This window comes from Streptomyces sp. NPDC086519 (genome assembly GCF_040686075.1).
Taxonomy (GTDB): Bacteria; Actinomycetota; Actinomycetes; order Streptomycetales; family Streptomycetaceae; genus Streptomyces; species Streptomyces shenzhenensis.
This window is the reverse complement of record NZ_JBFBJL010000062.1, coordinates 1-53,644: the sequence shown is the minus strand read 5'-3', so window position 1 is coordinate 53,644 and position 53,644 is coordinate 1. Positions and strand designations below refer to the sequence as shown.

The following is a 53,644-nucleotide window of genomic DNA, read 5'->3' as shown; positions in this document are numbered from 1 at the left end:
GGTGAGACGGGGGTGCAGGGCAGTCAGGGCAGTCAGGGGTTCCAGGGCACTCAGGGTTTCCAGGGCGGTGCCGGGGTCCAGGGGCCGCAGGGCGACATCGGGACTCAGGGGTTCCAGGGCGAGACCGGGGCGCCGGGCAGCCAGGGCAGCCAGGGGGACACCGGATCCCAGGGCAGCCAGGGCGATATCGGCGCGCAGGGCGTGCAGGGCAGCCAGGGCTTTCAGGGGAGCACCGGCGTCCAGGGAACCCAGGGCAGTCAGGGGGAGACCGGAGCCCAGGGCAGCCAGGGTGCCACCGGAGCCCAGGGCAGCGAGGGCGCCACCGGGGCCCAGGGAAGTCAAGGCAGTCAAGGCAACCAGGGCGAGCAGGGCAGCGCCGGCGTCCAGGGCGCGCAGGGCGAGCAGGGCACTCAGGGGACGCAGGGCAGTCAGGGGTCCCAGGGTCACACCGGAGCTCAAGGTGTCCAGGGTGGTCTCGGTGCGCAGGGTGCTCAGGGTGAGATCGGGGCTCAGGGTGCTCAGGGCAATAACGGCGCTCAGGGCGCGCAAGGTAGTACCGGGGCGCAGGGCGTGCAGGGCCATCAGGGTTTCCAGGGTGATGCCGGCGTGCAGGGGTTCCAGGGCGATACCGGTGTGCAGGGTGCTCAAGGTGGTACTGGAGCGCAAGGTGCTCAGGGCGATACCGGGGCTCAGGGTGTTCAGGGCAACACCGGAACCCAGGGCACGCAGGGCAGCACCGGGGCCCAGGGCACGCAAGGCAACACCGGGGCGCAGGGCGTGCAGGGCCATCAGGGATTCCAAGGGGCGGCCGGGCCCCAGGGGTTCCAGGGTGGTACGGGAGCTCAGGGTGTTCAGGGCAGCACCGGTGCTCAGGGTGTTCAGGGCAACACCGGAACCCAGGGCAGCCAAGGCAGTGCCGGCCCGCAGGGAGTTCAGGGAACGCAGGGTCCTCAGGGCAACACCGGGACCCAGGGCAGCCAAGGCAGCACCGGCCTCCAGGGAGCCCAAGGCGCTCAGGGGGCCCAGGGCACGAAAGCCGGGGCGCAGAGCACGGTCGTCACGGCCACCACCACCACGGGCAACGCCACCGTCCTGTGTCCTGCCGGCACCTTCGCCGTAGGCGGCGGTTACCTGGACACGACGGCGCTGGGCAGCAACAACGTCCTCATTGACCGCCCGGTCGGTTCACCGGCCACCGGCTGGCAGGTGACGGCGGACACCGCGCGCTCCATCACCGTGTACGCGGTATGCACGCCGTGACCCCCCGGACCGTGAGACTCATGCCCGGCCGGCCGATGCTCACGGCAACACCGAGCGACGGCGTTCCCCGGGGCACCGTCCGCCCCGCCCCGCCCTGCTTGCCCCTGTCGGCCTGCCTGGCCGCGCTAACGGATCGGGGAGGTTGGTTCCAGTGAGAAAGCGGATGGTCCTGTGGACCGGGCTTGCTGCGACGCTCGTCGTGGCCAACGCGGTGAACGGCTGGCTTCACCTGCCCGCAGAAGACCTGTCGGAGACACCCGCGACCGCGTCGGGGTCCACATCATCCGCGGCCACGCCCGGCCGCGAGACGGAGGACCTGCTCCAGGCGGGCATCAGGCAGGGCGAGAACAAGGATTTCTCCGGGGCGACGAGAAGCTTCAGAGAGGTCCTGAGCCGTCAGCCCGCCAACAAGTTCGCCTGGTACAACCTCGGCGTCGTCGCCCAGCACGAGAACAGGACGGCCGACGCCCGCGCGGCCTACGACCACGCCCTGAAGATCGATCCGGGTTTCGAATCAGCCCTTTACAACAAGGCGATCCTGCTTGAGCCGACCGACACCGATCAGGCGATCGCGATCCTCCGGCGCATTGTGGACGCCGATCCCAAGGCCGCCACGGCCTATCTGCACCTTGGACAGGCCCTGGAGCGGAAAGGCCGTGACGACGAGGCCGAGAACGCCTTCGGTCTCGCCGCCCACGCTGACCCGTCGCTCCAGCAGCTCGTCCCGGAACGGTTCCGGGATTCCGCGAGCGCAGCATCGACAGCAACTCAGACAGGTACCGAGAGATGATCTCTTCCCCGACCCCGAAGTTCTCTGTCTTCACCCCCAGCCACCGGCCGCGTTTCCTGGACGAGTGCCTCACGACCCTACAGGCGCAGACGCGTTCGGACTGGGAGTGGATCGTCCTCCTCAACAGCGGCGCGCGATGGCGGCCGGAACACCCCGACGAGCGTGTCCGGGTGGAGATCGCGGACGACATCCGGGGAGTGGGAGCGGCCAAGCGCCGCACCTGTGAACTGGCCCGCGGCGAGATCCTCGTCGAGCTCGACCACGACGACCTGCTGGCGAAGGACTGCCTGGCGGAACTCGCCAAGGCCTTCGACGAGAATCCCGACATCGTCTTCGCCTACAGCAACACCGCCCAGATCACCGAGGACGGAAGCCGGGACGACACGCGGTTCAACGAGGCGCACGGCTGGCAGTACGAGGAAGTGGACGTCGACGGTCGCCGGTTCCTGCAGTCCGTCGCCATGGCACCGACGCCGCACAACGTCTCGTACATCTGGTACGCCCCGAACCATGTGCGGGCGTTCCGCAGGGACACCTACGAACAGGTCGGTGGGTACGACGCCACCCGCACCGTGCTGGACGACCAGGACCTGATGTGCCGTCTCTTCCAGGCGGGTGACTTCCACCGGATCCCGCGCTGCCTGTACCTGCAACGGCTGCACCCCGACAACACCCAGCGCGACAGCGAGATCAACGCGCACATCCAGCGCGAGACCGTGGCCCTGTACGACAAGTACATCGAGGCCAACGCGCTGGCCTGGACCAGGCGGCGCGGCCTGCTCGCGCTGGACCTCGGCGCCGCGCACCGCAAGCCGCCCGGTTACCTGGGAGTGGACCAGCGTCCCATGGACGGCGTCGACATCGTCGCGAGGCTGCCCGAGCCGCTGGACCTTCCTGATGACTCGGTCGGTGTGCTCCGTGCGGTGGACTTCCTGGAGCACGTCCCCGAGAAGATTCCACTGATCAACGAGCTGTACCGCCTGCTGGCACCGGGTGGCATGCTCCTCACCTTCACACCCAGCTCCGACGGCAGGGGTGCCTACCAGGACCCGACGCATGTCGCCTACTACAACGAGAACTCGTTCTGGTACTACACCAACAACCAGTACCGCGCCTTCGTGCCGGAGATCCAGGCCCGGTTCCAGAGCTCGCGGATGGTCACCTGCTACCCGACCGACTGGCACTCCAGGAACCAGATCTCCTACGTGGTGGCCAACCTGATCGCGATGAAGGACGGCGCCGAACGGTGCGGTGGTCTCCTGCTGGTGTGAACGCGTGCGATGCCGTCCGTGGCGGACACCCGGCGCGATGGCCTCGGCCTGTTTCTCTTCGGCGAGGAAGTCGCCGATTCATTGGAGGGACGGCGAAACGGGTGACAGAGGTAACCGTAAAGGCCTAAGAAAACGGCTTCCATTCTGCCAGTCGGGTGATTCTGAAAATGGCTCGAGTCGACCAGTAATCGTTTTTTCGCAACGATAACGTCGTCTGCCGAGGGGACATGGAAAGCGGCCGATTCGGACGCACGGAGTGTGCGCCCGCTGTCATTCCCCCTCCCGATCCATCAGGAGAATTACCTTGAGTCGTAGAACGAGTCGAATAGCGCGCCTGAAGTCCGCCACCCTGGTGTCGACCGGCGCAGCCGCAGTGGCACTCAGCATCGCCCCGAGTGCCATGGCGGTCGCTGACGCGTCGCACAGGCCCGACGCCGGCATCGTCCTGAAGCAGCTGGGCACGCACGATGTGTCCGGTGCGGCCATCGCGGACGCGATCCGCAGGGCCGGCGACGAAGGCGCGGCGCCGGTGGCCGGCCCTGGTCCCATGGGCCCCGAGGGCCACCAGGGTCCGCAGGGCCACCAGGGTCCGCAGGGTCCGCAGGGCCCGCAGGGCCCCCGTGGCCCTCAAGGTGCTCAGGGCGCGCAGGGTGCTCAGGGAGCTCAGGGTGCTCAGGGAGCTCAGGGTGCTCAGGGCGCGCAGGGCGCCCAAGGTGCGCAGGGAGCTCAGGGTGCCCAGGGAGCTCAGGGTGCCCAGGGCGTGCAAGGAGCTCAGGGCGTGCAGGGAGCTCAGGGCGTGCAGGGAGCTCAGGGTGCTCAGGGTGCCCAAGGTGCGCAGGGTGCTCAGGGTACGGTGACCAGCACCTACGTCGTCACCGCCTCCGGCACGGGCTTGGCGACCGCGTCCTGCCACCCCGGTGACTTCGTCACCGGGGGCGGATACACCACCACCACCGCCGACGGTGTGATCTCCAGCAACCCGAACGGCAGCCCGCCCACCAGCTGGACGGCCACCACCAGCGTCGCCACCCAGCCGATCACGGCCTTCGTGGTCTGCGCGACGCCGTAAGCCGCGCGGGGGCTGTCCCTGGGCTTCGGCCCGGGGGCAGCCCCTAGTCTAGACCAGCAGCGGTCCGCCGCAGCGCGCCGCGCCGTCCTTCGTGGCGATGAGGTTGGCGACCACGTAGGAGATGTTCTTCTCGCTGTGCCACTCGGACGGGAAGACCGTGACCAGCCGCGAACTCTGGAATCTCGCCTTGAGGTCGGGCACGAACGTGCGGTACTGGTCGTCGGTGTAGTACCAGAACGAGTTCTCGTTGTAGTACGCGACGTGACTCGGGTCCTGGTACGCGCCGCGGCCGTCGGTGCTGGGAGTCGTGGTGAGGAGCATGCCGCCGGGTGCCAGCAGCCGGTACAGCTCGTTGATCAGCGGCACCTTCTCGGGGACGTGCTCCAGGAAGTTCACCGCGCGCACCAGGCCGACGGAGTCGTCGGGCAGGTCCAGCCGGTCCGGCAGGGTCGCCACGATGTCGACCCCCTCGCCCGGCTGCTTGTCCACACCCACGTAGCCGGGGGGCTTGCGGCGGGCCGCGCCGAGGTCCAGCGCGATCAGGCCTCTGCGGTAGGTCCAGGCCAGGGCGTTGGCCTCGATGTACTTGTCGTACAGGGCGACGGTCTCGCGCTGGATGTGCGCGTTGATCTCCGGGTCGCGCTGGGTGTTCGCGGGATGCATCCGCTGGAGGTAGAGGCAGCGGGGGATGTGGTGGAAGTCGCCCACGTGGAAGAGACGGCACATCAGGTCCTGGTCGTCCAGGACGGTGCGGGTGGCGTCGTACCCCCCGGCCTTGTCGTAGGCGTCCTTGCGGAAGGCCCTGACGTGGTTCGGGGCGTACCAGATGTACGAGACGTTGTGCGGGGTCGGGGCCATGGACCTGACCTGGAGCAGTTTGCGGCCGTCGACCCGCACGTCCTCGTAGTGCCAGCCGTGCGCCTCGTTGAAGCGACTGTCGTCCCGCTTCCCGTCCGCGGTGATCTGCGCGGTGTTGCTGTAGACCAGGACGGCCTCCGGATGCTCGTCGAACGCCGTGCCGAGTTCGGCCAGACACGCTTTCGCCAGCAGGTCGTCGTGGTCGAGTTCGACGAGGATCTCGCCGCGAGCCAGTTCACAGGCCCGGCGTTTGGCCGCTCCGACCCCCACGGCGTCGTCCGCGATCTCCACCCGGACCCGGTCGTCCGGGCGCTCCGGCCGCCACCGGGCGCCGTTGTTGAGCAGGACGATCCACTCCCAGTCCGGACAGGTCTGCGCCTGTAGGGTCGCGAGGCACTCGTCGAGGAAACGGGCCTGGTGGCTGGGGGTGAAGACGGAGAACCTCGGGGTCGCGGTCGACGTCATCTGCTGCTCCCTGTTCGCTGGAACCCTCTGGGGAGGCCGGCGCCGAGAAGACCGTGGACGTGCCGACGGGGCCGGAGCCGAACCACCGTCACTTCCGTAGACGCTACGAGTGACAGCGGACGCCGTCGTTGTCCGGCAGGCGGTTGGGGTGGGCAGACCACCCGAATGCCCGCGTCGGAGGGGAGCGGCGGCGGGAGGCCGGGGAGGCGGCGCCGTCGCGAAGTGGTGGCGCCCGGTCCGCGCGTCGCTGCGGGAGCGCGCGGACCGGGGCCGTTCGGGAACCCCGGACGGGGTCAGTGGGCGGCGCCGCTCAGTTCCCGGGCCGCCGCGTGTGCGTCCATGCGCTCCGCCGCGAGGATCGCCGCCGCGGTGTCCGCGCGGGACGCCGCGACCACCAGGGCGCGGCCGGCGAGCGCGTGCGCACGCTCGTGGAGCGCGGCCGGCTCCTGGACCGCCGTCAGCGACGCGCGGACCGGCGCATGTCCGCCCCGCAGCCGGGCCACCTGCTCGGCCAGCCGGGTCGCGGCGGCGTCGAGGTCGGTGGACGGCGTGAGCGCGCGCAGCTCGTCGGTGACGGCGAGCAGTGCCGCGAGGTGCCCGGCGAGCTGGATGTCCAGTTCCTCCTCGCGCGTCCGGTGCGGGAAGTCGGAAGGCGCGTCGGCCATCGTGCTGTGGACCGACTTGGTGCGGATCGGTTCGTACATGGGAGATGGCCTCCAGTGTTCTGACAGGAAGCCATCCTAGCTTAGATTTCGTCTAAAGTTGATCCGGGTCGCGAGCGCTGGTCCGGCGGCCGTCTACGGCTGGCCGTACCCGTCCAGGAACCGCCCGATCCGGGTGATCGCGTCCCGCAGGTCCCCGACCGTCGGCAGGGTCACCACCCGGAAGTGGTCCGTCTCCGGCCAGTTGAAGCCGCTGCCCTGCACGACCATGATCTTCTCCCGCCGCAGCAGGTCCAGGACCATCTGCCGATCGTCCTTGATCTTGAAGACCTGGGGGTCGAGCCGCGGGAAGAGGTACAGCGCGCCCTTGGGGCGGACGCAGCTCACGCCCGGGATCTGGGTGAGCAGGTCGTGGGCGAGGTCCATCTGCTCCTTCAGCCGCCCGCCCGGCAGGACGAGGTCGTTGATCGTCTGGCGCCCGCTGAGCGCGGCCACCACTCCGTGCTGACCGGGCATGTTCGCGCACAGCCGCATGTTCGCGAGGATCGTCAGGCCCTCGATGTAGGAGTCGGCGTGCGCCCGGGGCCCGGAGATGGACATCCAGCCGACCCGGTAGCCGGCCACCCGGTACGCCTTCGACATGCCGTTGAAGGTGAGCGTCAGCAGGTCCGGGGCGACGGCGGCGGTCGGCGTGTGCGTGGCGTCGTCGTAGAGGATCTTGTCGTAGATCTCGTCCGAGCAGACGAGCAGGTTGTGGCGGCGGGCGACGTCGGTCAGCCCGCGCAGCATCGCCTCGTCGTACACCGCGCCCGTCGGGTTGTTCGGGTTGATGATGACGATCGCCTTGGTGCGGTCGGAGACCTTGCGCTCGATGTCGGCGAGGTCGGGCATCCAGTCCGACTGCTCGTCGCAGCGGTAGTGCACGGCCGTACCGCCGGCGAGCGAGACCGCGGCCGTCCACAGCGGGTAGTCCGGGGCCGGTACGAGCACCTCGTCCCCGTCGTCCAGGAGCCCCTGCATCGCCATCACGATCAGCTCGGAGACGCCGTTGCCGATGAAGACGTGCTCGACGTCGGTCTCGATGCCGATGGTCTGGTTGTGCATGACGACCGCGCGCCGGGCGGCCAGCAGGCCCTTCGCGTCGCCGTAGCCGTGCGCCGTGGAGACGTTGCGGAGGATGTCCTCCAGGATCTCCGGGGGGCACTCGAAGCCGAAGGCGGCCGGGTTGCCGGTGTTGAGCTTGAGGATGCGGTGCCCCGCCGCCTCAAGCCGCATCGCCTCCTCGAGAACCGGACCCCGGATCTCGTAACAGACGTTGGCGAGCTTGGTCGACTGGATCACCTGCATGCCCGTGAGCTTACGGTGCGGTAACGCCCGTCGGCTCGTGTTTTCCACCACGTGAGACACGTGTGGGGGACAGACGGGACCGGGGTGAGGTCCGTCGATTTAGCCTGTTATCGCCGGTAGCTGTCTCAAAGACCTCTTCCCTCCCTAGAATCCGCGTCCATGCCGAGACGAGACGAGGACGAGACCGCGGCGCCGAGCGTCTACCGACCTGAGGGTGAACCGGCCCCCGCCTACGAGGGGTACCGGGACCCGGCGGCCGCGCACGGCTGGCTCAACGCCTACGACGAGACGCGCGAACTGCCCCGGGTCGCCCCCGCCGCGCCAGGGCCGGGCCGGGCGGACCGGCGGCGCGCGGCCCGCGGCGCCCACGGCCGGCGCGGGAAGTACGTGGTGGCCGCGGTGGGAGCGGTGGGCGCCGCGTCCGCGCTCGCGCTGATCGCCGGTCTGCCCTTCTCCTCTTCCTCCTCCTCGTCGAGCGACGGCCTTCCGGGCGGCCAGGACCGTACGAAGCGCACGGCCGGCGAGTCCTCGGCCGCGGCGGCACCCGAGCAGAGCCCGCGCACCGCGGCCGCCGCCTCCACGCCGACGTCGGCCGCACCGGCCGCGACGTCGCCGCCGGCCCGGTCCACCGCGCCGGCGAGCGCCGCGGCCGGCGCTTCGCCGACCGCGACCCGCGGGACGAGCACGGCACCGTCGCCGACCGCCACCACGACCCCGGCTCCCACGGGCGGCGGACGCGGCTCGGGGCACGGCAGGGGCGGCGGCCGGTCCCACTAGGGCCTGCCGTCCGGACCGGGCCGGCCTGACTCACGGCGCCCTGTCGGCCGACCCGAGCGGGGCGATGGGGGAGCGCGCGGTCGCAAGGCGGAGGGGCACCCTCGGACTCCGCCGGTCCGGCGCTGGCGCTCCCGGCACCTTCGGCGCCGGGCGGGAACCGCCCGCTGTGACAGCAGCGGTTGCCGCGGCAGGGGGCGGTTCTCGAGCCGGCTGCCGGGGAGAGGGAACGCCCGGCGCGGGGTGGGACAGGCGGCCGTGACGGCGAGCGCCCCGGTGGCGACCGGGTTCCCGCTCTTCGAACCCGGTGGCGGGGCCTCGGTGGAGGGGGACAGCCGTGTTCCGGTCACGTCCAGGTCGGCGAGGTTCGGTGCAACCGGCCTACCAGGCGCGGCAGTTCGTCGTCATCCGTGTCGGGAAGCCCCAACGGCTCAAGTCGTGCAGTTCCGTTCGTTGCCCCCGATGAGCCCCTTTGTGCGCGGCGCACTCCACCGGCGCGGGTTCGCGCCACCATGCCGTCCGGAAACAAAGCCTTGCCCGCGCGGACTCTTGTCATGAGAATGTGCATGACAAAAAAGTGGGTGGCCGGAAGATCTCCGGTCACCTCGTCGTATAGAGGGGACCCCACATGAACAAGCCTCTCGTCGCCGCGCTCGCCTCCCTGGCCATCACCGGGATGGGGGTGGCACCGGCGGTCGCCGCGCCGCGGACGGCCAAGGCCGCTGCGGTGACCGTCAACTTCGCGGGCACCGTCTCGCTGAGCAACTGTTCCGGCTCCGTCATCCGCTTCCCGAACTCCGCGGACAGCGACCCCGCACTGGTCCTCACCAACGGCCACTGCCTGGAGACCGGCTTCCCGAGCCCCGGCGAGGTCATCACCGGCCAGTCCTCCAGCCGTACCTTCGGTCTGCTGAACTCCTCCGGCACCAAGGTCGCCACGCTCCGCGCCAACCAGGTCGTCTACTCGACGATGACCGACACGGACATCACGATCTACCGCACCACCACGACGTACGCGGCGATCAAGAGCTCCTACGGCATCAGCCCGCTGACCGTCAGCGCCGACCACCCCGTCGCCGGCACCGCCATCAAGGTCGTCTCCGGCTACTGGAAGACGATCTACAGCTGCAACATCGACGGGTTCGTGTACCGGCTGAAGGAGGGCGACTGGACCTGGAAGGACTCGGTCCGCTACACCTCCGCGTGCAACACGATCGGGGGAACGTCGGGGTCGCCGGTGGTCGACACCAGCACGGGCCAGGTCGTCGCCGTCAACAACACGGGCAACGAGAACGGTGAGACGTGCACCGTCGACAACCCGTGCGAGGTGGACGCGAACGGGAACGTCACGGTGCGGCAGGGGATCAACTACGCCGAGGAGACGTACATCATTCCGGCTTGCTTCACGACGGGGAACGTGCTGAACCTGAGTGCGAGTGGTTGCACCCTGCCCAAGCCGTAGGCAGCGCTCCGCTGGGTGCGCCGTCTTCGGGCGCGCGGGGTGGGGGCTGGTCGCGCCCACGCGGCGGCAGGCAGCCGCACATCGACAGAGCCCCGCGCCCCTCGGGGGCGCGTCACGGCTCGCGGCGGACCGAACGTCCCGCCAGTTCGTCGGTTCTGCGGCCGTCCTCGATCACGAAGCGGCCGTCGACCAGGACGTGCGGGATACCCGTGGGCAGGCGGCGGGGGTGCTCGAAGGTCGAGCCCGCCGCCACCGTCTCGGGGTCGAAGAGGACCAGGTCGGCTCGGTAGCCCTCGCGTACCAGGCCGCGGTCCGGCAGGCGTAGCCGGGCCGCGGGGCGGGCGGTGAGGTGGGTGACGCACTCCTCCAGGGAGAGGACGCCCAACTCCCTTACGTAGTGGCCGAGGTAGTGCGGGAACGTGCCGTAGGCGCGCGGGTGGGGTTTCGTGCCCTGGAGGATGCCGTCCGAGCCGCCCGTGTGGACCGGGTGGCGCATGACCGTGCGGACGTTCTCCTCGTCGCCGACGTGCTGGAGGACCGTGGTGGCCAGGCGGTCGGTGAGCAGGAGCCCGCGGGCCGTCGCCCAGGGGGACTCCCCGCGGGCGTCCGCCGACTCCTGCACCGTACGGCCGACGAACTCCGCCAGCGCGGGGTCGCCCACGCCCGAGATCTCGATCGTGTACCACTCGACGGGGACGCCGTGGCAGCCGTCGGAGCCGACGGTCTCCAGGTGGTGGCGGACGCGTTCGGATGTCGTGTCGTCCGCGAGGCGGGCGAGGGACGCCGCCGGGCCGCCCTCGTTCGCCCAGCTCGGCAGCAGCGCCGCGAGGGTCGTGCTGCCGGGGGTGTAGGGATAGGTGTCGAGGGTGATGTCGGCGCCGGCGGCGAGGGCCTCGTCGAGGAGGGCCAGCAGCTCGGGGGCCCGGCCCTTGTTCACGCCGAAGTTCATGGTGGCGTGGGCCAGGTGGAGGGGGCAGCCCGCCTCCCGGGCCAGGGCCACCACCTCGGCGTACGCCTCCAGGGCACCGTCGCCGTACGAGCGGTGGTGCGGGCAGTAGTAGCCGCCGTACTCCGCCACCACCCGGCACAGCTCGGTCAGTTCGGCGTCCGCCGCGTACATGCCGGGGGTGTACGTGAGCCCGGACGACAGGCCGACCGCCCCCTGTGCCATGCCCTCGGCCACCAGCCGTCGCATGCGGTCCAGTTCGGCCGGGGTCGCCTCGCGGTCCTCCCAGCCGACGGCGAGCGCGCGCACCGTGCCCTGGGGGATGAGATAGGCCGCGTTGACGGCGATGCCGCGGTCGAGGCGGTCCAGGTACTCGCCCACCGACCGCCAGTCGAAGTCGACGTCCTCGCCGGAGCCGTTCCAGCCGGCGATCGCCGTGCGGACCTCCGCCAGCGTGCGGTCGTCGACCGGGGCGTACGACAGCCCGTCCTGGCCCAGGACCTCCAGGGTCACCCCCTGGGCGGCCTTGGCGCTGTGGTCGGGGTCGCGCAGCAGGGCGAGGTCGCTGTGGGCGTGCATGTCGATGAAGCCGGGGGCGAGGACCAGGCCCTCCGCGTCCAGCTCGCGCCTCGCGCGCGGGCGCTGGCAGCCCGCCGCCGCGGCCTCCTTGACGATCGACACGATCCGGCCGCCGTCGATCACCACGTCGGCGCGGTAGGAGGGATCCCCGCTGCCGTCGACGACGTCCGCGTCCCGGATGACGAGCTGCTCCACGACCCCTCCTAGAAGAACGTGCGGATGTAGTCGACGACCGTCCCGTCCGCCTCGGCGACCGGGATCAGCTGCCACTTGTCGAACGACGTGCACGGGTGGGAGAGGCCGAGACCGATCCAGTCCCCGACCTCCAGGTCCGCCTCGGGACCGGTGCGCAGCCAGGCGTGCTGGTCGGACAGGCCGGTGACCGAGACCCCGGTCGCCGGGCGCTCGGTGCCCGCCCGGCGGATCACCTGGGCGAAGGGGAGGTCGAGGTCGTAGGCCGCGTCGCGCTTGCCCGCGTTGGCGAACGCCTGCTCGGGGGAGGGGCGGGAGACGATCTGCGCCCAGAGCCGGAAGGCGGGCTCCAGGGCGCCCTCCTCGGGGATCCGGTTGAAGGGGGTGACCGCCCGGTAGCGGCCGTCGTCATGCGAGACGTACGCACCCGAGCGGAGCAACTTCAGTACCGGGAGCGAGAGTTCGGGCAGCCCGGCGAACACGTCCGCGACCGCGTCGAACCATGCGCTGCCACCCGCGCTCACCACGATCTCCGTCAGGCCCGCGAACCGGCCCGCCTTGTCGAACTCGACGGCGAGGGCGGCCAGTCGGCGCAGATAGGCCCGCACCCGGTCCGGGTCCGCCTGCGGGACCTCGCCCTCGTACCCGGCCACCCCCACCAGCCGCAGGGTCCCCGTCCCGGCCACCGCGTCCGCGACCGCCGCGCATTCCGCCTCCGTACGGACGCCGGTACGGGCGCCCTCCCCGGCGGCGAGCTCGACCACCACGTCCACGGGGCGCGAGGTCCCCGTCGGCCTCAGCGCCGCGTCCATCAGCTCGACCCCGCACACCGAGTCGACGTAACAGACGAACCGGAAGTCCGCGTCGCGCTCCAGCTCGGCGGCGATCCAGCGCAGCGCCGGGGCGTCCACGAGTTCGTTCGCGAGGAAGACCCGCCGGGTGCCGAAGGCCCGCGCCACCCGCACCTGGTGCGGCACGGCCAGGGTGATGCCCCACGCCCCGCGCTCGGTCTGCCGCCGGAACAACTGCGGCGCCATGGAGGTCTTGCCGTGCGGGGCGAAGGCGAGGCCGTGCCGTTCGGTGTACGTCTCCATCAGCGCGAGGTTGTGCTCCAGGCGCTCGGCGGACAGGGCGAGTACCGGGGTCGCGAAGCCGTCCTCGAAGAGGTTGCGGCGCTGGGCGGTCAGTTCGCCGACGGTGAGGCCCTCGGCGTCCGGGGGGAGGCCCTTGAAGCGGTGGTCGACGCGTTCCTCCGCGAGGCGGGCGAGCGCTTCGGTGCCGGTGTCGAGGGACACGGAGCCTCCCTGATCAGGTGGGTTGCATGGTGTGCAACGTCCATTGCGTATATCGCGTACCGCTGTCTAACATCCACGCCAACGCCGGGTCAATGGAGCCCGCAGCGACCCGGGACGACGAGGAGCCACCACCATCGTGAACGCCACGGACGCCGGTGCAGCCGTTGACGTCGTCGCGCTCGGCGAGTCCATGGTGACGTTCCTGCCCACCCGGCCGGGGCGGCTCGCGGAGGTACCGTCCTTCGACCGCGCGGTCGGCGGCGCGGAGTCCAACGTGGCGGGTGCGCTGGCCGCCGCCGGGCACACCGCGCGGTGGGTCAGCCGGGTCGGGGCGGACGGGTTCGGCGACCACCTGGTGGAGACCGTCGCCTCGTACGGCGTGGACGTCTCGTGCGTGGTCCGGGATCCGGTGCGGCCGACGGGGGTCTACTTCCGTACGGCGGGGGACCGGGCGACCGACGCACACGAGGTCGCCTACTACCGGGCGGGGTCGGCGGCGTCCGCGATGTCGGCGCGGACGGTGGACCTGGCGGCGGCGCGTGCCGGGCGGATCCTGCACCTGTCGGGGATCACGGCCGCGTTGTCGGAGGGCTGCCTGGGGCTGCTGCGCGAGCTGACGGCTTCCGCCGGGGAGCGGCCGCCGCTGGTGTCCTTCGACGTCAACTACCGGCCGGGCCTGTGGATCGGCTCCGGCGGCGCGGAGGTGCTGGTGGAGCTGGCGCGGCGGGCCGACATCGTTTTCGTGGGGGAGGACGAGGCGGAGCAGGCGTGGGGGGTGGAGGGCGGACCGGCGGCCGTTCGGGAGCTGCTGCCCGAGCCGGCGGTGCTGGTGGTCAAGCAGGGCGGGGCGGGGGCGACGGCGTTCGGGCCGGCCGCCACCCCCGGCACCTTCGAACCCGCCCCCACCGTCGACGTCGTGGCAACCGTCGGCGCGGGGGACGCCTTTGCCGCCGGTTTCCTCTCCGGCACCCTGCGTGGGCTGCCGGTCAGGCGTTCGCTCAGGCTCGGCCATCTCTTCGCCGCCGCGGCCCTCACCACCCCCGCCGACTTCGCACCGCCCCCCGGCCGCGACACCACCGACCGCCTCACCGCCCTCGACTCCACCGGGTGGGAGAGACTTCGACTCGGCCCCGGCTGGACGCAAGCCGACGCGGCCGAAGAGGAGGTACGCACCCCATGAGCCAGACCGTCGACCGAGCGCTCAGCATCCTGCCCCTGCTCGCCGAGGGCCCCGCCGACCTCGGCCAGGTCGCCGACCGCCTCGGTGTGCACAAGTCGACCGCGCTGCGGCTGCTGCGCACCCTCCACGAACACGGGCTCGTCTACCGCCAGTCCGACCAGCGCTACCGCCTCGGCGCCCGCCTCTTCGCCCTCGCCCAGGAGGCGATGGAGAACCTCGACGTCCGCGAGATCGCCCACCCGCACCTGGCCCGCCTCAACGCGGCCTGCGGCCACACCGTGCACCTCGCCGTGTTCGAGGAGGGCGAGGTCCTCTACATCGACAAGGTCGAGAGCCGCTACCCGGTGCGCATGTACTCGCGGATCGGCAAGCCCGTCGCCATCACCGTCGCCGCCGTCGCCAAGCTGCTCCTCGCCGACCTGCCCGAGCCCGAGCGCCGGGCCCTCGCCGACAAGCTCGACTACCCCATGTACACGGCCCGTTCGACACCGAACGCGGAGGCGTTCCTCAGGGAACTGGCCAAGGTGCGCGAACAGGGCTGGGCCACCGACCTCGGCGGCCACGAGGAGTCCATCAACTGCGTGGCCGCACCGATCCGCGGCGCCGACGGGCGCGTCGTCGCCGCGATGTCGGTCTCCGCGCCCAACGTCGTCGTCACCGCCGACGAACTCCTCACCCTGCTCCCGCAGGTGCGCCGCACCGCGGACGCGATCAGCGGCGAGTACTCAGGCAGAACACCGATCAAGGAAGCCGGCAGCCGATGACCGAGAAGATCGCGCTCACCCCCACGACCCACACCACCCCGCCCGCCAAGTTCTCGCACGGCGTCCGCAAGGGCAACATCCTCCAGGTCGCGGGCCAGGTCGGCTTCCTGCCCGCCGAGGAGGGCAGGCCCCCGACCCCGGCCGGTCCCACCCTGCGCGAGCAGACCCTGCAGACCCTCGCCAACGTCAAGGCGATCCTGGAGGAGGGCGGCGCCTCCTGGGACGACGTCATGATGATCCGCGTCTATCTGACGGACGTGGACCACTTCGCCGAGATGAACGGCATCTACAACTCCTACTTCGAGGAGCAGGGCCTCACCGGTCCGCCCGCCGCCCGCACGACCGTGTACGTCGGTCTGCCCGCCGGCCTCCTCATCGAGATCGACGCCCTCGCCGTTCTCGGCTGACGGCTCGCCAACTCCCGCACGTTCCGCACGTCCCGCCACGGGATGGCACCCCGCCGGGTGCCATGCCGCGATCCGTCCTGCCCGGCTGTGCCCTCGGCGGGACACCCCCCGAGCCCCCGAACCATGTTCTTACGCAGAGGACCCCCACATGTCCCTACCGCTCGCCGCGTCCGCCACCACGGCCCCCGCCACCCCACCCCACACCGGAGGCCTGCTCCTCCTCCTCGACGGCACCGCCGGCCTCCTCACCGTCGCCGCCATCGGCATCGTCCTGCTCCTCTTCCTCATCATCAAGGCGAGGCTCCAGCCCTTCGTGGCCCTCCTCGCCGTCTCCATAGCCGTCGGCCTGCTCGCCGGACTGTCCGTCACCGAACTCTTCGGCACCGTCCAGCGCTCCGACGCCGTCTCCACCGTCGAGTCCGGCATGGGCGGCATCCTCGGCCATGTCGCGATCATCATCGGCCTCGGCACCATGCTCGGTGCGATCCTCGAAGTCAGCGGCGGGGCCGAGGTGTTGGCCGGCCGCCTGCTCGGCCTCTTCGGCGAGAAGCGGGCTCCGCTCGCCATGGGCCTCACCGGCCTGATCTTCGGCATCCCCGTCTTCTTCGACGTCGGCATCTTCGTCCTGGCCCCCCTCGTCTACGCGGCGGCCAAACGCGGCGGCAAGTCGATCCTGCTCTACTGCCTTCCCCTCCTCGCCGGCCTCTCCATGACCCACGCCTTCCTGCCGCCGCACCCCGGCCCGGTGGCCGCCGCCGCGCTGCTGAACGTCCAGCTCGGCTGGGTCATCCTCATGGGCGTCGTCTGCGGCATCCCGGCGGTGCTGGCCGCGTGGGCGTACTCGGCGTGGGTCGGCAGGCGGATCTTCGTCGCCGTACCGCAGGACATGGTCGAGGCGGCGGAGGAGGCCAGGCAGGCGGTGGTGGCGGAGCAGCGGGCGGCCGGGGTCGAGCCCCAGGAGAAGCCGGTCCCGCTCGGCACGGTCCTGGCCATCATCGGCACGCCGCTCGTCCTCATCCTCGCCGCGACCTTCTCCTCGATCGCCCTCGACCCCTCCACCGGCCGCTCGGTCCTCGAGTTCTTCGGCACGCCGATGGTCGCCCTCACCATCGCCCTGGTCCTGGCCTACTACCTGCTCGGCATCCGGCGCGGCTGGTCCCGCAGGTCCCTGGAGACCGTGTCGACCGCGTCCCTCAAGCCGGTCGGCAACATCCTGCTGGTGGTCGGCGCGGGCGGGATCTTCGGCGCGGTGCTGAAGGCGAGCGGCGTCGCCCAGGCCCTCTCCGACACCTTCAACGGCGTCGGCCTCCCGGTGATCGTCCTCTCGTACCTCATCTCGGTGGTCCTGCGGGTCGCCCAGGGCTCGGCGACGGTGGCGATCGTGACGACCGCCGGTATCGTCGCCCCCCTCCTCACCGAGGGCCACCACTCCCAGGCCTTCGTCGCCCTCGTCATCATGTCCATCTCCGCCGGCTCCATCTTCGCCTCGCACGTCAACGACGGGGGCTTCTGGATGGTCGCCAAGTACTTCGGCATCAGCGAGCGCGACACGCTCAGGACTTGGACCGTGCTGGAGTCGGTGCTGTCGGTGGCGGGGTTCGCAGTGGCGGGTGTGCTCAGCGTCTTCGTGTAGGCGTCTGATAACGAAGTCCGGGGCTGACTGTGTCCGGCACAGGTTCTTGGACCATACTGCCCGCTGTGGAGCAGCGCATAGGAGCCAACAGCCAGCCCCTGGAGGGCGCCGGATTCGACCCGGCCTTCATCCCCGGGCTCACCTCACCCGCGTCCGCCCGGCCACAGGACGCCCGGCCGGAGAAGGCCGAGGACGCGGAGGCGGCGGCGGAACCGGTGGCCGAGGTCGAGGCGGAGGCCGAGGTCGAGATCGAGGCCCCGGCCGCGGCCGCGGACACCGTGGCCGAGGACGACGAGCAGGCCCCCGAGGGTCCCGCCTTCGAGGCCGCCGACCGCCGCGCCCGGATAGTCGCCGACCACCAGGGCGTGCGCCTCAGCCTCGACGAGGAGAAGTGCGAGTTCCGCTGGGACGAGATCGGCGCGATCGAGACCGAGACCCCGCGCTTCGGCAAGCGCTTCACGATCACCGTCCACACCCCGGACCGCCGCTGGTACCCGATCGAGATCGAGGCGACGTCCCGCTCCCGCTTCAAGGAGTGGGAGGAGCAGCTGGACGCGGTCCTCGACGCGTACTTCGACGACGGCGAGGAAGCGCAAGACGACGCGCTGGAGGCGCGGGCGGAGGCCGATGCCGAAGCCGAGGCCGAGGGCAAGTCCGATACCGAGGGCAAGTCCGAGGCCGAGGACAAGGCCGAGGCCAAGGGCCTCGACGCCCGCCAGTAGTCCGGCCCGTTCGCGAGCGAGCCCTCCGGCCCTGGTGGCTGCCCCACGGCCGGAGGGCTCCGCGTCGGCCCGGACTCCGGCGGCCTGCCCGGCCGCCGGAGTCCACCACTCAAGAGCCGTTACGGCAGCGCGTGCACATGGGCGCCCACCGAGGACGACCACGCGTTCCCGGCCGCCGCGTCCCAGTTCGTCGACCAGGTCATCGCGCCCCGCAGGTCGGGATACGTCGTCGACGGCTTGAAGGAGCCGCAGTTGGTGGCCTTGGTCAGGCAGTCCAGGGCGTTGTTCACCACGGTCGGCGAGACGTAGCCGCTGCCGGCCGCGCTGGTCGACGCCGGCAGGCCGAGGCCCACCTGGGAGGGGCTCAGGCCGCCCTGGAGCTGGATGCAGGCGAGCGCGGTGAGGAAGTCCACCGAGCCCTGGCTGTACACCTTGCCGTCGCAGCCCAGCATCGAACCGCTGTTGTAGTACTGCATGTTGACGACCGTGAGGATGTCCTTGACGTTCAGGGCCGTCTGGAAGTACGCGTTGGACGTCGACTGCATGTCGATGGTCTGCGGAGCCATCGTGATGATCAGCGACGAGCCCGCCTTCGCCGACAGCGAGCGCAGCGCCTGGGTCATGTAGGTGGCGTTGATGCCGTTCTCCAGGTCGATGTCGACGCCGTCGAAGCCGTACGTCTGCATCAGCGAGTAGACGGAGTCGGCGAAGTTCGTCGCGGACGCCGAGTCGCTCACCGAGATCGTGCCGTTCTGGCCGCCGATCGAGATGACGACCTTCTTGCCGGCCGCCTGCTTGGCCTTGATGTCGGCCTTGAACTGGTCGACCGTGTACCCGCCGAGCCCGGCGGAGTCCAGGGTGAAGCTCACCGCGCCGGGTGTGCTGGTCGCGTCCGCGAAGGCGACGGCGATGATGTCGTACGACGACGGCACGTCCGAGATCTTCTGGACGGTGGCACCGTTGTTGAAGTTCTGCCAGTAGCCCGTCACCGCGTGCTTGGGCAGCGAGCCGCCGCCGCTGCCGCCGGACGCGGTCGTGGTCGCCGTCACCGCCGACGACTTCGCCGACTCACCCGCCGAGTTGGTCGCGGTGACCTGGAAGGAGTACGACGTCGAGGCCGCGAGCCCGGTGACGGTGGCCGAGGCGCCGGTGACCGCCGAGACCTTGCTGCCGTTCCGGTAGACGTTGTAGCCGGTCGCGCCCGACACCGCGGACCAGGACAGGGACGCGGAGGACGACGTCGTACCGGAGACCGCGAGGCCGGTGGGGGTCGCGGGGACGGTCGGGCCCGGGCCGGAGCCGCCGCCGCCGTCGGGGCCGTACACCGAGAAGTCGTCGGCGTAGTAGGCGGCCTGGCCGTACCAGCCGTGGGTCCAGACCGTCACCGAGGTGGTCGAGGCGCCGGTGGTGAAGGTCGTCGACAGCTGCGTCCAGGACGTGTTCGGGGTCCAGGTCGAGACGTCCGTGGTGCCGGTGCCGGTGACCCCGAGGTAGGTGTAGGCACCCTGCACCCACGCGCTCAGCGTGTAGGCCGAGTTGGCCTGGACCGCCACCGTCTGGCTGCACTGGGCGTAGTCCTGCCCGGCCGGGGTCGCCCGCAGCGCGGCGGCGCCCGAGTGGACGGGGGAGGAGACCGTCGTACCGCTGCTCGCGGAGCAGGTCCAGTTGCTCAGGCCCGACTCGAAGCCGGGGTTCTTCGCGTTGTTGACGTCGGCGGCGGAGGCCGGCGCGGAGGCCAGGCCCGCCATCGCGAGTGCCGTGGCGAGGGTGGCCACGGCCGACCAGATGCGGATGCGTCGCTGTCCGGCATGCCGGGACACGAGCCGGGGGATGAGTCTGGGCATGACAATCAAGGTGGTCCAGACCAATTCGCATGTCAATAGGTCCAGACCAAATTCAAAGGTCCGCGGAAGCCTCCTGAAGGCTGAACAAGCCCCGGTCATATGCTCAACCTGTCCCGGTTTGGCGTCACTTGTGCGGCCACGGATCCCAGACAGCTGCACAAACGCTGTTCTCCGGTCACAGACGCGTGGATACAGTGCTGAGGAAGTCACGCAATGAAGTCGACCCGGCTCATTGGAGTAACACCGGTGGGCCGCCGGGTGTGAAGAGCGGGGAGCTGCGCGTGCCAACTGCCATTGCCGTGACCAGTGCTGACATGGCGCTGCCGATCCAGGACGAGCGGACCATGCCCGCGGTCGTGCTCCGGGACCTGGACAAGCGCCCGCTGGAGCAGACCCTCGCCGAGTTCGTGGCCCTCATCGAGCAGCACGGACATGTGATCGTCGTGTACTCGGACGCCGTACCGGACGCCGTGGTCCGGCGGCTGCACACCCTGCGCTCCCTCCTGGAGAGCGACCGGATCGCACTCTTCCGCCCCGACCTGCCGCCGCTCGGCATCGCCGTGCTGGCCCGCCAGTTGCGGCAGCTGGCCTCCTGCGACCTCAGCCCCGGCGTGCTCGCGTCGGCCGGCCGGCTGCTCACCCACTACATCCACTCCGGCGCCGTCCTCGGCTCCGTCGCCAAACTGGACCGCGTCCCGGTCGGCCTCAAGGCGCACGCCAAGTCCTGGATGCCCGGTACCCAGTTCGCGGTCGTCGCCCACCCCGAGCCGCAACTGGTCCGGGTCGCACCCGAGGCCGTCCTGAACGGCCCCGAGTTCAGCACCTGGACGCTCGTCGCCAGGGGCCAGCTACAGTCGGACTGGATCGGCGGCCTCGCCAAGGCCTGGGGCGCGCACGGCCTGCGCGAGACCCCGCTGCCCGCCGAGTCGGCCGTGTGGTGGGGCACCAGCCGGATGATCGAGTTCACCAGCTACCTCGCCGACCTGTCGGTCCTCTACCAACTGGTCACCTCGGTACGGCAGACCAGCTGCCACTGGTGCGGCGTCGACGTCATCGGCGACCGCTGCGTCTTCTGCTCCGCCACCCCGCCCGACTACGACCCGCCGACGCCCCGCGCGCTGGAACGGCGGACGCCCGCCTGACCCGTACCTCGCACCACCGCTCGGTTCCCCCACTCCCTCCCGCTTCCCCGATGAGGTCGCACGGTCCATGAACTCCCGTCAGCGCCGCGGCGTGATACTCCTGATCCTGTCGGTGATCTGCGCGCTCGCCGCGTTCGCCGGCGTGCTCTCGGTCATCGACAACGCGAAGTCCGAGGTCGGCCCCAAGGTCACCGCGTACGAACTGCGGTCCGATGTCACGCCGTACACCACGTTGAGCGCGAGCCAGTTCAAGAAGATCTCGATGCCCGAACGGTGGCTGTCCGCCAACGCCGTCACCAGCCTCAGCCAGATCCAGGGCAAGATCGCGGTCACCACGCTGAAGAAGGGGTCGCTGCTCCAGACCGACATGATCGTCGACCAGCCCGAACTGAAGCCGGGCGAGCAGGAGGTCGCGATCATGATCGACGCGGCCACCGGGGTGGCCGGCAAGATCACCCCGGGCTCGCGGGTCAACGTCTATGCCACCTTCGAGGGCAAGCAGCAGAGCGACCCCGACCAGTCGAAGATCATCGTCACCAACGCCCAGGTCCTGGACGTCGGCCAACTCACCTCGCTGGAACCGGACAACAAGAACCAGCAGCCCACCGACGCCGTCCCCATCACCTTCGCGCTGTCCACACTCGACGCCCAGCGCCTCACCTACGCGGAGTCCTTCGCCCAGCGGGTCCGCCTCGCCCTGGTCGCCCCCGGTACCACGACCACCGTGCCGGACAAGGACCGCACCTACGAACTCGCGACGGACAAGTGAGAGGCGCCTTCCATGCCCATCAGGATCCTCCCCGCCGTCGGTGACGCGGACGCCGTCCGCTCCCTGGTCTCCCTGCTCAGCCAGCTCCCGGACGCCGAACCGCTGGCCCCCGTCGTCGACTCCACCGGACTCGTCGACGCCCTCGCCCGGGCCGCCGCCGAGTCCGTCGACGAACTCCCCGAGGTCGTCGTCGTCCACGAACGCATCGGCCCCGTCCCGGCCCTCGAACTGATCCGCGAGGTCGCCCTGCGCTTCCCCGCCGTCGGCGTCGTCCTGGTCACCACCGACACCAGCCCCGGCCTGTTCGCCGCCGCGATGGACTCCGGCGCCCGCGGCCTGGTCGGGCTCCCGCTGAGCTACGAGGAACTGGCCGGCCGGGTCCAGGCCGTCGCCCAGTGGTCCACCGGCGTACGACGCCATCTCGGCCACGGCGCCGACGTGTTCGCCGGCGTCGGCGGCACCGTCGTCACCGTCAGCGGCGCGAAGGGCGGCACCGGCGCGACCCTCGTCGCGGTCCAGATCGCCCTCGCCGCGCAGGCCTCCGGCCACTCCACCGCCCTCGTCGACCTCGACCTCCAGACCGGGGACGTCGCCTCCTACCTGGACGTCCAGTTCCGCCGCTCGGTCGCCGACCTCGCCGCGGTGGGCGACATCTCCCCGCGGGTCATGGCCGAGGCCGTCTTCCGGCACGACTCCGGGCTGGCGCTGCTGCTGGCGCCGGCCGAGGGCGAACGCGGCGAGGAGGTCACCGACCGCGCCGCCCGCCAGATCCTCAGCGCCCTCCGCTCCCGCTACGAGGTGGTCGTCGTCGACTGCGGCGCACAGCTCGGCGGAGCGGGCGCGGCGGCCGTGGAGACCGCCGACATGGCCCTGCTGGTCACCACGCCGGACGTGGTCGCCGTGCGGGCGGCGAAGCGGACGGTGCGGATGTGGGACCGGCTGCAGATCCGCAAGGCCGAGGAGACGACGGTGGTGGTCAACCGGTACACGCGCGGTACGGAGATCCAGCCGGCGCTGATCGCCCGCATCACCGGGACAGCCATGGCGCGGACACCGATTCCGGCCAATTTCAAGGAACTTCAGGGCGCGGTGGACGCGGGGCGGATGCACGAGCTGGACTCGCGGAGCACCGTGAAGCAGGCGCTGTGGGGGCTGGCCGGGGAGCTGGGGCTGGTGCGGACGGCAGAGGGCGGACCGGCACCGGCGCGGCGGGCGCGGGGCGGGGAGCGGGCGGCGGTGGGGTTCAGACGGCGGAAGGAACTCCCATGAGGCGCGGTCGGGCGGGCTCGGGGGCGTTGGGTTTTCGGTCGGGTGCGGGCCGGTGGGGCTTGAGCGCGCCCGCGCGGCGGCAGCCGCACATCCAACGCAGCCCCGCGCCCCTTGGGCGCGCGCAGCGCCCCTTCAGGGGCGCGGGGAACTGCGCGACCAGCCCCCACACACCCGCACCCGGCCGACGGCCCGCCGCCCCCTTCCCCCGCGACCGCGGCCAGGTCTCCATAGAACTCCTCGGCATGACCCCGGTCATCATCCTCACCCTCGTCCTCATGTGGCAGGCCGTCCTCGTGGGGTACGCCTTCACCCTCGCGGGGAACGCTGCCGACGAGGGCGTACGGGCGGGCACGGCCGTCCCCCGGGGGGAACGCTCCGGCGTCTGCGAGCGCGCCGCGCTGGAGGACCTCTCCGGCGCCTGGCGGGAGGGGGCCAAGGTGGACCAGTGCGGCGGCACCGGCATGGTGACCGCGGACGTCTCCCTGCGCGTCCCGGTCCTCTTCCCCGGCTCGATCGACTTCCCCGTCACCGTGCACGGCCACGCCGGCACGGTGGAGGAGGTGAAGAACTGAGATGCGCTCCCGTCGGCAGCCCCGCGACCGCGGCCAGGTCGCCGTCGAGTACCTCGGCTTCCTCCCGGTCCTCCTCGTCGTCGGCCTGGCAGGCATCCAGCTCGGTGCCGTCGCCTACGCCGCCGAGCAGGCCGGGACGGCGGCCCGGGCGGGGGCACGCGCCGCCTCGCTGGCGGAGGACGTCGGCGCCGCCTGCTCGTCCGCGGTCAGCAGCGGGATGGACGTGAGCTGCGTGTCCTCCGGCGGCGGCGACTCGGTCACGGTCACCGCCACGGTCCACATCCCGAAGATCCTCTGGGACCTCGGCAACGCCACCAAGTCCGCCACGATGCCCGTCGACCACTGAACGAGGAGCACGGCAACCATGAGCCTGCGGGCACGCATCAACTCCCCCGAGGAGCAGGGCAGTCGGGGCGAGGACGGCCACCTGGTCTCCTTGTACCGGGCCAAGCTGCTGGAGGAGATCGACCTCGCGGAGATGAGCGCGCTGGCCGCCGCCGAGCGCCGGGCCCGTCTCGAACGCGTCCTCGGCCACATCATCAGCCGCGAGGGCCCGGTCCTGTCGACCGTCGAACGCTCCCAGCTGATCCGCCGGGTCGTCGACGAGGCCCTCGGCCTCGGCATCCTGGAACCGCTCCTCGAAGACGCCTCGATCACGGAGATCATGGTGAACGGCCCCGACGCGATCTTCGTCGAACGCGGCGGCCGCGTCGAACAGCTGCCGCTCCGCTTCGTCTCGGCGGACCAGCTGATGCAGACCATCGAACGCATCGTCTCCACGGTCAACCGCCGGGTCGACGAGTCGAACCCGATGGTCGACGCCCGCCTCCCCTCCGGCGAACGCGTCAACGTCATCATCCCGCCGCTCTCCCTGACCGGCCCCACCCTCACCATCCGCCGATTCCCGCGCTCCTTCACCCTCCAGGAGCTGATCGGCCTCGGCTCGCTCGACGAGCACATGGTGTTCCTGCTGGCAGGCCTGGTGCAGGCGAAGTTCAACATCATCGTCTCCGGCGCCACCGGCACCGGGAAGACCACCCTGCTCAACGCCCTCTCCGGCCTGATCCCGGCGCACGAACGCATCATCACCATCGAGGACTCCGCCGAACTCCAGCTCCAGCAGACCCACGTGGTCCGCCTGGAGTCCCGCCCGGCGAACGTCGAGGGCAAGGGCCAGATCACCATCCGCGACCTGGTCCGCAACTCGCTGCGGATGCGGCCCGACCGGATCGTGGTCGGTGAGGTCCGCGGCGGCGAGTCCCTCGACATGCTCCAGGCGATGTCCACGGGCCACGACGGCTCGCTCGCCACGGTCCACGCCAACAGCGCCGAGGACGCCCTGACCCGGCTCCAGACCCTGGCGTCCATGTCGGACGTCGAGGTCCCCTTCGTCGCCCTGCACGACCAGATCAACAGCGCGGTCGAGGTGATCGTCCAGCTGACCCGGTTCGCCGACGGCGCCCGCCGGATCACCGAGATCGCGATGCTCGACAGCCACGGCAGCGAGCCGTACCGGCTGGTGACCGTGGCCCGCTTCGACGCCCAGCCCATGACCCACGACGGCCGGGTCTACGGCGCCTTCCAGTACTTCCCGCTCCCGCGTCGCACCGCCGACCGCCTCTACATGGCGAGCCAGCCGATCCCGCAGGCCTTCGGCGTGGCCCAGCACTTCGACCAGCTCACCACCCGAGAAGCGAGGTAGGCCATGCCCCTCCACGACCTCGTCACCCTCACCACCGGCATCACCCTGCTGGCCTGCCTCCTGGCCGTGGTGGGCCTGCACACCTACGCCTCCGGCCGGGCCCAGCGCGCCGCCCTGGTGGACCGCCTCTCCTACACCGGACAGGCCCCCGCCACCGGGCGCCGGCGCCGTTTCCGCAACCTGGACCGGCGCCTGCGCGGCACCTCCCTCGGCCGCCGCCTGGAACTGCGCCTCGCGGCAACCGGCCTGGACGTCACCCCCGGCGAGTTCTTCGTCTACATGCTCGCCGCCGTCGTGGCCCTCTGGCTCATCGGCCAGGCCGCCCTCGCCCCCTTCTTCGGCCCGATCGCCGGCCTGCTCGGCGTCTTCGCCGCCGCCCAGTTCCTCAACTGGCAGCGGCAGAAACGCATCGAACGGTTCATCGGCCAACTCCCCGAACTGGCCCGCATCCTGGCCAACGCCACCCACGCCGGCCTCGCCCTGCGCACCGCCATCGGCATGGCCGCGGAGGAGCTGGAGGCCCCGGCGGGCGAGGAACTGTCCAAGGTCGCCGACCAGTTGGCGATCGGCCACTCCATGGACGACGCGCTCGGCGAGCTCGCCGACCGGCTCCCCTCCCGCGAGCTGGTCGTCCTCGTCACCACGCTCGTCCTCGCCAACCGGGCGGGCGGCCAGGTGGTGTCCGCGCTGCGCAACCTGACCGAGACCCTGGAGGAGCGCAAGGAGACCCGCCGGGAGATCCGCACCCAGCTCTCCCAGGTAACGATGACCTCGTACGCCGTCCCGGTGCTCGGCATCGGCGCCCTGCTGCTGATGAACAGCGTCAAGAGCGGCACGCTGGAACGCATGACGGGCACCGGTCTCGGCCAGGCCGCCGTGGTCATCGCCTTCGGGCTGTACGTCATCGGGTTCATCCTCATCCGCCGCCTCAGCCGCATCGACGTATAGGTAGAGGTGGTATGTCACATGACACTCCTGCTGGCCCTCCTCATGGCCCTCGCCGTCTACGGCGCCTTCGCGGGCGTCCGCATGTACCGCGCCGACGCGAAGCTCCCCTCCGACCTGGCGATCGCCCTGGAGGTGGGCGCCACCCGCACCGGCGCCGCCAACTCCCTCATCGACCGCATGGGCATGCGGTACGCCCCCGCCGTGCTCCGCCTGATGGGCCCGCGCCAGGTGGCCAGGTACCGCCGCAAGATCGACCTGGCGGGCAACCCCGGCGGCCTGACCATCGACCGCTACGCGGCCCGCCGCGCGGTCTACGGCGCACTCGGCGGCACCGGCTTCCTGGTCTTCCTGCTGCGCGGCCAGTGGCTGGTCGCCGTCCTGCTCCTCCTCTTCGGCGCGTTCTGGACGGAGGTCGGCATCTGGTCGGCGATCCGCATCCGCAAGGACGTCATCGAACGCACCCTGCCGGACTTCCTCGACGTGCTCGCGGTGGTGGTCGGCGCCGGCCTCGGCTTCCGGCAGGCCCTGGACCGGGTGGCCACGCACTACGAGGGCCCCTGGGCCGACGAACTCCGCATCACCCTGCGCCAGATGGACCTCGGTATGAGCCGCCGCCAGGCCTTCGCGGAACTCCGCCGCCGCAACGACTCCGAACAGGTCGCCATGTTCGTGACGGCGTTGCAGCAGGGCGAGGAGCTGGGTGCGCCGATCGTCGACACGCTGGTCGCCCTGGCCAGGGACATGCGCCGCACCGACGCCCAGAACGCGCGGCGCAAGGCGGCCCGGGCGGTGCCGAAGGCCACGCTGATGATCACCACGTTCATGGTCCCGGCGACGATGCTGCTGCTGGCCGCGGGCCTGCTGCTGGGCTCGGGGATCGACTTCGGGTCGGTCACGGGAAAGTAGGCGGAGGCGACGACGTGACGACCAGGAGGCCCGGAGAGACCGGCCCTGTCGGCCGAGCCGACCGAGCCGACCGAGCCGACCGAGCCGGGCTAGGCGGCGATGTCGGCCAGGCCGGCCGAGCAGGCCAAGTCGACGATGCCGGTGATGCCGGTGATGCCGGCCAAGTCGTCGGCGAGAAGGTCGAGATCCGGGCCCTTCAGGCGATGGGCCGCCAGGTCTTCGGCTTCCGCCTGGCGATGATCGCCGTGGCGACCCCCGCCGCCCTCCTCAACGCCACCCCCGGCCTGGGCGTCCGCCTGGTCGGCTCGGCGGTGGTCGTCACGTTCATGATCTCGTACGTCCTCTTCCGCGACTGGCAGCGCTTCGGCCCCCTTCTGCTCCGCCACCCGACCCTCCTGGCCGCCGACACCCTCTTCGGCTCCCTGCTCCTGATCTCGGCGGGCCCCGACACCACCCTCGCGTACGTCAGCGTCTGCACACCCCTCCTCGCCGGCCTCCTCTACAGCTGGCGCGGAGCGGCCGTCTTCGCCTCCCTCCAGTCGCTGATCCTCCTGGTGGTACAGGAGACGCTGAAGCACCACTCACTGCCGGCCGAGTCCCTGCTCCTGCCCGGCCTCTGCGTCATCACCGGCGCGATGGGCTCGACCCTGCGCAACCTGATGCTCCGCTTCGGCACCGCCACCGAGGCGCTGACCGAGACCCGGGCCCGCCTGGCCGCGACCGAGGCGGCGAGCGCCGAACGCGCCCGGCTGGCCCGGGAGATGCACGACTCGGTGACCAAGACGCTGTACGGCGTGGCACTGGTCGCCGACGGCCTCGCGCAGTCGGCGGCCGCGCCCCCGGACCGCCTGGACCCGGCCCTGATCAGACAGCAGGCCGGACTGCTGGCGAGCGCGGCCCGCAGAGCGGCGGCGGAGTCCCGCGAGCTCCTGACGGACCTGCGCGGCGGAGCCGAGACCGACGTACTGTCCCAACTGGAATCGCTGACGACCGGCTTCACCGCGCGCACGGCCCTCCCCGCCCGGTACGACGGCCCCGCCACCCCGGTCCCGCTCCCGCCCCCCACCGCCCGGCAGCTGCTGGGCATCGCGGCGGAGGCCCTGGAGAACGCGCACCGTCACGCGCGGGCGACGAGGGTCGACGTACGGGCCGCCGCCACCCCCACCCACCTGGTGGTGACGATCCACGACGACGGACGGGGCCTCCCCCCGGACACTTCACTCGAAGACCTGCGCCGCACCGGCCACTTCGGCCTGCTCGGCATGACGGAACGGGCGGCGGCGGTGGGCGCCCGCATCAAACTGACCACCGACAAGGGCACGGAGGTCCGAGTGGAGGTGCCACTGACATGACCGAGGAGACACGCGACCCGCGCGACCTGCGGGTCCTGGTTGCCGACGACAACCCGGTGATCCGCGCGGGCCTGACGACCGTCCTCTCCGCGGCGGACGACCTCACCGTGGTGGCGGAGGCCGAGGACGGCCGCGCGGCCTGCGAGGCAGCCTTGCAGCACCGCCCCGACGTCATCCTCCTGGATGTCCGCATGCCCGGCGTGGACGGCATGACGGCACTGCCCCGCCTGGTCCGCGTCGCCCCGGTCATGATGCTGACGTACAGCGACGAGACGGACCTCGTGCAGGAGGCGGTCCGGCTGGGCGCCGGGGGCTACCTGGTCCACGGCGAGTTCACGACACAGCAGCTGATCCAGGCGGTACGGGACGTGGGCCGGGGCCGCCCCCACTTCACACCGACGGCGACGAACGCGTTGCTGGCCCACGTCAGAGGCGACGCAACTGCACACGAGGGACCCGAACTACGCGCCGTCCCAAGGAAAATTCCCCTCAAGGGGCTTTCGCAACTGCAACCACCCGTGGGACATTCATCCCAGTCCCGGTTTCAACTGAGCAGCAGGGAGGCGGAGATCATGAACCTCATCGCGTCCGGCATGAACAACCAGCAGATCGCCGCCGTCTGCTTCATCAGCGAGAAGACGGTCAAGAACCACATCAACCGCATCTTCGCCAAGCTCCACACCACCACCCGCGCCCAGGCGACGGCCAAGTGGCTGGGGGTGGCCTGAGGATGAACAGGGTGAACTGGGTCCGGATTTGGGTCCTGGGACCCTCCGCCGGTGGGTATGTTCCGCCATACGGTGCCAGGATCGAAACCGAACCCGGAGGGGAGCACCATGAGCAACCTGATGCTGAGGATGCTTGTCGCAATGCAGCGCCGTGCCGACGACCGGGGTCAGACCGCGGTCGAGTACCTGGGGATCATCGCGGTGGTGGTGGCTATCGTGCTGGCGGTCACGGGGACCAGCATCGGAAGTACGATTTTGCAGGCGATTATGACGCAAATCAGCAAAATCAAGTGATACCCATCCGCCGTTATGGCGACTCTGGGCAGGCCTTCCCTATCTACATCACGGTAGTGGGAGGCCTGCTCTTTCTCGCGTTCGCGTACTTCGCGGTCGGCCAGGCCGCGGTGAACCGGAACGGTGCCCAGACGGCCGCGGACGCGGCGGCGCTCGCCGCGGCCATGAACACCCGTGACGAGCTTGCGGACCAGTGGGTGAAGGACGTGCTGGACCCGACCAAGTGGCAGGACATCTTCAACGGCAATGTGAACGTGGCGGACTCCTGCTGGCGCGCCGTCCAACTGGCCGCCCAGAACGATGCGACGGTACAGTGCACGCCCGAACCGCCGCTGAGCTATACGGTCGACGCCGAGACAAACAAGACCGTGGGCGACTCCGTCGTCCCCGGCACGGAGAACATGAAGTCGACGGCACACGCCACCGCCGTGATCGAGCCGCTCTGCACGTTCGCAGTTTCTGGTGGCGGCGGCCTGCCCGAACTCACCTGCAGGGACCGGAAATGGACCCTGAATCCGGACGATCTCACGCATCTCCCGGGACCCGAGGACCTCTTCGATGTGCACCTGGCCGACTGACAAGCGAATCGACGAGTGAAGAAGGAAGCGGTGCGATGAGCATTCGGTTCCCTGCGAGGACCCGCAGGGGGATGGTTGCATTGGCTGTCACAGCCGGTCTGGCCTTCGGTGCGGCCGGATGCGGCAGCGGTGGCGATGGCGGCAAGAAGCCTGGCGCCTCGTCGTCTGCCTCCCCCCGCGGTGGGTCTCAGCCGAGTGCCCAGGAGGGGAAGTCCGAGGCTCCCCTCGCCGAACTCTCAGGGCCCTCCGGGCTGGTTCTTCAAGTGACCTCCGCCATCCGGGACTCGGGTGGCTTCCTTACCATCAATGCGAACCTGAAGAACGACGGCTCGCAAATGGTCGTGGTTCCCGTGGCGCTGCGGGGCGACGAGACAGAGATCGTCCAACACGGCACCTCGTTCGGTGGCGCCACGCTCGTGGACTCCAAGGGGAAGAAGCGGTACTACGTGCTGCGGGACACGGACGGGCGGCCGCTCACCACGACTGATCTCTCCTCGATCGAGGCCGGCCAGACCATCCCCGTCTTCATGCAGTTCCCCGCCCCACCGGCGGACACCACCGAAGTGACCCTCCAACTCCCCACCTTCTCCAGCGGCACCATCAAGATCTCCGGGTGAGGCCGAAGTGACCACACCCCGCCTCCCCGTGACCCTGGGCGCCGCGACGCTCCTGCTCGTCGCGAATCTCCACGGTGCGGCCGCCGCCCGTGCCGACGACGGCGACCCGAGCGCCCCGCCGGGCACCGCACCCTCCGCCAGTGCCCCCGTGAAGATCGACCCCACCGACCCCGACCTGAAGCTCCCGGAAGGCGCCACCCTCGCCGCGCCGAAGGTCCTGGACATCAAGTCGGTCGTGGAGGACCAGAGCGGTGACGAACGCCGTACGGACACCAACGCGGACGTGACGTTCGCCCTCCAGGCCGAGGTGCTGTTCGGCAAGGACAGCGCGAAGCTGAGCGAGGCGGCGAAGGCGCGGATCGGGGCGATCGCGGACGAGGTCAGGAAGCAGAACGCGACCCAGGTCCGCGTCTTCGGCTTCACCGACGACCTGGGCTCCTCGGCGCACGGCGACGTCCTCTCCCGCCAGCGCGCCAACGCCGTACAGGGCGTCCTGGACCAGGACCTGAACGATCCGAACATCACCTTCGACGTCCGCGGCTACGGCGAGCAGTACCCGATCGCGGACAACTCGACGGAGGAGGGAAGGAAGAAGAACCGCCGGGTGGAGGTCACGTTCCCGCGGACGGAGAGCTGACGGCAGCCGGGGGACCGGCGGCCGTATGCACGGCGTATACCTGCGCCATGGCCGACATTGTGATCCGCGTGCCCGCCGAAGTCCGCGCCCGGTTCGCCGCCGTGGCGGAGGCCGGTGCGGGTCTCGGGGTCGCGGTCGTGGAGCTGAACCGCTGACTGAGGACCGAGGCGGTGGTCACAGCTCCTGGAGCGCGTCCAGCGAGATGTCGACGTCGACGTCGAACGGGTCACCGATCTTGAGCTGCTCCTGGTGGGTGCCGGTCAGGGCGCAGGCCTTGGTCACGGGGCCGACGCCGTCCTCTCGTGACGTCGATCGGGGGCAGTGGGGCAGCCGGTGAACCGAAGCGGCCCCGGACCGTCCGGCGCGGGTCACGGCCGGCCGTCCGCCGCCTCCACCGTCACCCGAGTGCCCACTCCCACACCCCACTCGGCCATGGCCCCCGCCTCCGCCTCCAGTACGTGCCGGGAGCGCAGGCGGGGGCGGCCGAGGCGGCCCGGTGGCATCGTCCGCACGGCGATGACGTTCAGGCGGCGGTCCAGATAGGCCACATCGATCGGCATCCGCATGCGGAACGTGTGGATGCCGTTCGCGGGGGAGAGCAGGATCGCCCCCTCCAGACCGTCCCGCCCCAACAGCCCCTTGGTGCGGGCTCGATACGAGGTGGCGATCTCCAGCGGAACGGCAGTCGCCCCGCCTCCACCCCCGTGTACGACCAACGTCCCCCGCCCGTCCCGCCAACGCGCCATCTCCGCGTCACCTCCGCAGCGACGGTACCGCCGAGAAGACCGGGCGCCTGCTCCGGCGGCGCAATGTGGTTGTGCCGGCCGCGGCCGCAGGGTAGGACGTTCCCCGTGACTGCACTCGGCGCTGTGTTCCGCCCCCAACTGCCCCCCGAGCGGCTGCAAGCTGTCGTTCGGCTCGCTGATGCCGTGGGGCTCGAAGAGCTGTGGCTGTGGGAGGACTGTTTCCGGGAGGGTGGGATCTCGACCGCCGCTGCCGCGCTCGCGTGGAGTGAGCGGGTGCGGGTCGGGGTCGGGCTGTTGCCCGTGCCGTTGCGGAACGTCGCCATCGCCGCCATGGAGGCCGCCGCGCTGCACCGGATGTTCCCGGGGCGTGCCGTCCTCGGTGTCGGGCACGGTGTGCAGGACTGGATGGGGCAGGTCGGCGCTCGCGCCCAGTCCCCGGTGACCCTGCTGCGTGAGTATCTCGACGCCCTGCGGGCACTGCTGCGAGGGGAGCGGCTCACCGTCAGCGGGCGGTACGTCCGGCTCGACGACGTCGCGCTCGACTGGCCGCCCGCCGGGCCCGTCCCGGTGTTCGCCGGTGCCGAAGGCCCCCGCACCCTGCGGCTGACCGGCGAGGCCGCCGACGGGACCATCCTCACCGCCGCCACCCCGCCCGACGGCGTCCGCCGGGCGCGGCAGCTCATCGCGGAGGGGCGGGCCGCTGCCGGGCGGGGGGACGGCGATCCGCACCACGTGGTCGTCTACCTGCTCACCGCCACCGGGCCCGCCGCCCCCGCCCGGCTCCGCGCCGAACTCGCCGCGGAGGGCCTGGAGTCGGTCCCCGGTCTCGGTGTCGCCGGCGACGCGGGCGCCGTCGCCGAGGCCGTGCGGCGGCTCGCGGAGGCCGGCGCCGACACCGTCATCCTCCAGCCGACGGCGGACGAACCCGACCCCGAGGGCTTCGTACGGTTCACCGCGGAGGAGGTCCGGCCGCTGGTGCCGTAAGAGGGGTCCGGGAGAGCCGGCCGCCCGGCGTTGTCAGTGGCGGGTGCCACACTCGCCGGTATGACGACCAACGACGTCCGGCTGCGTCCCGTCCAGGACGACGACCTCGAACTCTTCCTCGCCTACGAGCACGATCCGGAAGCCGTCCGGCGGTCGCGGTTCACTCCCCGGCCGCGGGAGGCCTTCCTGCGGCACTGGAGAGAGCGCGTGCTCGGGAATCCGACCGGTCTGGTGCGGACCGTCGTGGTGGACGGGGAGGTCGCGGGGAACATCGTCGCCTGGTGGGAGGGCGAGCGCCGGTTCACCGGGTACTGGCTCGGGCGGGCCTACTGGGGGAGAGGCGTCGGCAGCCGCGCCCTCGCCCTCTTCCTCCGGGAGGAGACCGTACGGCCCCTGTTCGCCGACCCCTTCGCCGAGAACACCGCCTCCGTACGCCTGCTGGAGAAGAGCGGCTTCGTGCCGTACGACGACCCGGAGCACCCCGTGGACGAGGGGTATGTGCTGCTCGTCCTGCGCGACGGCGCCGCCGGGGCGCCCGCACCCCCTCGACCCTAGCCCCGCGGCCTCGTCACGAGCCCTGCGGCCCTGTCACGCCGTTTCGGTGCGGCGCGGCTGGTCCCCCGTCGCCCCGTCGACCAGTTCCCGCACGATGTCCATGTGCCCGGCGTGCCGTGCCGTCTCCTCGATCATGTGGACGAGGACCCAGCGGAGCGAGACCAGGTGGTCCCGCCAGTCCGGGCGGCCCACCGCGTCCAGCGGGCGTCCGGCGATCACCGCGTCGGCCGCGGCGCGCGCACGGCCGTAGAAGTCGATGATCTGCTGGGTCGTCTCACCGGGGCCGACGGTCATGTCCTCGTCGGTGTAGGGGTCGAACCACAGCGGCTCCACCTTCTCGCCGAAGGCCGAGACGAACCAGCCGTACTCCACCGACGCCAGATGCTTCACCAGCCCCAGCAGGTTCGTCCCCGACGGGGTCATCGGGCGGCGCAGTTGTTCGTCGTCGAGGCCCCGCAGTTTCCACAGCACCACGTCCCGGTGCCGGTCCAGGCTCGCGTGCAGGGTTTCCTTCTCACCGGCGGCGTACGTCCTGTCAGTCGTCATGGTGGGCGAAATTAGCAGCGGGCACTGACAAACCGCTGCGATTATGCGGGCCATGGCAGAGCAGACGCACCGCACCTTCGAGGACCTCGTCGCCGAGGGTGCCGCCGTGCCGACCGAGGGGTGGGACTTCTCGTGGTTCGAGGGGCGGGCGACCGAGGCCCGTCCCTCCTGGGGGTACGCCCGTGCGGCGGGCGGTCGCCTGGCCGCTGCCACCGCCGCGCTCGACATCCAGACCGGCGGCGGCGAGGTGCTCGACTTCGCCCTCGGCAGGGCGGCCCCGGACCGGCCCCGGACGCTCGCGGCCACCGAGGGCTGGCCGCCGAACGTCACGAAGGCGAGTGCCCTGCTGAGTGCTCGCGGTGTCGTGGTCGTCGCCTCGCCTGAGGACGCCCCGCTGCCGTTCGCCGACGAGACCTTCGACCTGGTCCTCAGCCGGCACCCGGTGCGGGCCCACTGGGCCGAGATCGCGCGCGTGCTGCGCCCAGGTGGCACGTACTTCGCGCAGCACGTCGGGCCCGCCAGCGGCTTCGAGCTCGTCGAGTTCTTCCTCGGCCCGCAGCCGGAGGCCGTCCGCGGCGTCCGCCACCCCGACGGCGAGCGCGCCGCGGCGGAGGCGGCCGGGCTGGAGGTCGTCGGTCTGCGGGCGGAGCGGCTGCGGATGGAGTTCCACGACATCGCGGCCGTCGTGCACTTCCTGCGCAAGGTCGTGTGGCTGGTCCCCGGCTTCTCGGTCGAGGGGTACGAGCCCCAACTCCGCGCCCTGCACCGGCGGATCGAGGCGGAGGGCCCGTTTGTCGCGCACAGCTCCCGGCACCTCTTCGACGCCCGCAGGCCGCTGCGCCGGGCCTGATCCATCCGCCTTGCAATGCCAGGCGGCGAAGAATGGCCAAGAACCGCCGTCCGGGCTCCGGAAACCCCCGCCCGGCCGTAGCGGCGGTCAAACGATCAAGATGGGGTATGTCGTGACGTGCTGGCTCAATACGGTCAACTCGCATCTTAGGGAATGGATCTGTGCATAAGTGAACATGGGTACCCTCTGTTCGGCTCTCGTTTTCACGGTGTTCTCACATCGTTACCTCTTTCGCTTCATGTCACCCGGTTGGCTCACGTAAGTTCAGACCAAGGCAATTCGCGTAAGCAAAGCTGCGCGGGTGGTACCGCGCAGTGGAGGGGGCTGCGCGGTGCCGCGACGCCCCACTTGCTCCCGTCAAGTCGCCGTTCGCGCTCGGGGTAGCCCGTCGGGGGGACGGGGGCGCAACTCGCCGAGGCGTCCCCAAGACGGCCCAAACCCTCTTGATCTCCCCGTAGGTGGCTGCTTTTCCTGGGATTCCGCTGTGAATCGGCCATTCAAGGCCCCTGGATTCGGCGATTCGGACCCACCGGGGCGTCGCCGGGTGACTCCGGAGAGTAGTTGATGCGTGCTGATGCACGCAGCATCACTCACGAAGGGTTATGGTGGAAGCCCCCCCTCGGGCCGGTCCGTCTCCCCCCCCACGGACCGGCCCGTTTTTTGTCCACGGTTCTCCCCCCGCTTTTCAAGCGCCGTCAAGCGCCATCAGGGCCGCGCCGCAAAGGGGTGCGGGGCCTGCCGGTACGCGGCTCCGCCGCGGGGCGCGACCGGCCGCAACGGGTCCGCGGGTCGCCCGGCGGCCCCGACCGCCACCCCATGGGGCGCCATCCCTCCCGAGCCTCCGTCAACTCCCAGCGGGGTAGGCTGCGAGCGCGGACTCCCGCATCCCCAAGCACGCGGACTCCACGCGGACTCCCGCATCCGAATCACGAGGGGCGGACTTCAAGTGAACCTGCGCGACAAGCTGCGCGGCCTGCTCGTCAGGCTCTACGCGCGCCGGGTGGAAGGCCACCTGGATCACGCTCAGGTGCCCAAGCACATCGGCGTCATCATGGATGGCAACCGCCGCTGGGCGAAGGCCGCGGGCTCCAGCACGGTGCACGGTCACCGCGCCGGCGCCGAGAAGATCGAGGAGTTCCTCGGCTGGTGCTCCGAGACCGATGTCGAGGTCGTCACCCTCTGGCTGCTGTCCACGGACAACTTCGACCGTGCCCAGGAGGAGCTGGTCCCCCTTCTCGGCATCATCGAGGACGTCGTCCGCACCCTCGCCGCCGACGGCCGCTGGCGCGTCCACCACGTCGGCACCCCCGACCTGCTGCCCTCCCCGATGCAGACCGCGCTGAAGGAGGCCGAGGAGGCCACCGCGCACGTCGACGGAATACTGGTGAACGTCGCCATCGGCTACGGCGGCCGCCAGGAGATCGCCGACGCCGTCCGCGCGATGCTCCTGGACGCCAACGACAAGGGCGTGTCCATGGAGGACCTCGCCGACTCCGTCGACGTCGACATGATCGGCCGGCACCTCTACACCGGCGCCCAGCCCGATCCGGACCTGGTGATCCGCACCAGCGGTGAGCAGCGGCTGTCCGGATTCATGCTCTGGCAGACCGCCCACTCCGAGTACTACTTCTGCGAGGTCTTCTGGCCCGCGTTCCGCAAGGTCGACTTCCTGCGCGCCCTGCGCGACTACGCGGCCCGGCACCGCCGCTACGGCGGGTGACGTCATCGTGACGGCGGACGTCAACACGGCATACGGCCCCCGCCGCCGTCGCCACGCTGGACAACCCCGTCGTCACGGTGGATGACCCCACTCCACCCATGAGGCGTAAATCACCCATATTGGGGCGCGAGTAACGCGGAGTTCACCTGCGCGCCGTTGCGGACCGTTGCATGGTGGCGCATGTTCGAGGGCATAAGCCAAGCAGGTCGATGCCCGAACCACGGGCATCGGTTCTCAGCGGGCGGCTCGGGGCCGTCCGCCCGGGAGGCCCTTTGCACCAGCCCGACCGTGCGGTCACGGCACGGAAGAAGCAGCGGGGGGCCGGTTTTCGGCCCGTGCAGAGCGGCCGTCAACCGGTCCAGCTCGCCTTCGTCGCTCCCCGACCTCATCCGAGGGGGTACGTCCTTCCGTGGTGACCAGCACAACGCGCCGCAAGTCCGACCGGCGCACCTATGTTCTCGACACCAGCGTCCTGCTGGCCGACCCGAACGCCATGGCCCGCTTCGAGGAGCACGAGGTCGTGCTGCCGATCGTCGTGGTCACGGAACTGGAGGCCAAGCGGCACCATCCCGAACTCGGTTACTTCGCCCGGCAGGCGCTGCGCCTGCTCGACGACTACCGGGTCCGGCACGGCCGCCTCGATGCCCCCATCCCGATCGGCGACCTCGGCGGCACCATCCGTGTCGAGCTCAACCACTCGGACCCCAGCGTGCTGCCCACCGGCTACCGCCTGGGGGACAACGACTCCCGCATCCTCGCGGTCGCCCGCAACCTCCAGGCCGAGGGGTACGACGTCACCGTCGTCTCGAAGGATCTGCCGCTCAGGATCAAGGCCTCGTCGGTCGGCCTCCTCGCCGAGGAGTACCGCGCCGAACTCGCCATCACGGACTCCTCCGGCTGGACGGGGATGTCCGAACTGACCCTGCCCGGCGAACAGGTGGACATCCTCTTCGAGGAGGGCCATGTGTACGTCCCGGAGGCCGCCGACCTCCCCGTGCACACCGGTCTGACCATCCAGTCGGAGCGTGGCAAGGCGCTCGGCCGGGTGACCGCGGAGGGCAACATCCGCCTGGTGCGCGGTGACCGGGAGGCGTTCGGCATCAAGGGCCGCAGTGCCGAGCAGCGCATCGCGCTCGACCTGCTGCTCGACCCGGACGTCGGGATCGTGTCGATGGGCGGCCGGGCCGGCACCGGCAAGAGCGCGCTGGCGCTGTGCGCGGGCCTGGAGGCGGTCCTGGAGCGCCGCCAGCACCAGAAGGTGATGGTCTTCCGCCCGCTGTACGCGGTCGGCGGGCAGGAACTCGGCTATCTGCCGGGCTCCGAGGCCGAGAAGATGAGCCCCTGGGCGCAGGCGGTCTTCGACACCCTCTCTGCGGTCACCAGCCGCGAGGTCATCGAGGAGGTCACCGCCCGCGGGATGCTGGAGGTGCTGCCACTCACCCACATCCGCGGCCGCTCCCTGCACGACGCGTTCGTGATCGTGGACGAGGCCCAGTCGCTGGAGCGGAACGTCCTGCTGACCGTTCTGTCCCGGATCGGCGCGAACTCGCGGGTGGTTCTGACCCACGATGTGGCACAAAGGGACAATCTGCGAGTGGGACGGTACGACGGTGTGGTCGCCGTCGTGGAGAAGCTGAAGGGGCATCCGCTCTTCGCGCATGTCACCCTCACCCGGTCCGAGAGGTCCCAGATCGCCGCCCTTGTGACCGAAATGCTGGAGGACGGGCACATCTGAACCATCTGATCGGATTGTCCAACCTGGGCTGATCGCCTACCCGTTGGCGCCGTCCGGCAAAGGCCTCGAGCCTAGCCGGGCGGCGCCTCCGTGCGTGGCGGTTTCCTGAAATCCCCGGGGAGAAACCGGATGTGAGCTTTCACACGCAACTCTGAATTGCCACCCGGCGTCGGGTTACGGCAAAGTCTCAGTCCTGTCAGGCCCCGCATACGACACACCTGTACCCCCAGCGGTACGGAACAACAGAAGCATCACTGCTAATTCCATAGCGACGTCGTATGCCGCCCGAGCACCACGCGGCGCTCCCGGTTGGGAGTTGCCCACCGGGCCCGTGTCTCCCGTGACCCAGTAGTGAGGAGACCAGTGTCAGGGGCAAGATTGCGTCCGCCAGGGTCACCGAAGCGGGCGATGCTGGAAGGAAACCGTGTGAGCCGGATCTCGGTCCGGGGATTCGCAGTGGCCTCGGCCACCGCGGTCACCGCCGTCGGAAGCGTCGTAGGCGTCGCCTCGGGCAGTGTTGCCCAGCCGAACAACGACGCTGAGGCTACGGCAGCCGACACCACGCTCCTCGCTGACCTGCCCGCGGGCCAGCAGGCCCAGGTGCAGACCGCGTCCCTGACGCAGCAGGCCGACGCCGTGGCGATCCAGGCGGACGTGTCCGCCAAGAAGGACGCCGAGCAGGCCGCCCGGGTGGCCGCGGCCAAGACCGCCGAGGCCAAGAAGGCCCAGGCGGAGAAGGCCGCGAAGGAGGCCAAGGCGCGCGCCGACGCGAAGGAGGCGGCCAGCCGTTCCTCCGCGTCCAGCTTCCCGGTCCAGAGCTCGTACACCGTGGCGCAGATCCAGGCGATGGCGCAGCAGATGGTGGCCGGCGGCCAGTTCCAGTGCTTCAGCAACATCGTGGACCACGAGTCCAGCTGGAACTACCATGCGGTCAACGCCTCCTCCGGTGCCTACGGTCTCTTCCAGGCCCTGCCCGGCTCCAAGATGTCCTCCGCGGGCGCCGACTGGCAGACCAACCCGGCCACGCAGATCAAGTGGGGCCTGAACTACATGAACTCCCGGTACGGCAGCCCCTGTGAGGCCTGGTCGTTCTGGCAGGCCAACCACTGGTACTAGGCGCTCCGCCGGGGTTCGGCCGACAGACGGCGCTGCGGTTCGTGGGTGTGTGCGGTTCGTACGCCCCTGCGGGTCCGATGCGGCTTCTCGCGCCCGCGCGGCGGAGCCGCAGGTCGGACACAGCCCCGCGCCCCTGACGGGGCGCTGTAGCCGGCCCTTCTCAACCGTTCGCAGCCCCTCCCCGTCCTAGGGGGAGGGGCTGTTGCCCTGTACGGTCGTTGCGGACGACTCCGGGGGAGTGGTGGGGAGAGAGCGAATCATGTCGCGCGTGCCTGAGTGGCTCGGCCGTATCGGTGCCGGACTGACCGAGATGGGTGAGCGGTTGGACGAGCGCCGGGCCGAGGTGGAACGGGAGAACGCCGAGCCGGAGCCACCCGCTCCGGCCGTGTCGGTTCCGGCGCCCGCCCCGCCGCCGGCCCCGCGGGCCCCCGCGCCCGTCCGCAAGCCGGTGCCGCGTCCCGACCCGGTGACCGCCATCCCCTGGGGCGTGCGGGTCGCGGCCGAGGCGGGCTGGCGGCTGCTGGTGCTGGCCGGCACGGTCTGGGTCCTGATGCGGATCATCAGCGCCGTACAACTCGTCGTGTTCGCCTTCGTCATCGCGCTGCTGATCACCGCACTGCTCCAGCCGACGGTCGCCCGGCTGTGCCGCCACGGCATGCCCCGCGGCCCGGCCACGGCGCTCACCGCCATCTCCGGCTTCGTGGTGATCGGCCTGATGGGCTGGTTCGTGACCTGGCAGGTCATGGAGAACGTCGACACGCTCTCCTCCCAGGTCCAGAACGGCATCGACGATCTGCGCAACTGGCTGTTGAAGAGCCCTTTCCACGTCACCGACAAACAGATCAACCAGATCGCCAAGAACCTCCGCGAGGCGATCGGCGCCAACACCGACCAGATCACGTCGTTCGGCCTGGAAGGCGTCCAGGTGATCGTGGAGGCCCTGACCGGCATCCTGCTGGTCTTCTTCTCGACGCTCTTCCTGCTGTACGACGGCGCCCGCATCTGGCAGTGGTTCCTGAAGCTCGTGCCCTCCGCCGCCCGTGAGGGAGTGGCCGGGGCCGGCCCGCGGGCCTGGCGCACCCTCACGGCCTACGTCCGGGGCACGGTCCTGGTCGCCCTCATCGACGCCACCTTCATCGGCATCGGCATCTACTTCCTGAATGTCCCGATGGCCGTGCCGCTGGCCGTCTTCATCTTCCTGTTCTCGTTCATCCCGCTCGTCGGCGCCGTCGCCTCGGGCGCGCTCGCGGTGATCGTGGCGCTGGTCACCCAGGGCGTCTTCGCCGCGGTCATGACCCTGGCCGTCGTCCTCGCGGTCCAGCAGATCGAGGGCCACATCCTCCAGCCGTTCATCCTCGGCCGCGCGGTCCGGGTCCACCCCCTCGGGGTGGTCCTCACGGTCGCGGCCGGCGGAATGATCGCGGGCATCGGCGGCGCGGTGGTGGCCGTCCCGCTGGTGGCGGTGACGAACACAGTGGTCAGCTATCTCCGCCAGTACTCGCACGAACGGTACGAGGGCACCGAACCCGACGACGCCGATCAGCCACCCGGCCCAGCCCGCCTGGGGGCACCTCCTCCGGGCGAGTTCGAGGACGAGGCCGTTCCGGCCGCAGGCGGGTCCGGGGGCGCGGTCCCCGAAGACGCGGAAGGCCCCGCCCACCAGGGGTGAGCGGGGCCCACAGGGCGACGCCGCCTACTCGAACGCCCTCCGCCCGGCGGCCGCGTCGGCGGCTATTCGGTGCGCAGGCCGTCCGGGCGCATCAGACGCAGCAGGGGCGGCAGGCTGAGCAGGGTCACCGCCAGGACGACCGCCGCGCCGAAGCCGGTCATCGCCAGCACGCCCGGCCAGTCCACGCGCACGGTGGAGCCGACCATCTTCAGCAGCACCGTGCCCAGCGTCAGCCCCACCGCCCCGGCCAGCAGCAGGCCCAGCCCGATCGGGATCGCCGTCTGCCACAGCACCGACAGGCTCAGCGTGCGGCGCCGGGTGCCGAAGGCGACCAGGACCGACAGCAGCTTCTTGCGCTCGCGCAACTGCTCCAGCTGGCCGATCAGCAGACTCGCGCCGATCAGCGCCAGTACGGCGGCCGCGCCGACGAACAGCCCGGTGCGGATGGACTCGAACTGGCCGTTCCGCTCGACCGAGGTCAGCGTCTCCGCGTGCATCAGCGGGTCGATCCGGACCGCCGTGTTGATCACGTACTCGCGGACGTCGCGGATCCCGGAGTCGATGGACAGATAGACCACGCCCTGCACCGCCGTACTGGCGCCGTCAGGCAGCGCGCCCGGGGTGAGCAGGAAACCGCCGCGCTTGTAGCCGGTGGGATCCATTCGGGTCTGTGCCTGCTTCAGCCCCGCCGGTACCGTCCAGCGGCTCGCGGGCCCGTTGTCGTCTCCGCTGTAGGCGGGGTCGAGGTAGAGCGTCCGGCCGTGCTTCTTTCCGGCCGTGAGCAGCTTCGCCGTCTCGGAGTCGGAATCGGACCCCTTCACCACGAAGGCGTCGCCGTCGTGGCAGGACGGCAGGGCCGCGATCTCCCGCAGCGAGGCGCAGTCACCCACGCTCACCTCGGCGGTCCGTTGCGGGTCGTTGGCCCGGTCGCCGGCCTGGCCGTCGGCGATCGAGACCACCTTGCGCACGCCCTCGGTGGCCGTCATGGCCCGGGCCACCTCGGGCACCGGGACGCCGCCCGGCACCTGGACCGACATCTGCGCGCGGTTGAGGTCGTTGGCGGTCGGCTTGGTGTAGTCGGCCTCGACACCGGCGAAGACCATCTGGAGCGCGATCGCCCCGGCCACCGCCACCGCGATGCCGTTGACCATGCGGGCCGCCGTACCGCTGCTCAACTGGAGTCGCCTGACCGCCAGTTGCCAGGCCACCGCGCCGCTCCCGAGCCGGCTGACGACCGTCTCCACGACCCACGGGAGCAGTGCCGTGACGCCGACCAGGAGGAGCAGGACGCCGCCGGTCACCAGGTACTGGTTGAAGCCGCCGCCGCTGCGGCCCTGCCCGACCATCGGGTAGAGCGCCGCCAGACCGGCCACCGGGAGCAGCAGCCGCCACCACAGCCGGCGGCGGGCGGGCTTCGCCGTACGCACCACGCCGAGCGGCTCGATGACCACCCCGCGCAGCGTGAACATGGTCACCAGCACGGCCGCCGCCGGGACGAGGACCGCCACCAGCAGGGCCAGCACGGGGGAGGGGTTGAGATAGCTCGGGAACACGCTGAGGCCGAACACCTCGACGTTGCCCACGAGCTGACGGCCGATCAGGAAGAAGCCGAAGCCGAGGACAAGGCCGAGCAGCGCGCCCGCCATCGCCTCGCCGGCCGCGATCCGCCGTACCATCCGGCCGTCGGAGCCGACCAGCCGCAGCGCGGCCAGCCGCCGGTCGCGGCGCTCGCCGCCGAAGCGGACGGCGGCCGCGACGAACACCGCGACCGGCATCAGAAGGATCACGAACACCACGAGGACGAGCAGCGTGAGGACCGGGTCGCTCTCCGCGTCCGGCGACCGGGGGCTGCCGAAGTGGTCGATCCGGGCCACGTTCGGCGGGTCGATGTGGCCGGCGAGGTCGTCGGAGCCCGCGTAGTAGGCGAGTTCCTGGGAGCCGGTCAGCCCGCTCTCCGCGATGGTGGCGGTGATCCGGTACGGCAGCCGGGCCCGCAGGAGCGCTCCGTCGGGGGAGCCGAGCAGCCGCTTCAGCGCGGGCGAGACGGCCATCTCGCCGGGTGCCGGGTACCTGGTGAGTCCGGGCGGCACCGGCGCCTTCGCGCCCTCCCGCTGGATCATCCGGCCGCGTATGTCGTTGCCGCGGTAGGGGGTGTCGATGTCCGCGATGACGAACGTCTTCTCGCCGGCCTTCTTGGGGTGGCCGAAGACGTACGTGTAGTCCGCCCGCGCCACATCGCGCTGGTGGCGCACGGCCAGCGCGTTCGGGATGGCCGTGGTGAGCAGCAGCAGCGCCACCCCGAGACCCACGCCGACCGCGGTCATCGCGGCCCGGAACCAGCCCTCGCGGCCGCCCGCGAAGGCGAACCGGACCCCCATGGCCAGATCCCTCGACCTGCCCCACGCCCGGCTTCGCTCGCGCGGGTGCTGCCCCCTGCCGGCGTTCATACCGTCCGCTCCATGTCCCGGGACTTGCCGTCCCGTACGACGATCTCGCGGTCGGAGTAGGCGGCCACCCGGGCCTCGTGCGTGACGAGGACGACGGCCGCGCTGGTGGAGCGGGCGGCGTCCGTCAGCAGCTCCATCACCCGCTCGCCGTTGAGCGAGTCCAGCGCGCCGGTCGGCTCGTCCGCGAACAGCACCCGCGGCCCGGTCACCAGCGAGCGTGCCACCGCGACCCGCTGGCCCTGACCGCCGGAGACCTCACCGGGCCGCTTCCTGGCGAGGTCGTCGACCTCCAGGCGCCGCATCCAGTCCAGCGCGGCCTGCTCGGCCTCCTTGCGGGAGGTGCCGTTCAGCCGCAGCGGCAGCGCGACGTTCTCCACGCAGGTCAGCTCGGGCACCAGCTGCCCGAACTGGAAGACGAACCCGAACTCGCTGCGCCGCAGCGCGCTGCGCTCGGCGTCGTTCATGGTCGCCAGCTCCCGGCCGGCGTACATGATCGAACCGGCGTCGGGCGGCACGATCCCGGCGAGGCAGTGCAGCAGCGTCGACTTGCCGGACCCGGAGGGGCCCATCACGGCGACGACCTCGCCCGGGTGGATGGAGAAATCGGCTCCGTCGAGGGCGACGGTCGGGCCGTACGCCTTGCGCAGGCCCTCGGCCGTGAGCAGCGAACCAGCGGGGGCGGTCACTTGGCCACCACCGCCCGGAGCTTGTCGAGGCGCGCCGCGGTCAGCTCCAGCCAGCGCAGGTCCGCCTCCAGATGGAACAGGGCGTGGTCGCAGATGAGCTGGTCCGCGAGGTCGCCGTGACGCTTGCGGTCGGTGAGGATGCGCATGCTGCGCAGATGCTCCGAGCGCTGGCTGTCGAGGATGTCGCCGGCGTCGCGGTGCGTCAGCAGCGCGAGCACGACCTTCGTGTACAGAGTCGACTGGAGGTACTCCGCCGGCTTCTCGGGGGTCGCCAGCCACTGCTCGACGTCGGTGATCCCGGCGTCGGTGATGGCGTACCGCTTCCGCTCGGGGCCGCCGCCGGCCTCGATGCCGTCGACTTCCACGAGCCCGTTCTTCAGCAGCCGGGACATCGTCGAGTAGACCTGGCCGTAGTGCAGCGGCCGGTCGTGACCGAACTTCTCGTCGAAGGCCCGCTTCAGGTCGTAACCGTGGCGCGGACCGGACTCCAGGAGACCCAGGAGGGTGTGACCGATGGACATGCCGAGCACTCTACACACGGTGTATACGCCGTATGTATACATGCTGTGTGCAGATCATGGCCCCCTGTGCACCCGCTGTGCGGAGGCGCAGGTGGGGGCCGATTGTCACGGTTCTGCGACAGCGCGCTGTCACGGCGGCGGCTGGTGGCGCGGGACCGGCCCTGGGCCATGACGGCCTGTTCGCCGGCCAGGAGGCGGGCCGGCCGCACCGGCACCCGCAGCGGCCGCTTCGCCCCGGCGCGCCCGGCCGGGTACGGCAGCCACTCGGCGGCCGGTGCGGGTTCGTCGTCGACGATGCGGAACACGCCCCGCGCCCGTCGCTCCACCGCGAGGACGGCCGCGCTCGCCGCGTCGCCGAGGACCGCGTCCTCCGGGTGGCGCAGCGCCGGCATCCCGCCGTGCGCGGGCGCGCTGATGGACGATCACGTCCGGGCGGGCCTCGGCGGCCGCCGCGCCGACGGACGACGCGTCCAGACCGCCCGGTCGCGGTGGCCGTCACCCGATGTGCTCCGGCCGTGGCGGCACCTGACTGCGCCGATTGTCCATATGTTGACCGGGTTTGTTATATCAAAGTGATATCACTTACGGCCTTGGGCAACCCTCCGTCTCCGCCGCTCGTCGGTTCCGTTGGGCGGGGTGCTGATTGTCACGTCCGAAAAAGGGCAGATCGTGCGCGCTTTGTCATAGAGAGCGGTGTTAGCTTTCTGGACTGACCTGAGCCACGTACCTGTGTGACACCCGTACACACGTGTGACAGCCGAGACGAAGCGGAGCAGACGGACTCATGGGACGAGCGGACGAGAGAAGAGCGCGACAGCGTGGCGGCCGCCGCGCCGCGCCCCAGTACCGCGCGTCCCAGCCGTCCGAGACCGAGACGCCGGCCACGGCGCAGGGCGGCACCACCACGACAGCCGGGTCGCCGGCCGGCCCGGCCGCCGGGGTCGCCGAGGGCGCCACCCGCGCGGAGCGCCGCCGGGCCGCCGCCAGGAAGCCGGGCAAGCCCGGGTCGCCGGGGAAGCCCGCCAAGGGCCGGATACGCAGGCTGTTCACCTGGAAGAAGATGCTCGGCGCCTTCTTCACCGTCTGTCTGCTGGGCATCGGCTCCTTCATCGCGCTGTACATGATGGTGAGCATCCCCGAGGGCAACGCGCTCGCGCAGACGCAGAGCAACGTCTACAAGTACAGCGACGGCTCGCTGCTGGCCCGCAAGGGCACCGTCAACCGCGAGATCGTCGACCTCTCCAAAGTCCCGAAGGACGTCCAGCACACCTTCGTCGCCGCGGAGAACAAGACCTTCTACACCGACAACGGCATCGACCTCAGGGGCATGGCCCGCGGCCTCTACAACACGGCGCGCGGCCGCGGCACCCAGGGCGGATCGACGATCACCCAGCAGTACGTCAAGAACTACTACCTCGACCAGGACCAGACCGTCACCCGCAAGCTGAAGGAACTGGTCATCTCGCTGAAGGTGGACCGCGAGAAGTCCAAGGACGACATCCTCGCGGGCTACATCAACACCAGCTACTACGGCCGCGGCGCCTACGGCATCCAGGCCGCCGCCCAGGCCTACTACCGTGTCGACGCCGAGAAACTCTCGGTCCAGCAGGGCGCCTACCTGGCCGCGCTGCTCCAGGCGCCCAGCCAGTACGACTGGGCGGTGGCGGGGCCCATCGGCAAGAAGCTGGTGAAGGAACGCTGGAACTACGTCCTGAACAACATGGTCAAGCAGGGCTGGCTGGACAAGTCCAAGCGTGACGCCATGACGTTCCCGGTACCCAAGGCACCGAAGGCCGCGTCCGGTCTGGAGGGCCAGAAGGGCTACCTGGTCGAACTGGCCAACACCCAGCTGGAGAACCAGCTGATGAAGCAGCAGAACATCACCCGGTCCGAAGCGGAGGCCCTCGTCGTCGACCAGGGCTGGACGATCACCCTGAACATCGACCCGAAGAGGCAGGCGAAGCTGGAGGCGGCCGTCAAGAGCCAGCTCACCAGCAAGCTCGACGGCAAGAAGCGCAAGGTCGACAAGAACGTCCAGGCCGGCGCCGTCTCCGTCGACCCCAAGACCGGCAAGATCCTCGCCATGTACGGCGGCGTGGACTATTACAAGCACTACACCGACAACGCCACCCGCGCCGACTACCAGCCGGCGTCCACCTTCAAGCCGATCATCCTCGCCGCCGCGCTGGACCAGGACGCCAAGACGCAGGACGGCAAGGACATCAACGCCAACACCGTCTACGACGGCACCAGCGGCCGTGCGGTCAAGGGCAGCGACATCGCCTTCTCGCCGCCGAACGAGGACGACGCGAACTACGGCAACATCACCGTGCAGACGGCGATGAACAAGTCCGTCAACTCGGTGTTCGCGCAGATGGGTGTGGACGTCGGCATGAAGAACGTGCTGAAGACCGCCGACGACCTCGGCCTGGACACCGAGGGCCTCCAGGCGGTGCCCGCGATGACCCTGGGCAGCATGGGCGCGAGCCCGCTGGAGATGGCCTCGGTGTACGCCACCTTCGACAACCACGGTCAGAAGGTCACCCCGACGATCCTCGCGTCGGCGGAGAAGACCGGCCGGAAGGTGGACCTGCCGGACCCGATCGGCGAGCAGGTGATCAACCGTGAGGCGGCCGACCAGGTGACGTCGGTGCTGACCGGTGTGGTCGACGACGGTACGGCCAAGGTGTCGGTGGCCCAGAACCCGCTGCGCAAGGGCCAGCAGGTGGCCGGCAAGACCGGTACGTCCGACAACAACAAGTCGGCCTGGTTCACCGGCTACACGCCCGACCTGGTGACCTCGGTCGGCCTGTTCGGCGAGGACGCCAAGACCCACAACCAGGTGTCCCTGACCGGTGCCACCGGCCTGATCCCCGGCACCGGCCGTATCAACGGTGGCGGTTACCCGGCGCAGATCTGGGCGGCGTACACCTTCGGCGTCACGAAGAAGGCCAAGTTCGACCTGAACACCGAGCTGGGCGCGGCCGTCCAGCCGACGCAGTCGCCGACCCCCAGCTCGACCCCGTCCGAGACCCCCTCGCAGACCCCGAGCTCGACCCCGACGAAGTCCCCGACCCCGTCCCAGACCCCGTCCCAGACCCCGAGCTCGACCCCCACGAAGTCCCCCGCCCCGACCACCAGCGCCCCGTCGACCCCGGTGGAGACCCCGACAGGCGGCCCCACGAACAACCCGCTGGACCCGGGGGCCGGGGGATAGTCGGTAGCGAACGCCCCGCACCGGTGCTTCGTACGGTGCGGGCGCGTCGTGGCCGCTCGCGCAGCTCCCCGCGCCCCTTACGGCGCCCCGTAGGGGCGCGGGGCTGTATCTGATATGCGGCTCCGCCGCGTGGGCGCGACCAGCCCCCACCGGCCCGCAGCTCCCCGACCACCTCAAGCCCTACGGCGCTACCTGTTCAGCTCGAACCAGACGACCTTCCCGGTGCTGAGCCGGGTCGCTCCCCACCGTCGGGCCAGCCGGTTCACCAGGTACAGCCCCCGGCCGCCCTCGTCCGTCGCCCGGGCCTGCCGCAGGCGCGGCAGCTGGGGCACGTCGTCCCCCACCTCGCACCGCAGCACGTCGGTGCGCAGCAGCCGCAGCGTCACCGGCCGCGACGCGTACCGCACCGCGTTCGTGACGACCTCGCTGACCAGCAGCTCTACGGAGTCGGTGAGCTCCTCGAGCCCCCAGCGGGCCAGCGCCCTGCGCGCCAGCCGCCGGGCCCGGCCCGGCGCCGTGTCCTCCGGCTCCAGGAACCAGAACGCCACATCGCTCGGCGCGATCCCGTCGAACCGGGCCGCGAGCAGCGCGATGTCGTCGTCCCGGTCGCCCGGCCCGAGCATGTCGAGCACCTCGTCGCACAGCGCCTCCAGCGGCGGCGGGTGGTCCGGCCCCGTCAACTGCGCGGTCGCGGCGAGCTTCTCGCGCAGCTGCTCTATACCGGTCCACACGTCCCGCAGCCGGGACTCCACCAGGCCGTCGGTGTACAGCAGCAGCGTCGCCCCGGCCGGCGCGTCCAGCTCCACCGCCTCGAAGTCGACACCGCCGACGCCGATCGGCGCCCCGGCCGGCACCCGCAGCACCTCGGCGTGGCCGCCCAGGTGCAGCAGCACCGGCGGCGGATGGCCGGCGTTGGCGATGGTGATGCGGTGCGCCACCGGGTCGTAGACGGCGTACAGGCAGGTCGCCATGCGGTCGGTGCCCAGCCGCTGGGCCTGCTCGTCGAGGTGGTGCAGGACTTCCTGGGGCGGCAGGTCGAGGCCCGCCAGTGTCTGGGCGGTGGTGCGCAGCTGGCCCATGATGGCGGCCGACGTCATGGAGTGGCCCATGACGTCGCCGACGACCAGCGCCACCCGGCTGCCCGGCAGCGGGATGGCGTCGTACCAGTCGCCGCCGACGCGTGCGGTCTCGGCGGCCGGCAGGTAGCGGGACGCCAGCCGCACGCCCGTGGCGCTCGGCAGGTTCTCCGGCAGCATGGTCCGCTGCAACTCGTCGGCGATGTAGGCCTCCCGGCCGTACAGCACCGCCTTGTCGATGCCGAGCGCGCTGTGCGTGGCCAGCTGGGCGGCGACCAGCAGGTCGTCGGCCTCGAACGCCAGCCGCTCCGGGCGGCGCAGGAACAGCGCCGCGCCGATCACCCGGCGCCGGCCGCGCAGCGGGGCGAGGATCGCGTGCTGGGCGCCTGGGACGAGCGATTCGGCGCCCTCCCCGAGGAGTTCGGGGAGGGCGGCGCGGGCCGCGGGGGCGTCGGCGAAGACCGGTCGTACGCCCCGCAGCACCTCGTTGAGCGCGCCGCCCGGCCGTACCTCGCACAGCTCCGCGGTGAGCGCGGCCAGGCCGACGTCCGTCGGATCCGGCTCCGGGACCGGCACCGGCAGGAAGCCGCCCTCGGTGTCCCGCTCCTCCGGGATCCGGTCGGTGCGGCGCAGCCGCAGCACCACCGGGCCGACGGGCCGCTCGTCGCCGACCGGCAGCGGGTCGCGCAGGTAGACCAGGATCGCGTCGGAGAAGGTCGGCACGGTCGCCCGGCACAGCCCCATCACGATCTCGTCCAGGTCGATGCCCCGGGCGATCCTCCGGGTCGCGGCGCCCACGAAGCGCAGCCGGTCGCCGTCGCGCCGCATCGGCATCGGCCGACCCGGCGGCAGACCGCGTCCGGTGCGGCGCTCCTGGGTGCCCACCGTCCGTTCCGGCTCGGCGCCGGGCTGCGGCGGGATGCCCTCCGGGGTGGGGCGCGGCCGGTGCGGATCGGGCTCAGCGCTGGTGGGCTGGGCGTGCTCGGGGCCGTTGACGGAGTGCTCCTTGGACGTGCTGGTACCGGGACCGGAGGGCGTCTCGCCCGCGCGGGCCTGTGCGGGTAAGGCGGTGCCGCCGCGCGGACAGGGCTGCGGTTGCGGCTGGGTCTGTACCTGCGGCTGTGACTGGGGTTGCGGGGAACGCATGAGTGCCCCGCGGGCCTCCGCGGGGTCGGCGCCCGGCTGTGGGCGCTCGTAGGAGGTGGGGTGCTCCGTCACGCGTGTCGAATCCGTCCGTCCGGGGCTGCGCGCCGGGCGCGCAGGTGGTCCCGCCGAAGTCCCGATACCCGGATTACGTGTCCCAGGAACGGAATTTCGGCGTGGCTGGAGGCTGTTCCCGTGCCACCGGCGAACGATCTGCGGCCCGCGCACCGCTCGCCGGTGTTGCCCTCGTACCCCTCGCTCACGTCCTGCCGCCCCTTCGGTGACGTTCGGTCAAGCCCGGCGCATGCTCCGGGAGTTGTGCGCACGCTTCCTTGCGGAGGACGATCCTACGGTTGTGGACCGGGGGCGTATCAAGGGTCTCACGAGGAGACGTGCGCGGGCGTACGGTCCCAGTCCTCCGGCAGCGACGGTACTCCCCAGGACGGGTCCGGGCGCCAGTGCTGCCAGCCGTCCGAGAAAGGCGCCTCCCAGGCCTCGACGGCGGCCACCGCGGCCAGGCCCGCCGTCCGCACCGCCGCGGCCGTCCCCGTGTCCATCAGCCCGTCCCGCTGGGCCTGCGCGAACTCGTCCTCGTCGAGCCAGTACCAACGACGGTCCGGGTGCACGGAGATGTCCAGGAAGTGGTCCTCCGAGTCCACTCCGCCGCCCCAGCGGACCAGCGGGTGCTCAAGGTTGACGTACCAGTTCTTGAACCGCCAGCCCGGCTCCCAGAACAGCCACACCGACCAGGGCTGACCGGGCCGGGCCAGCTTCAGCACGCCCGTGCCGCGCCAGTGGCCGCGGGTGACGGACCGGGGCTTGGTGTAGCGGGACTCCAGCGGCTCCTCGCCGACCGACGAGCCGTCGGCGAGCACGGGCCTGACGCACTCGGTGCCGGGGGCCAGCCAGACGGCCAGCAGCTCCTCGTCGTCCCGGACGACGGTGACGGGGCGCGCGATGTGGAAGCCGTCCCCGGCGTTCTCCCGGTAGCGCCACAGGATCTGGCTCCCCGGTGTCCAGAAACCGGCCCCGTCACCGGTCGTACCGCCCGTCTCCCCGCGCATCACGCGTCTCATCGCTCCACCGTCTGCCATGCACAGATATTAGGTGCCACAGGCATACGACGCTGCGGCGGACGTCACGGTTCTGGCCGGCGGCGCGAAACGTTCGCGGGCGGTCACGGCCGCGTCATCCGCAGGACATCCAGCGCCTCGTCGAGCTGCCCGACGGTCAGATCGCCCCGCTCGACGTACCCGCCCTCCAGGACCACCTGACGGATCGTCTTCCGCTCGGCCAGCGCCTTCTTGGCGACCTTGGCGGCCTCCTCGTACCCGATGTACTTGTTGAGCGGCGTGACCACGGACGGCGACGACTCGGCGTACTCCCGCGCCCGCTCCCGGTGCGCGGTGATCCCGTCCACGGTCCGGTCGGCGAGCAGCCGCGAGACGTTGGCGAGCAGCCGGACGGACTCCAGCACGTTCTTCCCGATGACCGGCAGCATCACGTTGAGCTCGAAGTTCCCGGCCGCGCCTGCCACCGCGATGGTCTGGTCGTTCCCGATCACCTGTGCGGCCACCATCAGCACGGCCTCGGGGATGACCGGGTTGACCTTCCCGGGCATGATCGAGGACCCCGGCTGGAGATCCGGCAGCGCGATCTCGGCGAGCCCGGTCCGCGGTCCCGAGGACATCCACCGCAGATCGTTGGCGATCTTCGTCAGCCCGACCGCGATGGTCCGCAGCTGCCCGCTGGTCTCCACGATCCCGTCCCGGGCGCCCTGCGCCTCGAAGTGGTCGCGTGCCTCCGTGAACGGCAGCCCGGTGACCCGGGAGACCTCCTCGATCACGGCGGCGGAGAACCCGGGCGGGGTGTTGATCCCGGTCCCGACGGCCGTCCCGCCGAGCGGCAGCTCCGCGAGCCGGGGCAGCGAGGCCCGCAGCCGCTCGACGCCGTACCGCACCTGCGCCGCGTACCCGCCGAACTCCTGCCCGAGCGTCACCGGCGTGGCGTCCATCAGATGCGTCCGCCCCGACTTCACGACGTCGGCGAACTCCTCGGACTTGCGGGTGAGGGCCGCGGCGAGGTGTTCGAGGGCGGGGATCAGGTCGCGGGTGACAGCGGCGGTGGCGGCGATGTGGATGGAGGAGGGAAAGACGTCGTTGGACGACTGCGAGGCGTTCACGTGGTCGTTGGGGTGGACGTCCCGCCCGAGCCGCTCGGTCGCCAGCGTCGCGACGACCTCGTTGGTGTTCATGTTCGACGAGGTGCCGGACCCGGTCTGGAACACGTCGACGGGGAAGTGCTCGTCCCAGTCGCCCCGGGCCACCTCCTCGGCCGCCTCCTGGATCGCCTGGGCGATGTCCTTGTCGACCACCCCCAGCTCGGCGTTCACCTTGGCGGCCGCGCCCTTGATCCGGGCCAGCGCCTCGATGTGCGCGCGCTCGATCCGCTGCCCGGAGACGGGGAAGTTCTCGACGGCCCGCTGCGTCTGGGCCCGCCACTTGGCGTGGGCGGGGACCCGGACCTCGCCCATGGAGTCGTGTTCGATGCGGTAGTCGCTCATGTCGTTGTCAGCGATCGGGGAGCGGTGGTTGTTCCGCACGCCTGCTGCATTGGCACCACCGACGTCACCGGGACGGGGGACCGCACCCCCGGCCACCGAGCCGGACATCACGGATAAATGTGACTATCAGTCGAACCCAAGGTGACAAGGCGACTCCCGCCGTCACCACGGCCGGCAGGAGGGCCAATCGATGAACTTCACTCCAAAGGGCGTACTCGGCGCCGTCGCGGCGGTCTCCATAGGTGCGACGACCCTGCTGGGCGCGGCAACCGGCACCGCCGTCGCGGCCGGCCGCGCCCACTGCGACCGCGCCGAACGGCCCGTCTTCAGCGGCGACCCCAGCCGCAACATGACCGCCCACGGGTGCAGCGTGCCGTCCGGCGAACGCCGCTGGTACCGCGTCGAGATCGACGACCTCATCCAGCCCCTGCACAGGACGGAGTACCTGAACGGCCCGGTGGAACGGACCGAGAAACTGCACAACAGAACCATCAGGTGCATGGGCTACATCGCCCACGGAGACACCCTGAACTGGTTCGGCTGCATCCCCCACTGACGACCCGGCACCACATCACACCCCGCCCGGCGCCCGGCATCTCCATCGGCCCGTCGGGTGTGGGAGGTGGAGGCCGGTCAGCACTCTTCCATCGGCCCGTCGGGTGTCTTGGGGCGAGGGCCGGTCTGCACCCCCCGCTCGCCCGTCCGGCCTTCTAGGACGAGGGCCGGTCCGTACCTCTCCCCTCAGCCCGTCCGGTGCTGAAGGACGAGGGCCGGTCCGTACCTCTCCCCTCGGCCCGTCCGGTGCTGAAGGACGAGGGCCGGTCCGTACCTCTCCCCTCAGCCCGTCCGGTGCTGAAGGACGAAGGTCGGCCCGCACCTCTCCCCTCGGCCCGTCCGGCGCTGAAGGACGAGGGCCGGTCCGCACCCCCGCCCACCAGGGTGCGGGTCGTCTCGACCTTCCCGAAGAGGAAGGACGTGAAGGCTTCGGTGAGGACGGACAGCGGGTCCCTCATCAGCGCATCAGCCTCTACCTTCG

At 70.9% G+C, this 53,644-nt stretch carries 49 protein-coding genes and 1 pseudogene; 35 read left to right on the top strand and 15 right to left on the bottom strand.

The window, feature by feature from the left end; all coding sequences use genetic code 11:
* A pseudogene (locus tag AB0P24_RS38365) lies at positions 1 to 648 on the bottom strand (hypothetical protein); the annotation flags it as partial.
* Here AB0P24_RS38365 and AB0P24_RS38360 point away from each other — a divergent pair.
* The 5 genes from AB0P24_RS38360 (at position 607) to AB0P24_RS38340 (ending at position 4,390) form a co-directional block, all read left to right on the top strand.
* Positions 607 to 1,260 carry a hypothetical protein gene (locus tag AB0P24_RS38360; protein ID WP_365802348.1) on the top strand — a complete coding sequence of 218 codons (654 nt, stop codon included), beginning with the start codon at positions 607 to 609 and terminating at the stop codon, positions 1,258 to 1,260. The pseudogene AB0P24_RS38365 and the gene AB0P24_RS38360 sit on opposite strands and share 42 nt — an antisense overlap.
* A gap of 163 nt (positions 1,261 to 1,423) precedes the next feature.
* Positions 1,424 to 2,050, top strand: a complete 627-nt coding sequence (locus tag AB0P24_RS38355; RefSeq protein WP_365802346.1) for a tetratricopeptide repeat protein — start codon at positions 1,424 to 1,426, stop codon at positions 2,048 to 2,050.
* Positions 2,047 to 3,321: a glycosyltransferase gene (locus AB0P24_RS38350; RefSeq protein WP_365802344.1), complete on the top strand. Its 1,275-nt coding sequence runs from the start codon at positions 2,047 to 2,049 to the stop codon at positions 3,319 to 3,321. Before AB0P24_RS38355 ends, AB0P24_RS38350 begins: the two co-directional genes overlap by 4 nt.
* A gap of 620 nt (positions 3,322 to 3,941) precedes the next feature.
* Positions 3,942 to 4,178: a hypothetical protein gene (locus tag AB0P24_RS38345; RefSeq protein WP_365802342.1), complete on the top strand. Its 237-nt coding sequence runs from the start codon at positions 3,942 to 3,944 to the stop codon at positions 4,176 to 4,178.
* Positions 4,175 to 4,390: a hypothetical protein gene (locus AB0P24_RS38340; protein WP_365802340.1), complete on the top strand. Its 216-nt coding sequence runs from the start codon at positions 4,175 to 4,177 to the stop codon at positions 4,388 to 4,390. The genes AB0P24_RS38345 and AB0P24_RS38340 overlap by 4 nt, the downstream gene beginning before the upstream one ends.
* Positions 4,391 to 4,438: 48 nt before the next feature.
* Here AB0P24_RS38340 and AB0P24_RS38335 read toward each other — a convergent pair whose 3' ends face one another.
* From AB0P24_RS38335 to AB0P24_RS38325, 3 genes are all read right to left on the bottom strand, one after another.
* Positions 4,439 to 5,713, bottom strand: coding sequence for a glycosyltransferase (locus AB0P24_RS38335; RefSeq protein WP_365802338.1), 1,275 nt, complete (start codon positions 5,711 to 5,713; stop codon positions 4,439 to 4,441).
* A 293-nt stretch (positions 5,714 to 6,006) separates the two neighbouring features.
* A complete protein-coding gene (locus AB0P24_RS38330; protein ID WP_365802336.1) occupies positions 6,007 to 6,417 on the bottom strand; it encodes a hypothetical protein in 411 nt (136 codons plus the stop codon).
* Between the two features lie 93 nt (positions 6,418 to 6,510).
* Positions 6,511 to 7,722 (bottom strand): pyridoxal phosphate-dependent aminotransferase, encoded by a 1,212-nt coding sequence (locus AB0P24_RS38325; RefSeq protein ID WP_365802334.1) that lies wholly within the window; start codon positions 7,720 to 7,722, stop codon positions 6,511 to 6,513.
* Between the two features lie 159 nt (positions 7,723 to 7,881).
* Here AB0P24_RS38325 and AB0P24_RS38320 point away from each other — a divergent pair, with 159 nt between their 5' ends.
* Positions 7,882 to 8,499: a hypothetical protein gene (locus tag AB0P24_RS38320; protein WP_365802332.1), complete on the top strand. Its 618-nt coding sequence runs from the start codon at positions 7,882 to 7,884 to the stop codon at positions 8,497 to 8,499.
* Between the two features lie 625 nt (positions 8,500 to 9,124).
* Complete coding sequence (locus tag AB0P24_RS38315; protein WP_365802330.1) at positions 9,125 to 9,958, top strand: trypsin-like peptidase domain-containing protein; 834 nt, start codon at positions 9,125 to 9,127, stop codon at positions 9,956 to 9,958.
* Positions 9,959 to 10,070: 112 nt separating this feature from the next.
* On the opposite strand, the gene AB0P24_RS38310 is transcribed toward AB0P24_RS38315, so the two are convergent.
* Together AB0P24_RS38310 and AB0P24_RS38305 are read right to left on the bottom strand one after the other, a co-directional pair.
* Complete coding sequence (locus AB0P24_RS38310) at positions 10,071 to 11,678, bottom strand: D-aminoacylase (protein WP_365802328.1); 1,608 nt, start codon at positions 11,676 to 11,678, stop codon at positions 10,071 to 10,073.
* 8 nt (positions 11,679 to 11,686) lie between these two features.
* Entirely contained in the window at positions 11,687 to 12,970 is a 1,284-nt protein-coding gene (locus AB0P24_RS38305) for an amino acid deaminase (protein WP_365802326.1), read from the bottom strand.
* Positions 12,971 to 13,106: 136 nt separating this feature from the next.
* Here AB0P24_RS38305 and AB0P24_RS38300 point away from each other — a divergent pair, with 136 nt between their 5' ends.
* From AB0P24_RS38300 to AB0P24_RS38280, 5 genes are all read left to right on the top strand, one after another.
* The gene (locus AB0P24_RS38300) at positions 13,107 to 14,150 is read left to right on the top strand and encodes a sugar kinase (protein WP_365802324.1); all 1,044 of its coding nucleotides are present in this window, start codon (positions 13,107 to 13,109) and stop codon (positions 14,148 to 14,150) included.
* A complete protein-coding gene (locus tag AB0P24_RS38295) occupies positions 14,147 to 14,914 on the top strand; it encodes an IclR family transcriptional regulator (RefSeq protein ID WP_365802322.1) in 768 nt (255 codons plus the stop codon). Before AB0P24_RS38300 ends, AB0P24_RS38295 begins: the two co-directional genes overlap by 4 nt.
* Positions 14,911 to 15,321 carry a RidA family protein gene (locus AB0P24_RS38290; protein ID WP_365802320.1) on the top strand — a complete coding sequence of 137 codons (411 nt, stop codon included), beginning with the start codon at positions 14,911 to 14,913 and terminating at the stop codon, positions 15,319 to 15,321. The genes AB0P24_RS38295 and AB0P24_RS38290 overlap by 4 nt, the downstream gene beginning before the upstream one ends.
* Positions 15,322 to 15,469: 148 nt before the next feature.
* Positions 15,470 to 16,954 (top strand): gluconate:H+ symporter, encoded by a 1,485-nt coding sequence (locus tag AB0P24_RS38285; protein ID WP_365802318.1) that lies wholly within the window; start codon positions 15,470 to 15,472, stop codon positions 16,952 to 16,954.
* Between the two features lie 65 nt (positions 16,955 to 17,019).
* Positions 17,020 to 17,676: a hypothetical protein gene (locus tag AB0P24_RS38280; protein ID WP_365802316.1), complete on the top strand. Its 657-nt coding sequence runs from the start codon at positions 17,020 to 17,022 to the stop codon at positions 17,674 to 17,676.
* Positions 17,677 to 17,795: 119 nt separating this feature from the next.
* Here the strand turns inward: AB0P24_RS38280 and AB0P24_RS38275 are convergent, their stop codons facing one another.
* Complete coding sequence (locus AB0P24_RS38275) at positions 17,796 to 19,520, bottom strand: glycosyl hydrolase family 18 protein (RefSeq protein WP_365802314.1); 1,725 nt, start codon at positions 19,518 to 19,520, stop codon at positions 17,796 to 17,798.
* A 314-nt stretch (positions 19,521 to 19,834) separates the two neighbouring features.
* Between AB0P24_RS38275 and AB0P24_RS38270 the strand changes: the two genes are divergently transcribed.
* The 14 genes from AB0P24_RS38270 (at position 19,835) to AB0P24_RS38205 (ending at position 31,034) form a co-directional block, all read left to right on the top strand.
* A complete protein-coding gene (locus AB0P24_RS38270) occupies positions 19,835 to 20,662 on the top strand; it encodes a hypothetical protein (protein WP_365802352.1) in 828 nt (275 codons plus the stop codon).
* Between the two features lie 67 nt (positions 20,663 to 20,729).
* Positions 20,730 to 21,431, top strand: a complete 702-nt coding sequence (gene cpaB / locus AB0P24_RS38265; RefSeq protein WP_181804031.1) for a Flp pilus assembly protein CpaB — start codon at positions 20,730 to 20,732, stop codon at positions 21,429 to 21,431.
* Between the two features lie 12 nt (positions 21,432 to 21,443).
* On the top strand, positions 21,444 to 22,700 hold the full coding sequence (locus AB0P24_RS38260) for a P-loop NTPase (protein ID WP_365802312.1): 1,257 nt from the start codon (positions 21,444 to 21,446) through the stop codon (positions 22,698 to 22,700).
* Positions 22,701 to 22,942: 242 nt separating this feature from the next.
* A complete protein-coding gene (locus tag AB0P24_RS38255; protein WP_181804255.1) occupies positions 22,943 to 23,272 on the top strand; it encodes a pilus assembly protein in 330 nt (109 codons plus the stop codon).
* Between the two features lies 1 nt (position 23,273).
* Positions 23,274 to 23,618: a TadE/TadG family type IV pilus assembly protein gene (locus tag AB0P24_RS38250; protein ID WP_365802310.1), complete on the top strand. Its 345-nt coding sequence runs from the start codon at positions 23,274 to 23,276 to the stop codon at positions 23,616 to 23,618.
* Positions 23,619 to 23,636: 18 nt separating this feature from the next.
* Positions 23,637 to 24,974: a CpaF family protein gene (locus AB0P24_RS38245; protein ID WP_365802308.1), complete on the top strand. Its 1,338-nt coding sequence runs from the start codon at positions 23,637 to 23,639 to the stop codon at positions 24,972 to 24,974.
* A 3-nt stretch (positions 24,975 to 24,977) separates the two neighbouring features.
* Positions 24,978 to 25,922, top strand: coding sequence for a type II secretion system F family protein (locus tag AB0P24_RS38240; RefSeq protein ID WP_365802306.1), 945 nt, complete (start codon positions 24,978 to 24,980; stop codon positions 25,920 to 25,922).
* A gap of 18 nt (positions 25,923 to 25,940) precedes the next feature.
* On the top strand, positions 25,941 to 26,828 hold the full coding sequence (locus AB0P24_RS38235; protein WP_365802304.1) for a DUF5936 domain-containing protein: 888 nt from the start codon (positions 25,941 to 25,943) through the stop codon (positions 26,826 to 26,828).
* A 203-nt stretch (positions 26,829 to 27,031) separates the two neighbouring features.
* Positions 27,032 to 28,180, top strand: coding sequence for a histidine kinase (locus AB0P24_RS38230; RefSeq protein WP_365802302.1), 1,149 nt, complete (start codon positions 27,032 to 27,034; stop codon positions 28,178 to 28,180).
* Entirely contained in the window at positions 28,177 to 28,908 is a 732-nt protein-coding gene (locus tag AB0P24_RS38225; RefSeq protein ID WP_365802300.1) for a response regulator transcription factor, read from the top strand. The genes AB0P24_RS38230 and AB0P24_RS38225 overlap by 4 nt, the downstream gene beginning before the upstream one ends.
* 108 nt (positions 28,909 to 29,016) lie before the next feature.
* Positions 29,017 to 29,202 (top strand): hypothetical protein, encoded by a 186-nt coding sequence (locus tag AB0P24_RS38220; RefSeq protein WP_365802298.1) that lies wholly within the window; start codon positions 29,017 to 29,019, stop codon positions 29,200 to 29,202.
* Positions 29,199 to 29,780: a pilus assembly protein TadG-related protein gene (locus AB0P24_RS38215; RefSeq protein WP_365802296.1), complete on the top strand. Its 582-nt coding sequence runs from the start codon at positions 29,199 to 29,201 to the stop codon at positions 29,778 to 29,780. Before AB0P24_RS38220 ends, AB0P24_RS38215 begins: the two co-directional genes overlap by 4 nt.
* Positions 29,781 to 29,815: 35 nt before the next feature.
* The gene (locus tag AB0P24_RS38210) at positions 29,816 to 30,397 is read left to right on the top strand and encodes a hypothetical protein (protein WP_365802294.1); all 582 of its coding nucleotides are present in this window, start codon (positions 29,816 to 29,818) and stop codon (positions 30,395 to 30,397) included.
* A 7-nt stretch (positions 30,398 to 30,404) separates the two neighbouring features.
* The gene (locus tag AB0P24_RS38205; protein ID WP_365802292.1) at positions 30,405 to 31,034 is read left to right on the top strand and encodes an OmpA family protein; all 630 of its coding nucleotides are present in this window, start codon (positions 30,405 to 30,407) and stop codon (positions 31,032 to 31,034) included.
* A 368-nt stretch (positions 31,035 to 31,402) separates the two neighbouring features.
* Here the strand turns inward: AB0P24_RS38205 and AB0P24_RS38200 are convergent, their stop codons facing one another.
* Positions 31,403 to 31,780 (bottom strand): DUF192 domain-containing protein, encoded by a 378-nt coding sequence (locus AB0P24_RS38200; protein ID WP_365802290.1) that lies wholly within the window; start codon positions 31,778 to 31,780, stop codon positions 31,403 to 31,405.
* Positions 31,781 to 31,885: 105 nt separating this feature from the next.
* Between AB0P24_RS38200 and AB0P24_RS38195 the strand changes: the two genes are divergently transcribed.
* Both AB0P24_RS38195 and AB0P24_RS38190 read left to right on the top strand, forming a co-directional pair.
* Positions 31,886 to 32,764, top strand: a complete 879-nt coding sequence (locus AB0P24_RS38195) for an LLM class flavin-dependent oxidoreductase (RefSeq protein ID WP_365802288.1) — start codon at positions 31,886 to 31,888, stop codon at positions 32,762 to 32,764.
* A gap of 60 nt (positions 32,765 to 32,824) precedes the next feature.
* Positions 32,825 to 33,319: a GNAT family N-acetyltransferase gene (locus AB0P24_RS38190; RefSeq protein ID WP_365802286.1), complete on the top strand. Its 495-nt coding sequence runs from the start codon at positions 32,825 to 32,827 to the stop codon at positions 33,317 to 33,319.
* Between the two features lie 33 nt (positions 33,320 to 33,352).
* Here the strand turns inward: AB0P24_RS38190 and AB0P24_RS38185 are convergent, their stop codons facing one another.
* On the bottom strand, positions 33,353 to 33,865 hold the full coding sequence (locus AB0P24_RS38185) for a DinB family protein (protein ID WP_365802284.1): 513 nt from the start codon (positions 33,863 to 33,865) through the stop codon (positions 33,353 to 33,355).
* Between the two features lie 52 nt (positions 33,866 to 33,917).
* On the opposite strand from AB0P24_RS38185, the gene AB0P24_RS38180 reads away from it, so the two are divergent.
* The 5 genes from AB0P24_RS38180 (at position 33,918) to AB0P24_RS38160 (ending at position 40,955) form a co-directional block, all read left to right on the top strand.
* Positions 33,918 to 34,715, top strand: coding sequence for a class I SAM-dependent methyltransferase (locus tag AB0P24_RS38180; protein WP_365802282.1), 798 nt, complete (start codon positions 33,918 to 33,920; stop codon positions 34,713 to 34,715).
* Between the two features lie 946 nt (positions 34,716 to 35,661).
* Positions 35,662 to 36,435 (top strand): isoprenyl transferase, encoded by a 774-nt coding sequence (locus AB0P24_RS38175; protein WP_365802280.1) that lies wholly within the window; start codon positions 35,662 to 35,664, stop codon positions 36,433 to 36,435.
* Between the two features lie 409 nt (positions 36,436 to 36,844).
* Entirely contained in the window at positions 36,845 to 38,170 is a 1,326-nt protein-coding gene (locus AB0P24_RS38170) for a PhoH family protein (protein WP_181808154.1), read from the top strand.
* 426 nt (positions 38,171 to 38,596) lie between these two features.
* Positions 38,597 to 39,286, top strand: coding sequence for a transglycosylase SLT domain-containing protein (locus tag AB0P24_RS38165; protein WP_365802278.1), 690 nt, complete (start codon positions 38,597 to 38,599; stop codon positions 39,284 to 39,286).
* A gap of 259 nt (positions 39,287 to 39,545) precedes the next feature.
* Positions 39,546 to 40,955 (top strand): AI-2E family transporter, encoded by a 1,410-nt coding sequence (locus AB0P24_RS38160; RefSeq protein ID WP_365802276.1) that lies wholly within the window; start codon positions 39,546 to 39,548, stop codon positions 40,953 to 40,955.
* Between the two features lie 62 nt (positions 40,956 to 41,017).
* Here the strand turns inward: AB0P24_RS38160 and AB0P24_RS38155 are convergent, their stop codons facing one another.
* The 3 genes from AB0P24_RS38155 to AB0P24_RS38145 are packed head-to-tail and all read right to left on the bottom strand — an operon-like array spanning position 41,018 to position 44,609.
* Entirely contained in the window at positions 41,018 to 43,402 is a 2,385-nt protein-coding gene (locus tag AB0P24_RS38155) for an FtsX-like permease family protein (protein ID WP_365802274.1), read from the bottom strand.
* On the bottom strand, positions 43,399 to 44,088 hold the full coding sequence (locus AB0P24_RS38150; RefSeq protein WP_365802272.1) for an ABC transporter ATP-binding protein: 690 nt from the start codon (positions 44,086 to 44,088) through the stop codon (positions 43,399 to 43,401). Before AB0P24_RS38150 ends, AB0P24_RS38155 begins: the two co-directional genes overlap by 4 nt.
* A complete protein-coding gene (locus AB0P24_RS38145) occupies positions 44,085 to 44,609 on the bottom strand; it encodes a PadR family transcriptional regulator (protein WP_365802270.1) in 525 nt (174 codons plus the stop codon). Before AB0P24_RS38145 ends, AB0P24_RS38150 begins: the two co-directional genes overlap by 4 nt.
* 784 nt (positions 44,610 to 45,393) lie before the next feature.
* Between AB0P24_RS38145 and AB0P24_RS38140 the strand changes: the two genes are divergently transcribed.
* Positions 45,394 to 47,826, top strand: a complete 2,433-nt coding sequence (locus AB0P24_RS38140) for a transglycosylase domain-containing protein (RefSeq protein ID WP_365802268.1) — start codon at positions 45,394 to 45,396, stop codon at positions 47,824 to 47,826.
* A 188-nt stretch (positions 47,827 to 48,014) separates the two neighbouring features.
* Here the strand turns inward: AB0P24_RS38140 and AB0P24_RS38135 are convergent, their stop codons facing one another.
* The 3 genes from AB0P24_RS38135 to AB0P24_RS38125 form a co-directional block, all read right to left on the bottom strand.
* Positions 48,015 to 50,120, bottom strand: a complete 2,106-nt coding sequence (locus tag AB0P24_RS38135; protein ID WP_365802266.1) for an ATP-binding SpoIIE family protein phosphatase — start codon at positions 50,118 to 50,120, stop codon at positions 48,015 to 48,017.
* A gap of 305 nt (positions 50,121 to 50,425) precedes the next feature.
* Entirely contained in the window at positions 50,426 to 51,139 is a 714-nt protein-coding gene (locus AB0P24_RS38130; RefSeq protein ID WP_365802264.1) for a DUF402 domain-containing protein, read from the bottom strand.
* An 83-nt stretch (positions 51,140 to 51,222) separates the two neighbouring features.
* Positions 51,223 to 52,608 (bottom strand): class II fumarate hydratase, encoded by a 1,386-nt coding sequence (locus AB0P24_RS38125; RefSeq protein ID WP_365802350.1) that lies wholly within the window; start codon positions 52,606 to 52,608, stop codon positions 51,223 to 51,225.
* A gap of 190 nt (positions 52,609 to 52,798) precedes the next feature.
* Here AB0P24_RS38125 and AB0P24_RS38120 point away from each other — a divergent pair, with 190 nt between their 5' ends.
* Positions 52,799 to 53,164: a hypothetical protein gene (locus AB0P24_RS38120; RefSeq protein ID WP_365802262.1), complete on the top strand. Its 366-nt coding sequence runs from the start codon at positions 52,799 to 52,801 to the stop codon at positions 53,162 to 53,164.
* Positions 53,165 to 53,644: the final 480 nt, after the last annotated feature.

Bases quoted from the DNA above. Each gene is read 5' to 3' on its own strand.
- AB0P24_RS38355 (WP_365802346.1), top strand. From the start codon at position 1,424: ATGGTCCTGTGGACCGGGCTTGCTGCGACGCTCGTCGTGGCCAACGCG.
- AB0P24_RS38350 (WP_365802344.1), top strand. From the start codon at position 2,047: ATGATCTCTTCCCCGACCCCGAAGTTCTCTGTCTTCACCCCCAGCCAC.
- AB0P24_RS38335 (WP_365802338.1), bottom strand. From the start codon at position 5,713: ATGACGTCGACCGCGACCCCGAGGTTCTCCGTCTTCACCCCCAGCCAC.
- AB0P24_RS38330 (WP_365802336.1), bottom strand. From the start codon at position 6,417: ATGTACGAACCGATCCGCACCAAGTCGGTCCACAGCACGATGGCCGAC.
- AB0P24_RS38325 (WP_365802334.1), bottom strand. From the start codon at position 7,722: ATGCAGGTGATCCAGTCGACCAAGCTCGCCAACGTCTGTTACGAGATC.
- AB0P24_RS38320 (WP_365802332.1), top strand. From the start codon at position 7,882: ATGCCGAGACGAGACGAGGACGAGACCGCGGCGCCGAGCGTCTACCGA.
- AB0P24_RS38315 (WP_365802330.1), top strand. From the start codon at position 9,125: ATGAACAAGCCTCTCGTCGCCGCGCTCGCCTCCCTGGCCATCACCGGG.
- AB0P24_RS38295 (WP_365802322.1), top strand. From the start codon at position 14,147: ATGAGCCAGACCGTCGACCGAGCGCTCAGCATCCTGCCCCTGCTCGCC.
- AB0P24_RS38290 (WP_365802320.1), top strand. From the start codon at position 14,911: ATGACCGAGAAGATCGCGCTCACCCCCACGACCCACACCACCCCGCCC.
- AB0P24_RS38285 (WP_365802318.1), top strand. From the start codon at position 15,470: ATGTCCCTACCGCTCGCCGCGTCCGCCACCACGGCCCCCGCCACCCCA.
- AB0P24_RS38275 (WP_365802314.1), bottom strand. From the start codon at position 19,520: ATGCCCAGACTCATCCCCCGGCTCGTGTCCCGGCATGCCGGACAGCGA.
- AB0P24_RS38270 (WP_365802352.1), top strand. From the start codon at position 19,835: ATGGCGCTGCCGATCCAGGACGAGCGGACCATGCCCGCGGTCGTGCTC.
- cpaB (WP_181804031.1), top strand. From the start codon at position 20,730: ATGAACTCCCGTCAGCGCCGCGGCGTGATACTCCTGATCCTGTCGGTG.
- AB0P24_RS38260 (WP_365802312.1), top strand. From the start codon at position 21,444: ATGCCCATCAGGATCCTCCCCGCCGTCGGTGACGCGGACGCCGTCCGC.
- AB0P24_RS38255 (WP_181804255.1), top strand. From the start codon at position 22,943: ATGACCCCGGTCATCATCCTCACCCTCGTCCTCATGTGGCAGGCCGTC.
- AB0P24_RS38250 (WP_365802310.1), top strand. From the start codon at position 23,274: ATGCGCTCCCGTCGGCAGCCCCGCGACCGCGGCCAGGTCGCCGTCGAG.
- AB0P24_RS38245 (WP_365802308.1), top strand. From the start codon at position 23,637: ATGAGCCTGCGGGCACGCATCAACTCCCCCGAGGAGCAGGGCAGTCGG.
- AB0P24_RS38240 (WP_365802306.1), top strand. From the start codon at position 24,978: ATGCCCCTCCACGACCTCGTCACCCTCACCACCGGCATCACCCTGCTG.
- AB0P24_RS38235 (WP_365802304.1), top strand. From the start codon at position 25,941: ATGACACTCCTGCTGGCCCTCCTCATGGCCCTCGCCGTCTACGGCGCC.
- AB0P24_RS38230 (WP_365802302.1), top strand. From the start codon at position 27,032: ATGGGCCGCCAGGTCTTCGGCTTCCGCCTGGCGATGATCGCCGTGGCG.
- AB0P24_RS38225 (WP_365802300.1), top strand. From the start codon at position 28,177: ATGACCGAGGAGACACGCGACCCGCGCGACCTGCGGGTCCTGGTTGCC.
- AB0P24_RS38220 (WP_365802298.1), top strand. From the start codon at position 29,017: ATGAGCAACCTGATGCTGAGGATGCTTGTCGCAATGCAGCGCCGTGCC.
- AB0P24_RS38210 (WP_365802294.1), top strand. From the start codon at position 29,816: ATGAGCATTCGGTTCCCTGCGAGGACCCGCAGGGGGATGGTTGCATTG.
- AB0P24_RS38200 (WP_365802290.1), bottom strand. From the start codon at position 31,780: ATGGCGCGTTGGCGGGACGGGCGGGGGACGTTGGTCGTACACGGGGGT.
- AB0P24_RS38190 (WP_365802286.1), top strand. From the start codon at position 32,825: ATGACGACCAACGACGTCCGGCTGCGTCCCGTCCAGGACGACGACCTC.
- AB0P24_RS38185 (WP_365802284.1), bottom strand. From the start codon at position 33,865: ATGACGACTGACAGGACGTACGCCGCCGGTGAGAAGGAAACCCTGCAC.
- AB0P24_RS38180 (WP_365802282.1), top strand. From the start codon at position 33,918: ATGGCAGAGCAGACGCACCGCACCTTCGAGGACCTCGTCGCCGAGGGT.
- AB0P24_RS38160 (WP_365802276.1), top strand. From the start codon at position 39,546: ATGTCGCGCGTGCCTGAGTGGCTCGGCCGTATCGGTGCCGGACTGACC.
- AB0P24_RS38155 (WP_365802274.1), bottom strand. From the start codon at position 43,402: ATGAACGCCGGCAGGGGGCAGCACCCGCGCGAGCGAAGCCGGGCGTGG.
- AB0P24_RS38145 (WP_365802270.1), bottom strand. From the start codon at position 44,609: ATGTCCATCGGTCACACCCTCCTGGGTCTCCTGGAGTCCGGTCCGCGC.
- AB0P24_RS38140 (WP_365802268.1), top strand. From the start codon at position 45,394: ATGGGACGAGCGGACGAGAGAAGAGCGCGACAGCGTGGCGGCCGCCGC.
- AB0P24_RS38130 (WP_365802264.1), bottom strand. From the start codon at position 51,139: ATGGCAGACGGTGGAGCGATGAGACGCGTGATGCGCGGGGAGACGGGC.
- AB0P24_RS38125 (WP_365802350.1), bottom strand. From the start codon at position 52,608: ATGAGCGACTACCGCATCGAACACGACTCCATGGGCGAGGTCCGGGTC.
- AB0P24_RS38120 (WP_365802262.1), top strand. From the start codon at position 52,799: ATGAACTTCACTCCAAAGGGCGTACTCGGCGCCGTCGCGGCGGTCTCC.